Source organism: Streptococcus sp. ELY_125 (assembly GCF_058314535.1).
Map to the genome: position 1 here is coordinate 115,344 of NZ_JBZFUM010000001.1, position 57,671 is coordinate 173,014.

Genomic DNA, 57,671 nt, shown 5'->3' on the forward strand with positions numbered 1-57,671 from the left:
CGTTTATCCGTCATATTTGGGAAAAAACGGCGCATAACCTGAGGCAGCTCTTTAGCAATAGCATCAAAATATTTGAGACCATAAGCCGTGTTCGTGTACCAAGCCAGATCCGTTGAAGGCATAACCACTATAAGGTTAGTGTGACGAAGTAAGCGCTCAATACTGGTGCGTTTCTGCCACGAATTATGGTTGCCTCCCATGCCATGCAAAAGATAGAGAACCGGAATATCAGTATCATCAACAGCTTCTTGCGCTATTTTAAAAGCATCCGGATAAATCACATTGACCTGCCGTTCATATCCCAACACCTTCGAATGATATTCAATTTGAAAAGATGCCATAAATCTATCTCCTTTTTTCAACAGGAAAAAGGCAGACCTCCCTGCCTTAGTTATTTGCTTTACTGACTAAATCATTCCAACATCCTAACGCACTTCCATAATAACTGGTAGAATAGCCGGACGGCGCTTGGTTTGATCGAAAAGGAACTTATTGAGTTCATCACGAACCTGTCCCTTTAATTCACTCCACTCAAAACCGTCTGTTGCTAGATAATCTTCAACCGTCTTATTGACCAAATCTGCGCTTTCACGCAGGATATCCCTACTCTTACGGACATAGACAAAACCACGAGTATGAACCTTGGCCTTAGAGACAATCGTTTTTTGCTTTTTATTCACTGTAATAACAACGATAAAGATACCATCTTCAGACAGAATACGGCGATCACGCAGAACGATATTCCCGACATCACCAATAGCATTACCATCAATCATAACATCGCTAGCTGGCACACCGCCTTCATGCAGAAAGCCTTCCTCATTAAGCACCATGATATCACCACGCTTCATGATGTAGATATTCTCAGGAAGGATCCCCACCTCTTCAGCCAAATCGGCTTGCGCCTGCAGTTGGCGGTACTCCCCTTGAATCGGCAGAAGATAACTTGGGCGCAACATATTTATCAGCAGCTGTAAATCGCGGCCATTAGCATGACCTGACACGCGCAGATTTTGCGTAATCAGCTTGACAGAACCGCCAGCCATGTAAATCATATTTTCGACACGAGCCACAACTGCTTCTTTGGCGACACTCGGTGTTGTCACGATATAAACTAAATCGCCATCTTTAATTTCAACATAACGGTGGCGTCCAATAGCCATTTTACGCAAACCTTCTAAAGGTTCTCCCATACGGCCTGTTTCCAAAATAATTAGCTCGCGGTCTTCAAATTTATGCATTTCTTTGGGCTTAACAATGAGCTTTTCATCTGCAATACTCAGCTTTTTCAAACGAATCGCTGTCCGCACAATATTTTCCACATCAAAGCCTGTCAACACAACTCGACGGCCATAATCCGCAGCCGCGTCAAAGACCTGCTGGATACGCGAGAGGTTGCTAGCCACCGCCGCGACAATAATGCGACCTTCAGCATCAGAGATAACATCGTCCATTTCAATCCCTACTTCAGCTTCACTGGCCACCTGCACCCTACTGTCAGCATTAGCTGAATCTGCCAAAAGAGCTAAAACACCTTCGCGGCCAATTTCAGCCAAGCGGGCAAAATCTGTCTGATACCCCTGACTGGCTGCTTGGTCAAACTTGAAGTCCCCAGTGTAGACAATATTACCTTGATCCGTTCCTAAAACAACCCCCAGACTCTCAGGGATTGAGTGAGTCGTACTAAAGAAAGAAACGACTGCATTCTGAAACTCGATCTCTGTTCCAGCATCAACAACATGGAAATTATTAAATTTCTTTGTCTGAGCGTTATTTTTCACAACGAGTTTAGCTAACTCAATGGTTAATTCTGAACCAAAGACCGGAACTCGTACATCCTGCAAAAGGTAGGGCAGAGCACCAATAGCATCGGCATGACCGTGAGTCAGAAAGACCCCCTGCACTCGCTTCTTATTTTCAATAAGGTAATCCATATTAGGAATAACAACATCGACCCCTAATTGTTCATTTTCAGGGTACTTGAGACCAGTGTCTAAAATAAAAATAGATTCATTGATCTCAACAATATAGAGGTTTTTTCCGTTTTCACGAACACCCCCTAGGGCAATAATTTTAATATCACTCATGGTGACTCCCTTTCTAAGATACAAAGCCATTAAAGCGACTCAAAGGAAAAAATGCAAAAGGAAAAACCGTTATCCCTAAGATACGCACCTTTTTCTCACTATTCTTGCTGCTTGATCTTTCGGCGACAAGCTTCAGCGATTCAAACTAGGACACCGAACTCCACAGAGTTGTGGGCAGGCTCAATTAATAATGTTAGAGCATGGCTTCTGATTGTTTACGTTATTATCATGGTTAAACACCATATTTTCACCAACGGTCCTTAGTTTTTCAGCTTCCACCAACTAGTAATCGGGCAATAATGCTGAAAAATAAGTCGAATTACAGTCTCTATCATTATAGCATAAATGATAGGAATATGAACAGTGACGAAAGCAAAAAGAAAAAGCCTTCAGGCTTTCTTCCACCTTCTAAAAGAGAGTTCAACCAAAACCAAGGCTAGGCTAAAAACAGCAGAAACAACAACATAATTTACCCAAACATTGCTGTTATCAATAATCGGTGTAAAACGCATAAGACCGTAATTACCGCCAGTCAGATGATTAACCCAAAGAAGAAACAGGTCCAAGACAAAGGTATACCCCACTATCCTTGCCAAACTGAACCGAGTCTCTTGAAAATAATTGAGCAAGTAAGCTAGACCATTAACTAAAAGAGCAAAATGACCAATGAAAAAGGAAAGCCCTGTAATATGTGGAAACGTATAGGGGTCTGGAACAGGATAGCCCAGAGCAAAAAATGCTCCGCCAAACCCCATCAAGGCAAGATAGTGTTTGAGAGGAAACTTATTTGGCAAAAGCACCAAACCAACCATAGCCAAACGACAATGGTAGAGAGGTAAGCTGTTAGCTAAAGGGATATGGCACACCAAATACCAGCTATAAAGTACCAGTAACTGCACAATCTGCAACCATTTAAAAAAATTAACATAGGCTGAACTTTTATAATAGCGGACGGTTAGGCCTATCAAAACGACTATTCCCATCAAAATCATCAGATACCAAAAACCTGTGATAGCTGGGGGTTGAGTTTCTACCGTTGTGAAAAAATTTAGAAAGAATTCTCCCATTCTAAAAGTTCCTTTCCTCTAATCTTACAGTACCTACAACAAGGCTTCTATAGCCTGATCAAGGTGCATGGAATTCGAGCCCTTGAGCAAAATTTGATCTTCAGGCTTCAACAGTTTCTTAATCTGGTCAACCATCTCAGCGAACTGATCTTCTTGATCCGTCTTTTTAAAGTAATAAACACGACCAATCGGAAACATCTGACTGGCTAACTGGGCCAAGCCAGCAATGTCTTCTCCATAGCAGATAAGGATATCTAAATCGTCAGGATTAAGGTTCCTAACCATATCGGTGTGCATCTGTACCGACTGGGGACCTAATTCTTTCATATCAGCCAAGACAGCTAACTTTTTGCCACCCTCATTAGCAGGAATCGCAAGAAAGGTCTCCAAAATTAGCTTCATCGCTGTCGGATTAGCATTGTAGACATCTGCTAAGATGTCCGCACCATTACCAGCCTTTTTCCACTCCGTACGATTCTTAGTCAGACTCAAATGTTTGAGAGCTGACTGAATGCAAGAATCCGGTACCCCTTCCAATAGACCGACATAAGCTGCTAGCATCGCATTCGTAGCATTATAGCGCCCAGGCAGAGGCAATTCAATACCGCCCTCCAGAAAATTAACCTTAAAATGCAAGCCTTCCTTTTCTTCGACCAAATCAGTAATAAAAATGTCCTCATTCGCTCCAAAACGCACGGTTTGGCACTCTTTAGGCAAATACGCGTTAACAATTTTATCCGCAGGGACTACTAAGGTACCATCCGAAGGCATACCACAGGCAATCTGCATCTTCCCTTGAGCAATCTTATCCCTGCTGCCAAAAAATTCAAGATGAGCTTCACCAATCAAGGTCACAATCCCAATTTTTGGCCTAGCAATCTTGGACAAAAGCTCAATATCTCCTAGATGATCCTGCCCCATTTCCAGTACTAACTTCTGCGTATCATCAGGCATATGGAGAACTGTATAAGGTAAACCAATTTCATTATTGTAATTTCCCTGTGTCTTATATGTTTTATAAGTCGTCGCTAATACATCATGAATCATGTCCTTAGTCGTTGTCTTACCATTAGAACCAGTTACAGCAATGACCTCAGCTGCCATTTTATCTAGGTAATACTTAGCCAGAATTTGAAAGGCTGACAGGCAGTCTTTTACCTGTATATAGGGGACACCAGCTAGTTCAATTTCAGAAAATGATGCCACAGCACCATTTTCAAAGGCCGTCGGAATAAATTCATGACCGTCCCGTGCCCCTTTGAGCGGTAAAAAAAGATCGCCTGCTGCAACCTTACGACTGTCAAATTCAATATTATGGATAGAAAAATCTTCAAAAACTGAAACGTCATTGAGACTGTTCACCACTTTTGCAATTTCATGTAACGTTAATTTCATAAGAATTCCTTCACTATTTATCTTCAGCTAAACATTTATAAGAAATTATACCATAAATTTGCCATCAAACTGACCCCTTTTAAGATTTAGAGTAGAAATCATAAAAACACGAACGTTTTCTATGAAATTATCTATAGAACTAGGAAAATACGCTAAAGAATGCTAGACTAACAAAGTATTTTTAATACAGAGTAAATGATTTGCGTCAAGTGTATGTGAATGGGATGTTGTCACATAACGAAGCTCAAGCGCGGTAAATCATTGCATCCGCTGTTTTTAATCAAGGATTCCCTAAGCCTAGCCATCGTTCTGTACACATCTAACTTAGGGCTGTCTCCATTTTAAACAGCTCCACTAAAATTAGTAAGGAGCCTTTTTATGTTCTCAAAAAATTATTTCCCTCAGCTCACAACTAAACAGTTAGTAACGTTAGCTATGCTAGTAGCCCTATCAGTCGCTGTTAGTAAATTTTCTATTCCAATCATCCCTCAGCAGCTGGTCTTCAGCCTAACCTTCCTTGTCTCAACCATGATTGGGGCAATCGGAGGACCTTTGTATAGCTTTATTTGTCTCGGTCTTATTGACATTGTAGACAGTCTGTCTGGTGGCACCTCCCAGTTTATCATCTGGTGGACCCTGCTTGAAGCCACTCAAGGCGCACTGTATGGCATTTTCTTCTATGGTAAAGCACTCAGTTGGCATGCTAAAAAAGATTGGCACTATGTTAGCCTAGCTACACTCACGATCATGCTGGTGGGAACCTTTATTTTTACCCCCTTGCTCATCCAAATTTATTACCATACCCCTATATCTGTTCAGTATCTAGCCGGTCGCTGGCTTAAAATTTTTGAAATTCCATTTCGGATTATTTTAACAATGCTGGTCATGCCCCAACTGCAACGTCTCAGAGACTGGCGGCAATTGACCAATACTAGTCAAAAATAAACACTATAAAATCCCTGCTCATCGATGTATTGACCTCCATTCGTTATCTGTCTAACTTTTGGGGTGCATTACGCAGTGAACAGGGATTTTATACTATACAAGACTAGTCAACTGCACTTCAGTCGGTCAAGCTTAATTCCCAATCTTTCTTAATCTTCTTGGACAACCAGCTCCTTGGAGTGATTCTTCCACCAAGACGACAATATCGAACCCGAGATATTATGCCAAATAGAGAAAATGGTTGAAGGAATGGCTGCTTGGGGAGTGAAGTATTTAATAGCCAGTGTTGCCCCTAAACTTGAATCCTGCATGCCGACTTCAAAGGTAATAGCTTTTTGCTGAGGTTCCTTCAAGCGCAGTAACTTAGAAAAGCCATAGCCTAAGCCATAACCACAAAGATTATGCAGCATCACAACAGGAATAACTAAGGCCGTAGCTGAAGTAAAGATATTAGCATGATTAGCTGATACGACTGCACCGATAATCAAAAGGATAGCTGCTTGGGATATCAGGGGCATGAGTTTAATAACTGAATCAATTTTATGAGCTAATAGTCGATGGACGATAACCCCCAAAACGATAGGAACAACAACAATTTGTAAGGTTGATAAAAAGAGCTTAGCCGCCGGAACTGCAATAAATTGTCCTGCCAAAAGGGACAGGAGAGTCGGCAGCATCAAAGGAGCCAGCAAGGTCGATAAGACTTCAATTGAGACATCTAAAGCAACATCTCCGCCCGCAAGGAAGGCCATAACACTGGATGATGTCCCACTAGGGCAAGAGCCAACTAAAATTACCCCAGCTGCTGTTGCTCCCTTTAGGTGGAAAAGCAGACAGAGCAGCCAGGCCAAGCCTGGCATAATGACATAGTGAGCTACTGTTCCAAGAACAACAGGAATGGGACGCTTAGAAATCCGAATAAAATCTTCAGTCGTTAGAGTCAAACCCATCCCAAACAGAATAATTCCCAGTAAGTAGGACGTATTTGGAATAACCCAAGTGCTCGTTTGCGGCAGGACATAGTTAAATGCTGCCCAAATGATAACAATGACCGTGAACCATTTACTAAGCCATTTGCTAAACTGTTCAACTTTTTGCATAAGCTTTCTCCTCATTTCTACATAATTCGGCCCTATTATATACCTATATATCTGAATTTTCAAACTATTTTTGGGTTTTTCTGGAAACTTTTTCTGGAAATTGAAAAAAGAGAACCAATTTTGTTCTCTCCAGAGTATACTTTTCATCACCCACTACAGCTGACAAATGGTAGAAAAGAGTCTGGTTCAAAGTCCAGACTTTTTAGCATATTCTACATTTACTAGATTGATACAGCCAACCTGATCAACTGATTTTTTCCCACTCTCTTTTTCAATGGTAGCTGAAAATACTCTTACAAAGCTGACAGTCACAATAGTTTTGCTCGTTTTACACTTATAATAAGTGTCCCTCGCGTTTACCAAACATTTCCTGAGCCAGACGGGTCAGCTCGGTAATCAACTCTTTATATGGAAGTCCCATATTTTCCCATAGAAGCGGATACATGGACCATTGAGTGAAGCCTGGCATAGTGTTAAGCTCGTTGAGGTAGATCTCACCGCTCTCAGTTAGGAAGAAATCACAGCGAGACAGACCGCAGCCGCCGATAGCACGAAAGGCTGTCTCAGCGTAGGTCTGCATCTTAGTCATAATTTCCTCAGATACTTTGGCTGGAATATCCATAGTAATCTTGTTATCAATATACTTGGCCTCGTAATCGTAGAAGGCCACATTCTTGACGACTTCACCCGGCTGCGTCGTCTTAACCTCAGTATTGCCAAGAATACCGACTTCAATTTCACGCGCCTTGACACCTTGCTCAATCAAGATACGGCTGTCGTATTTGAGAGCAAGAGTAATAGCTGCTTCCAACTCGATCCGATTGCCAGCCCTAGAGATCCCTACAGAAGATCCCATATTAGCTGGTTTAACAAAGACTGGATAAACAAGTTGGTTATCTACCTGAGCAATAGTAGCTGCTATATCCTGTCCCTCCATATAAGTGACATAAGCCACCTGAGGAACACCGGCTGATTCTAAAACATGCTTAGTGGTAATCTTGTCCATAGCAACACTGGATGAGAGGAGGTTGGTCCCTACATAAGGCATCTTCAACACCTCCAGAAAACCCTGAATAGAACCATCCTCGCCCATAGGACCATGGAGCACTGGAAAAACCACAGCCTTCTCCTCATAAATATCACTTGGCTTGATCTTTGCAGTCATATTAACCGTTTCATTGGTCATCAGTTTCTCATCATCCTGAGGTTGGCTGGTAAACTCTTGCGTCTTGATAAAATCACCAGCCTGGGTGATAAAGTAAGTCTTGACAGTAAACTTATTATAGTCAACGGCACGCATGACGCTTTCAGCCGACAAGACGGATACCTCACGCTCTGCCGAGCGTCCACCGTATAATAAAACTAATGTTTGTTTAGACATAAGTTCCCTTTTCTATCTTAATTTTTTAACTGCCCACTATTATAGCATAATTGGATAGGATTAGGGATAGTCAGAAAGAGTCTACAGATAATTTTTGAAAAAATCTAAAGTTGCCTGCCAAGATTTCTGACTGTCTGCTAAGAGCTCTGGCCAAGCAATTTTTTTATACCGATGGTTGGGCTGAAAAGCTATGCTCAGCATGTGACCGCTATTTTTAAGCAAGAGGCTTTCCAGATGATAAAGGGGCCGCTGGTGTTGATTCCAAGCGGCTTCTACCCTTCTAATAGAGTCAGCGGCTGGCCAGACTTCATCCCGCTCACTTCCTATCAAGAGTACATCAGCCTTGATAGACTCAACTGGAATCAAGTTATCCTTACAATAAGAAATAAAAGGACGCCTCAATAAGCGGCTCTTGATAAAATCTTTGAGTGAGAAATGTGTACAGGGTAATGCTTTCCCTTGATAGACCCAGGATGAATGACCGGAGTTGCGAAAGCTTTTCAATCCCTCCATCACCGCACAGGAGGGAGAGTTGAGTACCAAGCATTGAAAATAATCAGGCAGATAAGCTGCTGCACACAAGGCCATTTCGGCTCCTTTGGAGCGACCATACAGTCCCAAACGGCTGCTGTCTACGTCAGATCTAGTTGCTAGATAGATTGCTGCTTCTTCAACCACTGCTAAATCAATCCTATCCAAATAAGGAGCTGTTCCCTCCAAGCCAAAGTAAGATAAAGCCATAGTCACGAATCCATGACTGGCCAGTAATTGAGCTATATTTTGGGCTTTTTCAATCCGACCATCGCTGCCGCTCAGTACAACGATGGCTGGTAAATTGTGAGCCTTTTCTGGATAAAAAAGTCTGGCTTTGGCTTGGGAAAAGGAGACATCCTGCCACTTGATATGAGGCAGTTGGTAATAACGCGGAAACCGCAATTCTCCCAATTTTCGCTTCCCTTCAAATACTTCCAAAAGGACATCAAAGCGCTCGTCTAACGAGATGTCTTCTAAACACGAAGGCAGGCTTGTTTTCTTTATTTTGTCTGGTCTACTGTTAAAAAACAACCCCATGGGATACTGTCCTCGATAAGAGCCAGACTGGCAAGCTGCTTGGCTGAGTCGAATACAGCCCTGCTGATCTGAATCGTAAAGACCACTGGCTCGCCAGGGAATTCTCCGACTTAAGTTCATAGGAGCGTTGATATTATAGTAATTCAAGAGGGTCATCTCCAACCGATAAGGGCTAGAAGGCTTTAAGCCACTGATAATGATGTCAAAAGCACTGTCTGCTAATGCAGTATCACTAATCAGTCTAATCTCCATCGTTCCAGCCTTCTCGATTCTTTTTTACCAAGGCGTCCCAGACACCTTCTACTTCCGACATCAGCTGTCTTACCTCTTCTAAAAAATGCTTGGGATAGACCGCCAAAACCTCCTCTAGCTTTTTCCTCAGAAACTCGTGCTGATAGAGATGCAGCTGGTAAATTTCTTGCCCTAACCCTGTTAAAATCAAACCATAAGAACTCTTCTTATGCGGTGAAAGTTTCTTTTGCAGATAGCCCTTTAGAACTAACTTATTGACCAGCTGAGTAACGGCACTGCGGGAAATTTGTCGTTTTTTGGCAATCTGAGACAGACCAATTCCCCTCTCCTGCCCAACTAAGACTAACAGATGAACCTCAACCATCGTCAGATCCCTATTGGGAATATGGTGTTGTTCCTGTTCCAGTCTTTTATATTTTTCTACAAATATTTGCAACTCTTGGCTCAAATTGAGCAGATTATCTGCCATCCACTTTCTCCTTATATTATGTTAAGCTGCTTAACATAATATCTTTTTTATTATTTTTTGTCAATATTAAAAAGTTCTTGACAAACAAAAGTAGACGGTGTATACTTCATTCAAAAAGTAGTCAGTGTATACTTTTTTTGAGAAAGGAGATTATGTGAAACGAAATACAGCGCAGCTCAAGGAAAATTTAATCCAAACAGGAATAGAAGAAATTTGCCAGCATGGCATAGATAATCTATCGCTAAGAACAGTCTCACAAAAATGTGGTGTCACACACGGTGCTCCCTATAAACACTTTGGCAGTAAAGATGGTTATCTCAGACTCCTTCTATCACGCCTCTCTGATTTCTGGGCCAATGAAATGACCTTAAATATCAATTCATCCTCATCGGCGAGAGATGAATTGGCTCAAATGGGATTTAACTTTGTTTTAGCCGCACAAAAGAATCCTTATGTCTTTGAAGCACTTTTTATTAAATATCCCTTTAAATACATGGAGCTTTCTGAAGATACTATTTTAGCAGACAAAGACTTACCCGGTTTTGATGCTTTTAAGTGTGTTGTTCTTAAACTGAGACAGGAGGAAGGGTTCCACAATAGTGAAGCCGAAACTCTTTTTCACTTCTGGAGCTTCATCTCAGGTCTGGCTATTTTGTCAAAAAGTCCTATCGGAACGGACTTTTCACAAGCATCTCTGCGAACCATGATCGAACATATGCTTGATATTTACATCAAAGGAGAAAACGCATGAATATTTTAATGATTACGGCCCATCCTAACCCACAAAGTTTCAACGCACACATCTTCGAACAAGTGCGAGAAAACCTTGATAAGTCCCACAATCTTGAGGTACTAGACCTCTATGCTGAAGGATTTAATCCCGTTTTACGTTTTGATAATAGCCATCGCAGGCGTGATTTAGCCTCTGATCCTGAAACCGCTAAATACCGTGATTTAGTAACTTGGGCAGATCAATTCATTTTCATCTTCCCTATTTGGTGGTCAGGGATGCCAGCAGTGCTTAAAGGCTTTATGGATCGTGTCTTTGTCGCTGGCTTTGCTTACCACAACACTAAGACTGGCTTGAAAGGCCATCTCAATGGTAAAGCCTGGATTATTACTACCCACAATACACCTGCCTTTATTACGCTATTTGCACAAGACTATGGTAAAGTTCTGAAAAATCAGATTTTAAAAGCATGTGGCATTTCTTCAGTCACCATCAGTCAAATTACCGGTGTTGAAAAAATTTCTGATCAGAAGCGACAAAAAGCTTTGGACAAGATTGTCCAAAGAGCCCAAAATCTATAATAGAAAACGAGGCAGGAACAAAAGCTTCTATCCCTATGTATTTTAAATGTTTTACATGCAAGACGCAGTTATTGACTGAATGACCTTCTTCATTTTTACACAAGTGATAAGAATTATCCTAACCAGGCATGAAGAGAGAGTAAAACTCTCTAGCGGACGTTTTTTAAGTTAGCAACTAGAAATCTGGGACTTTCTAAAAAATCAACTTCTTCAATTTATTAATTTCTTCCATGCAATCTTGCAGATTAGCCCATTTTTAGGCAAATACTCAGCAATCACGGTGTCTATCACATTCTCTTCTCATTTTTCCTTAGTTTAACGGTCTTATAACCAATAACCTCAGGCATTCAATGAGTTGAAATAGGATTTGATTAGCTTGATCAATTTTCAATCAAAATAATAGATGAAAAACTTCTATTCCAAGCCTTTTATCAAGAATAATAGTATAATTAAAGTTAGTGAAAACTTTCAGAAAAGTGTTTTCATTTTTATTTCTGCCTAAAAATATCCTTGGTTCTCTTTTAACTAGGCCATGAATTTAAAGACAGACTATCTTATTACATTAAAAACATTGAAAGGACATCTAATGTTCAAAGAAAAAGGTCACGGTTTCATTCGAAAATCAAAAGCATATGGAACAATCGGAGTTATCGCTCTTTCAGGAGCTGTTTTTTGGGGGTCACAAAACCTTGTTCAAGCTGATGAAATAACGGAGAAAACAACAGAAGTAACTACTAGCAGTCCAGACGAAACACCATCAGAGCCTCTGCCTTCTGAAAATCAACCAGAAGCTCCTGTAACAACTGAGACTGAAACTATCACTGAGGGAGAAGAGGTTGCACCAATGACAACCGAAGAGACATTAGAAAACACTCTGGCTCTTAGCGATACTCCTGAAAGTTCCAGCGATCAAACCACTGCGACCTATGAGTTGGCTGCTGATGAAGTCATGGAGCCGGATTCTGCTCTCCCCGCCGAACTACTACCAGTTTCTTTAGTGGCTGATACCAATAGTCCTGAAACACTCACAGAAGATACACCTCAATCGCTTGCTGCGCAACAGACTGATGAGTTGCGACCTAATGCTCACTTAGGTGTATCAGATACTTTTTCAAACGATGTCCAAACCATTGTACGAAATGATAGCAAAAACGGATGGGATATCTACTACTTACATGGTTTAGAGTGGGAACACCGATTTACCACAGATTTTGTTAACTACACGGTTCCTAATAGTGCCTTACTGCCAAACGGTGGAGACCCAACTAATGGTTGGGAATCAACAATGACGGGGTCAATCATTATTTCTGATGGATCTATTCCTGGTACTAAGGCTGGCGAACGTGTTGCTTACTTCTCAGGTGCTAAGCAAGATACTCGAAAACAAACTATCTTTGGAGCTGTTTCTGAGGATAACGGTGAAACATTTACCAAACCGCTTAACGATGGTAATCCACTGCTGACAGTGGATAATGCTAAAAATGGTTTTGATTTCCGCGATCCCTATGTCTTTACCAAAGATGGTAAATACTATATGTATACGGCGGAAGGAAACGAGTTTGGCGTTTACACTTCATCTGACGGTGTAGATTGGACACCTAGCACAAAAATTGAGGCAAATGAGTTCTTCCATGGACGTGACTTTGATGGTAATGCACCGGTAGAATGTCCGATTGTCAAAACAATGGTTATGCCAAACGGATGGATTAAGCAAGTATTTATCTTCGGATCAAAAGATTACTCGAAAAATGAAACGACTGGTACTTACTATGTTGTCGGACACCTTGATGAAAACGGCGGATTCGTTGCTGAAACAGATGTCGAACGTTTAGATTTAGGTTCTGATTTTTATGCAATCAACACAGATGGCTCTTCAAACTTAGATGATATCAACTCTAGTTTAACCGCTCTTGGCTGGATTGGTAACTGGAACTATCTAAGAGACACAACATGGAATGACGATCTGCCTTACCATACGATTGGTGCTTACAGCACTCCTCGTACCCTCACATTAGATAATGATATTAAATTGCGTAATGATGTGCTAGGTTCAGCACTTCAGGGCATGAGGACTAATGAAGTCGGTACATACAGCTTAACAGCTAGCAATCCTCAAGGTCCTGCATATATTCTGGGCCAAGATACAAACGGTGATATTCATAGTTTCTACGATGTCCCTGAGCAGCCTGCAGCACAAGAGTACGATATTTCGGTTAGTTCCCCAGAAGGTCGTGTCTATTTAGATATTTGGCAAGGCAGCGATAGAATTTCCTTAAATTACGATCCCACTACTGGATGGTACCAAATTACTAGCCATACCGACAAGTTACCAACTGATTTAGCCAATAATTATAATAAAACCTATTCTGGTTATGTTGGAACAGTTTCTAATTTTAAGGTCGTTACTGATAAGACCTCTGTCGAGTTTTTATTTGAAAATGGACAGTCTTATACGGTAGCTCGATTTGCAAATTCTGACACACAAGATTTTAAACTCTATTCAGAAGATCCTAACAATAACAAAGTTATTGATATGACAGTTTACAATCTGGCTAACAATAACAACTTACCAGTGGAAGAAAAACAAAATGAAGCCACTCCGACACCTGAGAGAGCTACTCCCGAAGGAGAAAACCAACCCGCTGCTCCGACGACAACGCCTGAAAAGAACGCGGAACAACCTCAGGATGAGCAACCTCAAGTGCCTGAAGAAACTACTCAACCTGAGGTAAGCGAGCCTGAGGAAAACAGCCCTGCTGTTCCTGCAACACCTGCGGAGGACGCGCAGCAGACCCAAGACGAACAACCTCAAGTATCTGATGAACCTGCTTCTGAAGGAGAAAGTGATCCCGCTGCTCCGACAACGCCTGAAAAGGAAATCAAACAACTCCATTCAGGAAATAACATTCTAACTACTGAGTTAGAATTGGCTAATAATGTCACTTTAGCAGTGGAAAATTCGTCTGTTTCTAAACAAAACACTTCAGGTAATTCTTCCTTTCGTCAAAATTTACCACAAACTGGTGAATCTAATCAGACAACAGTTACTGTTTTAGGATTGCTCTTGAGCTTATTTGGTATTGGCTTTACAAGAAAAAGCAAGAAATACTAATTTCACTATTTTGCAATTTTGAAACGTAAGATAGAATGAAGTATCTATTTTATAATTATTTAAGAGACTCAGAAGCTAAAAAATGAGCATTTCCTCAATTGGAGGTGCTCATTTTGTCTGTCATAGTTTAATTATAGTAACGACAAAACAACTACAAAGCTATGATAAATGTATAAACAGTATAATACAACTCAATTGACTTTGGCATTAAATCTTGTCGTTGATATTCCTATGATACACGAGGCTAGACTGATTAGTCTGTTTGTCGACAGTATTCCTAGTGACCTACTGCTTAAGGAAAAGTCTCTTACTGGTCGTCTGGCCTTCCATCCAGCTACGCTTTTGAAAATGACGCTTTTTACCTATGCGTCAAGTCTTTTCTGGTCGTAAAATCGTGCAGCTGAACGAAGAAGTTATCGAGGAAGAACTGCCCAGTGAAAAAGACTCTCAAATCTATGCCAAACGTAAGATGAATGATGAACCCGTTTTTGACAGATTGAAGCGTATCGAGTCCACGTCAGGGGTAATCAAGCCATCCAAACGAAGGTCGGTTTCCTTTTTATGAGCATGAGCCTAACAAAATTAGCCAAACAACTGGCGACTGAATCGCGAAAAAATCAAAAACCACACGGTGTATATCTCATCCTTATTATGTTCAAGATAGAAATCACCATGTGGTTTTATGTTAAAGCTAGTTTTGCCCAGACTCTAGTTAACTTAATGATATTGGAACAAAAGTTCAGCCTCGTTTTAACTGTCCTAGATATAACAAGTTGATTAGAGCTATTTAACGGTTACAATTCTGTCCGATTCTCAATCGCACGAAGAAGAGTTACCTCATCAGCATACTCAATATCACTGCCAACGGATAGACCACGCGCTAGACGCGTTACCTTGATACCAGCAGGCTTGAGAACACGCGAGATATACATGGAGGTCGCTTCCCCGTCTGCTGTCGCATTGGTAGCAACAATCACCTCACTAATCTCGCTATCCATGAGACGATTGATTAAGGCTTTGAGATTGATATCATCTGGACCAACGCCATTCATGGGAGAAATCAAGCCATGAAGGACATGATAGAGACCATGGTACTCTTGGATCTTCTCCATAGCAGTGACATCCTTGCTCTCCTCAACAACCAGCAAAACGGACTTATCCCGCGTCTCATCAGTACAGATAGCACAGGGATCATCATCTGTGAGATTACCACAAACTGAGCAATAGGTTAGTTCGCGCTTGGCAGCTAATAAATTTTTGGCAAAGTCATTAACATCCTCATCAGACATACCGATTGTATAGAAAGCTAAACGGGTCGCAGTCTTGCTGCCAATGCCCGGCAATTTTGAAAAACTGTCAATCAATTTCGCAATAGGAGTTGGGTAAAGCAAATCTATATCCTCATTTCACTAAAAAGGTCTGGAAATTTCCCAGCCTTTTGGAATTATTCTTAAATTAATGGCCACCACCGTACATAGATTGATAAAGATTTAAAATCTCACGTGCAATGTTTTGATGAGCCTTGGTTTCCGAGTTGGCAGCATGGGGATACATAACCGCTACCGCCACCTTAGTTCCATCATTAGCGCTTCCATAGGCAACAACATTGAGGTTAACCGTTGTTACACTATTACCGTTGCTGTCGGTCGCAAAGGTTTCAGCCGTCCCGGTTTTACCAGAGATACTAATAGAGGAACTTGCCATGTCCTTACCAGTTGCATAACCATCTGAGCTATTCACCACTTCGTAGAATCCTTCTTGAATCAAGCCCATCTGCTCACTGGAGATATTGACCTTGTTTAGCTCCTTGGTATCTATTGAGCTAACCATATCACCGAGGCCACCATCAGCATTATTATTATAGACACCCTGAACTAAACGCGGGGCAATCCGAGTTCCCCCATTAGCTACCGTTGCAGAATATTGGGCTAACTGCATCGGGGTATAACTATCAAACTGACCAAAAGCCTCAGTCAGAACGTTACCAGGTTTGTAATCATCAGTCCTATAGCCTTCCGACTCATTGGGCAAATCAATACCTGTCTTAACACCCATGCCATATTCTGCATAGGCATTACGCAAAGATGCCATAGTAGAGTCTACACCATCATTGCTCAAACTCATTCCTGGATAATAATCCTGTCCCATCATCTTGAGTGCCACTTGCACCATATAAGTATTAGAAGAATACTCTAAGGCTTGGGTTGCTGTAATAGACCGGCTGCCCTGTCCTGTAAACCAAGAATTGATTGGGTTGGAACCATTGACACTGATAGTTTGATCAACCAAACTATCATTTCCCGACAGAACGCCAGATTCCCAACCTGCTGTCAGTGTTGCCCCTTTGACTACAGATCCAGGCACAAAAACATTAGTTACTGTTCCTAATGCATTAGAACTAGTCTCTCCTGTATCCGTATCGTGTGCCAGTCCTGCCATGGCTAGGACAGCACCCGTATCTGCATTCAGGGCCACAGCATAAACGCCTTCCGAATTAGCAGCATTACCGGAAGCAACCTCTGGTCCATAGTACTGGTTAAGAATTCCTTCAACACCATTTTGGAAACCGAGGTCAATAGTCAACTTAATATTATTCCCCTTACTGCCCTGTGAGGTTTGCTTATTTTTAATAACATTGCCTTCGTTATCAACACTAATCTTGGTAGTCGTCCGCGTTCCCTGAAGAACATCTTCATACTGCTCTTGTAAATAAGAGGTTCCGACACGGTCATTCAGAGAATACCCCTTAGCCAAGTATTCATCAGCACTCTCCTGAGGTAAACCAGTCTCTTCACTAGAGAGTGTTCCTATAATATCTGACAAGGATGAAGATGAGGTCGTTACTGTTTGATTCCAGTCAGACCCTACACTAATACCGTGCAGATCAGACTTATTTGCTGTGATATAGGCAATCTGATCTTCAGTCAAATCCCCCGTCGTGAGATAGACTGTGCTGAAATTTGAAGCAGCATTCATCTGATTAAAGATAAAGGCTTGCTTCAACTCATTTTCTGAATAGTTAATCTTACTTTTAGGGACAGCTGCAATAGCGTTTTTATAAATAGCCGATTCGGTTAAATTATTACCGTAGCTATCGTATTTTTTATTGTCCGGTAACTTATCCACAATAGCCTTGTAATGCTTAGAATCTGCTAGGTAAAAATCTTTTTTCTGGCGTTCAGTAACCTTGGTCTCTGTCAGATTGACCATGGTTGATAAGCGCTTGGCAATATCACGAATATCCTGAGCTGTAGCCTTATTGCTACGCGTGTAGGTCACAACGGTCTTCTTCTCATTATCGACCAGTGCTTGACCAGTTGCATCATAAATTTGTCCCCGTTCTGAAGATTGGGTAACAGTATAAGTCGTTTGCTTATTGAGTTTATCTAAGTAAAATTGCCGGTTACTGACCTGCATATAAGCTAGACGTCCAATTAAGACTGCTAAAAGAACTAAAACCAAGGCAAAAATAATATAAAGACGGCTGGTTATACTAGAAAGAAAACCTACTTTCTTTATTTTTTTCTTGGTTTTTCGAGCTAAAACTTTGTCTGCTTTTTGTTCTTTTTTCTCCTCAGTATCGTTTACTATTTCCTTTTTCTTAAATGGATTTCTGATCTCCATGGTCTCCTCACTTCAATAAAATCTATCAGGACTATTCTATCACAATTCAAGAAAAAAAACCCCAGTCAACAAAAAGTATTTTTCAGGTTCAATATTGGTAAGAAACATGAAAGTTCTAAACGAAGTTAGCCAGTTGAGAATATGTAAAAACACCTCTTAGGTAATCCTTCCTAAGAGGTGTGAACTAACTATCTCAAAATCAAAATCATCGAGGCTGTCTACTACTCCAGCTTTTTAAAAACTGGGAAAACTTAGGTCCACTGGACCTGCCTCACTTCTTTATTTTTGAGTTCGGGATAAAAAGATCCACCGGACCTTTTTATTTACCTAGATAGTATTCCTTTGTAAGATTAAGTTTTTCGTCAAATTCAAATACCAATGGTGGGAAGTTGGGAATTTCAACATCCATGATTTCATCATCTGACAATTGTTTGATATGTTTAACAAGGGCACGGATTGAGTTACCATGTGCACCTACAAACACATCCTTGCCATCTTTAAGGGCTGGTGCAATTTTATCTTCCCAGAACGGAAGCGCACGTTCCAAGGTCACCTTCAGATTTTCAGCATCTGGAATAACTGAATCATCAAGAGAAGCATAACGACGATCTGTATGTGCTGAGTGCTCATCATCCTTAGCCATAGCCGGTGGCAAAACATCATAAGAACGGCGCCAAATATGAACTTGCTCGTCACCCCATTTTTCAGCAGCTTCTGCCTTATTTTGGCCGGTTAATCCGCCGTAGTGGCGTTCATTCAAACGCCATGATTTTTCAACAGGAACCCAGAGTTGATCAGCTGCTTCAAGTGCAAGGTTAGTAGTCTTGATAGCACGTTTTAAAACTGATGTGAAGGCAAGGTCAAATTCAATACCTGCTTCCTTGATCAGTTTACCAGCGTCAATCGCTTGCTGTGTCCCCTTATCTGAAAGATCAACATCAGCCCAACCAGTGAAAAGATTTGCCTTGTTCCATTCTGACTCACCGTGGCGAGCAAAAACCAATTTTACCATTAGTAGTGTCTCCTTCTTAAAATGAACCCTTACAGGGTCAAATTCGTTACGGCATTATACCATTACCTTTACATTTTACAAAAAAATGGCCAAAAAATCCAGTGTTACCTTGGACTTGTTCAGCTAAATCCTTAATTTTATAGGAACATCTCAAACTAAAGCAGTATTATACGAACATATATCCCTTATTCTCCATCAAATATTCGTTTAATCTTGATTTCACTGCTTATAAATAGTAGAATGTAAGCTAATAAGATTGATGTATTGGAGGATTCGCATGGTTTCTACAGCAACACAAATCGGAAATTTTACCTTTGACAACTGTCTGATGAATGCAGCAGGGGTCTACTGCATGACCAAAGAAGAATTAGCAAAAATTGACCAGTCAGCTGCAGGCTCTTTTGTAACCAAAACTGGCACTTTAGAACCGCGCTTAGGCAATCCAGAACCTCGCTATGCTGATATTCCTTTAGGCTCCATCAACTCGATGGGACTTCCTAACAAGGGATTCACCTACTATCTGGATTATGTTATCGAGCTTCAGAATCAACCAGAGTCCAAGAATCACTTTCTATCTGTTGTCGGTATGAGTCAAGAAGAGACACATACCATCCTCAAATCCATTCAGGCTAGTAATTATCAGGGCGTGGTTGAACTCAATCTTTCCTGCCCTAATGTTCCTGGTAAACCTCAGATTGCCTATGATTTTGAAGCGACTGAACAAATTCTAGCAAAAGCCTTCTCCTACTATACTAAACCGCTTGGAATCAAACTGCCTCCTTACTTTGATATTGCCCATTTTGATCAAGCAGCTGCCATTTTCAATCAATTTCCGCTAGCTTTCGTCAACTGTGTCAACTCTATCGGAAACGGCCTCTTCATCCAAGATGAAACCGTTGTCATCAAACCTAAAAATGGTTTTGGGGGCCTTGGCGGTGACTATATCAAACCGACAGCACTAGCTAATGTCCATGCCTTTTACCAACGCTTAAACCCTTCTATCAAAATCATCGGTACCGGAGGAGTAAAATCTGGCCGCGATGCCTTTGAGCACATCCTTTGCGGTGCCAGCATGATACAGATTGGAACAGCTCTTCACCAAGAAGGACCAGCTATTTTTGAGCGTATTACAAAAGAATTGAAGACTATCATGACCCAGAAGGGCTATGACAAGTTGGAAGATTTCCATGGTCAGCTAAATTATATTGTCTGAGTAGCTAAAAATCCTCAAATTTCTATGTAACCGCAGGTTAGGGAATTTGAGGATTTTTTTCTTATATCGTAAATTAGCTTTTTGTTATAATGTAAACAGAATTTTATTGGAGGTATTGCAATGTCAAAGTTATTATCACCTGTTAAAATTGCGGGGCTGGATTTGAAGAATCGTATTGTCATGCCCCCCATGTGCATGTATGTAGTTGACAAGGAAGATGGAAAGGTCACTCCCTTCCATCATGCTCACTACGGAGCTAGAGCTATAGGGCAGGCTGGTTTGATTATCTTAGAAGCCACGGCTGTTCATCCCGATGGCCGACTAACTAATAATGATCTTGGTATTTGGAGTGATGATCATATCCCAGGTCTCAAAGCCTTAGTTAACGAATTACATACTCTCGGCATCAAGGTTGGTATTCAGCTAGGTCACGGTGGACGCAAGGCAAAAGATGCTGTTGACAGCATTGCCCCTAGCGCTATTGCTTACAATGCAGACTACCCCACGCCGCGTGAAATGACAGTAGATGATATTAAACAGACCCAAGAAGCCTTTAGTACAGCAGCTGGCAGAGCCCAAAAGGCCGGTTTTGATATGATAGAACTTCATGGTGCCCACGGCTACTTAATCAACCAATTCCTAGAACCTTTAACGAATCACCGTCAAGATGCTTACGGCGGTAGTCTAGAGAATCGCTATCGCTTCCTTAAAGAAATAATACCAGCTATTCGACAAAACTTCGATGGCTCTATCTGGACCCGTCTCTCTATGACTGCCTACGATGAGACTGGCCAGCAAAATAGCATTGAAGACTGGCAGACTATTGGGCATTGGTTAGAGGAAGATGGCATTCAATGCATTGATATCTCTACTGGCGGCCTGATGGATATCAAACCAAACATTCCAGTCTATGGCGGCTACCAAGCTCCTTATACTAGTAAAATGAAAACCGCTGTAAATATCCCTGTTACAGCAGTCGGCCTCCTAAACGCTCCTGAGCTGGACGAGTATCTCCTACAAACCCAACAGGCAGACCTCATTGAAGTTGGTCGCGGCCTCATTCGTAATCCTAACTGGCCTGCCTACGCTGCCCAAGTTCTGCATGATCATAATTTCAAGGTCTACAACAACTCCTATCAGAGGGGACAAGTTCAATAGATAACTCAATTCAAAAGACTCGAGGTGGTGATGTTACCTCGAGCCTTTTTTACTCTATTTTAGTAAAGAATCAACCTCATCATTCTCTTCTTCGCCGTCCATCTTACGGTCAAAAGCTGCCTTTTCTTCTTCCGTCATTTCCTGTGGCTTGAAGATTCTAAACATGACACCAAATACAAGAAATTTAAGTGCGGTAAATATCAGCAAAATCAGTAAGGCAATTAAAAATGTTTTTCCCATCTTATTCACTTCTAAATTAAGAAAGGCTAGGAGATTATGACTCCCAGCCTTTGCATTATCAAAACGATTCTTATTTAACAGCGTCCTTAAGAGCTTTACCAGCTTTGAAAGCTGGAACTTTTGAAGCTGCAATTTTGATTTCAGCACCAGTTTGTGGGTTACGACCCTTACGAGCTGCACGTTCACGAACTTCAAAGTTACCAAAACCAATCAATTGAACTTTTTCACCTTTTGAAAGGAATCCTTCAATTGATGAGAATACAGCATCAACTGCTGCTGCTGAGTCTTTCTTAGTCAATTCTGTTGCTTCAGCAACCTTTGCAATCAAATCTTGTTTATTAGCCATTTCACTAATCCTCCAAATATTATTAAGTCAATAAATCTATGCACTTATGACTTTAACAGAGACTATGATATCTAAATTTCCTTACAAGGTCAAGTATAAAACGTTAATTTGGGCCTTTTTTACAATATTTCATCTTCCAGACGAGTTCAAAATGACAAAATGTCATCATTCGCCCGCAGAACTGGCCTTTATCTCCCTAAAATCAGCACGAAAATTACTTTCGCTTATAAACATCAAAGCTAATCTTGTCATTAACTAAATTAAACTCGGTCGCTTTGACATAGACACCTGTTTTATTTTTCATCTTAGGAAGATTGAGGATGATAGCGGATTTCTTGCTATCTACCTCAACAAAATCTGGTAGATCGTAGCTGGAAGCTATAAATTTCAGCACTTCAGAAACTGGCAACGACAAGGTTCCTGCTGAGACAGAACTGACATCAAGCTGGATGCCGCCATTTTCTAGGACAACAGGAGTGAAGTAAACTTGCAGCGGAACTTGATATCCCAGAAGAGTATAAGTTCCCTCAAAGACGACATGACTGGAAGTCGCTGAAAAACTATAGCTATTTTTTTTAGTCTGATACTGCTTCAAATAGGAGGCTACCGTGGCATTTAGCTCATCACGCGATGAGCTAAATGTTCCAATCTTGATATCAGACTGGCTGACAGTCGCTTGATTTCCATGATTAGACGACTCTTCAAGAGTACCTAGTCTCAATATTAGAACAGCAACCAAGGCCAGATTAAAAGCAAGCAGAGCAAGAAAGCCCCACTGCCACCAATTTCTTTTACCATTTACTTTTTGTTTCATTTATCTTCTCCAAAACAGCATCAGCCATTATTTGATAACCCGTGTTATTGGGATGGAAATGATCCTTTTCAAACAAAGCATCATTTTGAATACTGCTGCTATCTCCAGATTCACCATCTGAGGATTGAGTAATCCCTTCCTCACCATTGATTCCCTTATAAAGCAGGTCATTAACAGGAACAAAATAGACATTTTTATACTCTTTTGTTACCGCTTGAGTACTGTTATTCCAATTATCAACGACAGTCTGCATCTCAGTCATATCTGGAAAATTGAGATAGAAAGGGTTATAAATTCCTACGATATAGATAGGAAGCTCCTGATTACTCTGACGGGCTAGTTTAACAATTTTACGGAGGCGCCCCTGATACTCTTGAGCTGGTTTCTTGAAACTGTCTACCTTTAGATCAGCGCTGAGATTTTTTCTAAGAACAGCCATAACATCATTTCCACCGACTGTCAGCGTCATCATATCAGCCTTTTGCAAACCCTTTTGCAAATCCTTTTTGTTTTGCATCCGCTTGAGAATCTGCTGGCTGGTATTGCCGGCAACACCATAATTATTGGAAGCCACTTGATAACCGTAATCATTTTCAAGAGACCGCGATAGAATGGGAACAAAGCCACCCTGACCAGTTGTATCTCCAACTCCTTCTGTTAAAGAATCTCCTAGGGCTAAATAATTAAAGGTCTTGCCTTCAGCACCGACTCTAAAGGTAGAAGCAACATGTTCTCCACCCGCTCTAGGTAAAAGAACATTAATAGCCAAAGCAAAACCGACTAGACAAAATAGGAAGAAAGCCGGGGCTAATAATCGTTTTTTATTCATAACGCACCATAACTGCAAAGGCGTCTTCACCCGTATGAGTTTGAATAATCGAGCCAGTTTCCATCACAGAAATACGATCGCTCTCCACCAATTCTTGCAATCTTTCCTTCATCTTGTGAGCCCATTCGGGACCGCCAGAGTATGAAATACCGATCTCAGCTACTTTTTTTGTCTCAGCATGCTCAATAAAATTATCCAACCACTTAACGAAGGTCTTATTTCCTCGACCTTTGACAATTGGGTTGAGGACAGAATCCTTGAGTTCCATCACAACACGGATATTTAAAAGGGAAGATAGCATGCCGGACACACGGCCAATACGCCCCCCTTTGACTAGATTCTCCAGCGTAGAGACACCGATAAAGAGTTCCGACTTCTGACGAACCTCTTCAACCTTGGCTAAAACATCAGCAAGATTGGCTCCCTTCTCGGCCAGAATAGCAGCCTGAACAACTTGATGCTTCATGGACTGATCCGTAAAGGTTGAATCAATCACTGTCACATCAGCTCCTGCAATAGCAGCCCCCTGGCGAGCTGCTTCAACCGTTCCCGATAAGCTGTGAGTGATATGGATGGAAACAACGTGCTCCGCACCATCTCTCACCAATTTTTCATAGACATCAGCAAAGACACCGACTGGGGGCTGACTGGTCTTGGGCAACTCCTTACTCTGACGCATAAGTGAGAGAAATTTCCCCTCTTCTTTTAAGTCATTATCGCTATAAATAACACCATCAATCATGACTGACAGAGGTACTACCGTAATTCCTAAACTCTCCACCAACTCAGGTTCAATCGTAATCGATGAATCTGTAACAATCTTTATCTTGGACATCTTACTTCTCACTTTATTTTTTCTATAAAATCATTATCCATTATACCAAAAAAGCACAGGTTTGGGACATCCTACCAGATATATTCAATTATCGCTACCAACCTGGTCCTCACTGCAGCACAAGATAAAGAATTTAAACAGGGCAATACTGAATAAAGCCTGCACAATGATTGCTCTACATTTACCTGCAAATAGGATCTGGAATATAAGTGCTTTAAGTCCTAATTTGCCAACTATAATGTTTGAAGGAACAAAGAAAGGGAGCAGGAACAGCCCAAAAATTAAAAATTTTGGTTCGCATTTCCACTCTCTAAATGAACGGCGCAGGGGTAAGACTTCTTGACGTTGCCAACAAGTCTTGTCTCAACCACTGCGCCAAAAGTTTATACCAAAACAAGGAGGCTGGGCCAATTTTGGCCCAACCTCTTTTTTGCCTTATCAATTGAGGATTATAGGAAATGGCAAAAATATTGCCAACAAATCCCCAACCTCACTTGGTTACTCCTATTTAAATCACTTTCAATCTTTCCTTAAATATGGCTAAATTATAACATAGGCCTTCCATGTTTACAAGATTTATTTCAGATAATTTATGACAGGCGTAACTGATATGAATTATCTGATAACCCTATTAATCTGAAAAAACACGGCAAAGACAAGATTATTGCTACACCTATTAGGAAGTGGCAAGAACATTGTTAAGGCAGGGGTTTTAGAATGGTAATATTAGTTTAGATGAATTGTAATAAACTTGAAACTTTTTTTAATCTAGTACCTTTTCGAAATTCCTCAACTGTTTTAAACAGAAATCTATCAAGGTTTTTTACTAGTAAATGATCTGTCTTATTTCTCTAAAAAAGTATTTTAGCCCTAGAATAGCATATTGCATATTCCTAAATCTGTGATAAAATATCTCACTGTTAAAACAAATAATTTTATTAGATAGGAAGTACTATGCAGAAAGATACATTCAGCAAACGTAAAACTAAATTCGCAGGTCTCTGCGGAGCCATCCTTGCCACTGCTACTATCGCTGTAGGTGTTGGTACGACCGTTCAAGCCGACGAGGCGACAGCGGCTACTGATACAGCAGCTCAACAAACTACTGCGACCGATGCCAGCAAGGAAGAAAAGATTACGGTTGAAACCGAGCCGGTATCAACTACTGCGGCCAATACTGCTGCGGCTCCAGCAGCCGACACGGTAGCTGCTGTCCTCCCTGAATCATCAGCTCCAGCTGAAACAGTTACGATCACGGCACCTGCTGCAAACACTGTTGCTGATGCTTCTGCAACAGCAGCCAATACTGCCCAAGCAACCCCACAAGCTGAGCAGCAGGCAGCTGCTCCTGCTAACTCAACGTCGCAGCCCCAGTCCGTTAACTCGGTTGCTACTAAGCCAGAAAATACAGAAGAATACGGTACTGTAGACTTTGACCAAACTTTGACTGCGACAGCAAAAACCGCCCCTGTGACGGATGTTAACTACGATGGTACAGCTGATGAGTATATCGAAGTGGCTGATCCAAATCAGCCCTATACACCAAATGCGGGCAACATCGCCAAGTATCTGAATGAATACTTGACCCAACTTCGTCAACTTAACGGAATCAATGTGCCAGTACCAGAAGCTAACGATTTGATGAAGGCATACGCACAAGCGCGTGCTGATGAAGAAGCATCTGAAACTGACGGTATTGACCATGATACCAATCTAGGTTTCCCTGATGGTGTCACTGCTTATTCTGAAAACGGGCACCAAGATGGACTAGCCTCTATTGCTCAAAAGAACGATGCAGGCCAAAACTTAGGTTCAGACAAGGCGACTGCCTACTACTTGGCATTAAGCTGGTTCTCGGACTACTTTAATATTGCCAGTGGTGATGGTATGGAATCTTTCGGACACGCCATTTCTATCCTTTCTAATAGCGGGGAGGGCATGGCTCTTGGTCTCTCAAATGCTGGTGAGGATGCTTTCTACGCTATGTTAGAAATCGGCAGCAATGGTGAAATCCGAAACGAGGATGGTTTCACTACGACAACAGACGCTAATGGTAACTATGTTCTCAATTACAACGGGCAGCAGGTAAAATTCTTGCCTAAAACAACTTTCCACTATGTGACTAAGGATCCTTCAGCAGTTGCCCAAACATCTGATCCAAGTGATGATGCCAATACTGGTAATGATAGTGCTAATACTGAACAGAATAACCCAGCAAACGGAAATGATCCAGTCGGTGCTGGTAATGGGGCGGCAGCAGGCAATAATGGAAACCGCAATAATAATACTCAAGCAGCTGCTCCTACGGCTGCTGGTACACGACCTGTAACGATCGATGCTGCTCAGACAGATGGCAAAGGTAGTGCTTCTGTTCAAGATAAGCAAAGCAATAACCTTCCTAACACAGGTGAGTCTACTCAAGCAGCCCTTACTGCTGTCGGTGCCGTTTTAGCCTTGGCCGGCCTCGGTTTGACAACGAAGCGCAAATTAGGATCAGAAGACTAAGGTGATATATACTCCTATAGAAAAGAGGTTGGTAATGTTCCAACCTCTTTATATTTGTGCTTGGGACAGATTAATTTAAAAGACTAATTATAACAGCATCAGAAAATTGATGAATAAATAGCTCTCTGAATAACATCATCAGTACTGCGCCAAAGGCCTACTCTCAGGCTATCCGTATCTATCTAGTCTATGTCCTTCCGAAGAATAAAATTGAAATTAAAAGTAGAAGCTCGCCATCTGAACTTCTACTTTTTTTAGTATAGAGTCTGGTGTAGTTTCTTACTCACCAAGGAAACTGCACTATCCTTTTATAAATCTATGAGTCTGAAAAACAAAGGACAGAAAGACTCACATTGCTATACCTAATCACGATCTCTTACAGATGCTTTTTATAGAGTGATGGCAAAGCAATAGGCTCGGCTAGCTGCTTCATTTTCTATCAAATCAAGGATGGGCAGTTTAATTTTGTAGTTTAAAGCATACCGGCTTGGAGCTGGTACATACGGTAGTAGATTCCTTGCTTAGCCAAGAGCTCCTCGTGTGTCCCACTTTCAATGATCCGCCCTTTATCTAAGACATAGATACAGTTAGCATCCTGAATCGTTGATAAACGGTGGGCGATGGCAATAGTTGTTCGGCCTTGGCGCATTTTTTTCAGAGAAGTCTGGATAACCTCCTCAGTTTCTGAGTCAATATTAGCTGTAGCCTCATCAAGGATGAGAATCTTGGGCTGGCTGGCTACCGTTCGTGCAAAAGCCAAAAGCTGACGTTGACCAGTCGAGAAAGTTGATCCTCGCTCTGTCACTGGCTCATCGTAGCCCTGTGGTAGCTGCTTAATAAAATCAGCTGCATCGACAAATTCTGCTGCTTCTGCTACCGCTTTATCACTGATGTCCTGATACATACGAATATTGGATTTGATTGTTCCATGATAGAGAAAGGGATCCTGTAAAACTAAACCAATAGCAGAGCGCAGTTCTTCCTGCGAATAATTACGAATATCCTGACCATCCAAGAGGACCTGACCTGATTGAAATTCATAAAAACGCATAAAAACATTGATAATCGAGGACTTTCCTGAGCCAGTTGGACCGACAAAAGCGATTGTTTCACCCTTATTGACCTTAAAACTAATATTATCTAGAATTTTTCGTTCGCCATCGTAAGAAAAGCTAACATTTTTAAATTCAATATCGCCGTTTTCAACTCTCAAATCCCGTGTCTGTTGCTTTGGTTCATAGTCATCACGATCAATCAGCATAAAAACACGACCAGCCGAAACCATGGAAGTTTGTAAAGTTGAAAAATTCTGAGTTACTGAAATTAGCGGGTCGAAAAGGCGATTGATATATTGGATAAAGGCGTACATAAGTCCGGCTGTGATTCCAAACGTTTGCCAAGTCAAACCAAAATAAGCCATCAAAACAGCATAGCCTAGGAGCTTTAAAAGCGACATAGCCGGCCGTAGAAAAATACTATCCAAGAGTACCGAGCGATTAGCATAACGCAGGTGATCCTGATTGATCTCTTCAAACTCTTCTTTGAGTCGCTCCTCCTGACGAAAGGCTTGGATCACCCGAATTCCTTCAATAGATTCAGAAAGCTTAGTGTTAATATCACTCAGCTTGCTGCGGGTTGCCTCAATAACACTGACCGATTTTTTACGGTAGAGATCAACTAAAATAAAGATAAAAGGCAAAAAGAACACAATAATGGCAGTCAGACGGATATCCAAGACTATCATGGTATAAAGGGTTGTCGCAAAAATGAAGACAGCCGAAATAAAGCTAGATAAAATCCCTGAAAACATCTGACTAATAGCCTCAGTATCATTGGTCAAACGAGAGACAATGGATCCTGCTGGGGTCTGATCGAAATAAGACATGCCCAAATGCTGGACATTGTCAAAGGCGTCCTGACGAATATCCCGAACAATACTGTAGGCCACCTTGGAGAAGAGATAATTCCCTACATAGGAGAAAATCATCTGCAAGACATAAAGCAGAAAATAGCCCAAAAGGATCATCAGAGCTACTTGATTGACATTTTCAATATAACGATCGATAAAATAACGTGCTACTAGAGGAATTACTGTTTGCACGATAGTTGTTAAAAGCAGGAAAGCCAAGGCAAAAGCAGTTAACCACTTATAGGATTTCAGGTAGGCCATGAGTCGCTTAAATACCAGTTTCTGGCTCATTACTTTAGTTTCCATCAAGCTCTCCTTCCATTTCAAGTTGCTGTGATTCATAAGTCTGGGCATACCAACCACCTTGCTCCAAGAGTTCTTCGTGCCGTCCGCGTTCAATGATTCGTCCCTTATTCATGACTAGGATTAAATCACTGTGGACAACGGCACTTAGGCGGTGAGCCGTAATGATAGTTGTTTTTTGCTGGCGCGTTTCTTTAAGATTATCAATAATGGTGTATTCTGTCTTAGCATCAACAGCTGACAGGGAATCATCCAAAATAAGGATTTCTGGTTCCATAATCATAGCGCGAGCCATAGCAATCCGCTGCTTCTGTCCACCTGATAGCGAAACACCTTTTTCGCCGATTAAAGTATCAAAACCATCAGGCATGGCTTGAATATCCTCATAAACCTGAGCTAGTTTAGCAGCAATCTCAACTTGCTCCATACTTAAATCAGGGTTGGAAAAACGGATATTCTCTAAAATTGTCATGGCAAAAAGAAACTGATCCTGAGGTACATAACCGATAAGACTGCGTAAGTCAGACAGACGGTAGTCCTTAATATTATGACCGTTAAGGCTGATAATACCAGAAGTTACATCATGTTGACGCAGCAAAAGCTTAAGTAAGGTTGTTTTTCCAGAACCAGTCTGACCGACGATTCCCAGAGTCTGTCCTTTTTCAAGCGTGAAATGAATATCGGCCAAACTCTCCTCGTCTTCATAATCAAAACGATCAATATCGTAGCTAATAGCACCATTTTCAATAGTTTCCAAGGGCTGCCTAGCCTCAATAACATCGCTCTCTTGAGCTAAAAGCTCAGAAATGCGATCGTAGGAGACATTACCACGCTGACTGATATTAAAGAGAAAGCCGATCGCTTGCAATGGCCAAACCAACATATCTAAGTAAGTAATGAAAGTGACTAAACTACCGACCGTCACGAGACCTGCTGTAATCAAATAAGCACCAACTAGGAGAGTTAGGACATAGCTAGAACCGACAAAAATTAGCGTAATCGGAGTGAACATGCTATTGTAGCGCATGCTGACGAGATTTTTCTCAAAAGTTGCCTGATTGATTTTGGCAAAACTATCAGATTCTTGCGCTTGATAACCAAAGGACTTGGTTACCTTTATCCCCGACACGCTCTCTTGTACCTTATTATTAAGATCAGAAAAAGCAGCCTGTGCTCCCTTGAACGATTCATGATTTTTACGCCCCAGGCGGCTTGTCGCAAAAGCCATTAAAGGTAGAGGAATGATAGCAATCAGAGTCATCTGCCAAGAAATAGTAAAAAACATGGTAATAAGTGTTACCAGAGCTGTGATAGAGGCGTCAACAGCCGACATAACACCAGCTCCTGCCAGCATCGTCAGGGAATTAATATCATTAGTCGCATGGGCCATTAGATCTCCAGTACGGTACTTCTGGAAAAACGAGGGTGACATTCTAGTGAAATGCTCAAACAGGCGACTGCGTAAAATTTTACCCAAACGATAGGAAGTCCCCAAGAGATAAACCCTCCAGACTAATCGTAAGAGATACATACCAAGGGCAGCTAAGAGTAAAATAATTAATTTTGTCAGTAAGCTCGTTAGGGTTAAGTCTTTAGCATCAATCGAATCAATAACCTGTCCCATCACCTTAGGTGGGATCAAATTAAGCACACTGACTAAACTCAATGACAAAATTCCAATTAGATAGCGGCGTTTCTCAAGTTTAAAGAACCACCAAAGTTTTTTTATAATCACTTCTAATTCCTCTCTCAAAATGGAAAAGGGAGTTTAAAAGCCCCCTATCTCTTAAAAATCAAATAAACAACCCAGAATTAGCAATCTTCGGGTTAAAGTCCTGGTCAAATTCGCGTCTGCTTAGTACTTACTAACTTGCACTGCACTGGTGATTTACATGGTTGTAAAGTCCATCCGTATAAGTCAAGAAATTCAGATGGGGGGTGCAGTCCCAAATCCAGTGAATTTACTAAGGCTAAAAACTTAAAAAGTGGCCTTTCTCCCCAAGAGCAAGGCACATTTACTAACAGAATTCTAGTGACTTTCAAAGAGTGTCCATTTTTTTAGTTTTAGCCATAACAAGAGTCTGGGACAAAAGTCCAGACTCATTAGTATATTCTAAGTTTACTAAATTGATACAGTAGGGGGAGTAAGACGTGTTGGCTATGCTAAGAAGTCTTACCCCTAACAGTTCATTAGGTGCTTTGGTACCAATGAACCACTGCTGATTGGCGACCCTTATCTTGTGGAGCTCAATCCCATTTTCAAGCGCTACCTTAGTGGACTGTTTAACGCGACCACGTAAGTGATAGCTCCAACAGCTAGGGAAACTTGTTGGAGGTTAGCTAATACCATGAACTCTGTTCATCATATTTCCAGACTGCCAAAGCCTGCCACCTAAAAACAAGAAAGTGGTAGAGATCTGGGCCTTAAAATGGGAGAGCAAAGAAAATCAAAATCGTGATTCCATCACAATTTACTGATTGAGTCTCTCTCTGTTTATTTCTTCTTATGTGACAATGTCTTAACTATTATAGATTGTAACACAGGCAGTAGCCACAGAGCAACTAATCCGCCTAAGGTATTAAAGATAAGATCATCAATTTCAAAAACCCGATTAAAATTAAAGAGCAGATCCAAGAGAATCTGAGTAGACTCGATGAACAAACTCATAAGAAAGCTCATCACTAAGACTAAACGCCAGCGGCGCCACCTTTTAAACAGTGCCAAAAGCCCCAGCAGGACAGGAGTCAGTAAAAAGAGATTGCTGAAATTCTGCCCCATGACCCAAAAAAGCTCCTTTAGAGTATCTAGCTGTCCAATACTGATAAAAGAATTAAAGGGTACCAGTAAGACAGGAACCCGACCCAAGTAATGGATATTAGGCGTTTCAACTCCAGTCATTTCAAATGGCTGGGGAGCAAAACACAGATAGATCAGACAGAGACCGTATCCTGTCAACAGGAAGCAAGTAAGCTTATATCCTAAATCTGTAACTTCCGCCTCCCCATCAAACAACCGTTCTAAAATTTTAGTCATTAGTTAGCAGCCCCTGCCACTGCTTTTTGGCGATCGCGCTTCATCGTATTAGAGCGAAGTTGACCACAGGCCGCATCAATATCAGTACCATGCTCTTGACGAACCACACAGTTGACGCCATTTTTCTTAAGAACATCATAGAAAGCATCCACACGGTCCTTGGTTGAGCGACTGTATTGATCATGTTCAGATACAGGGTTATAAGGAATCAGGTTGATATAGGAAAGTTTGCGGATAGATTGGGTTAAGTCAGCCAGTTCTTGCGCATTTTCAGGAGAATCATTGACCTCATTGAGCATGATGTATTCAAAGGTCACTCGACGGTTGGTCTTCTTGATATAGTATTCGATGGCATCAAAGAGCTTTTCTAAAGGGAAAGACCGATTGATACGCATGATACTGGAACGTAAGTCATTGTTAGGAGCATGCAAAGACACAGCCAAATTGACTTGAATACCTTCATTAGCAAACTCACGAATCTTGTGAGCCAAACCTGATGTCGATACTGTAATATGACGAGCACCGATGGCTAAGCCGTTATCATCATTGATGGTATGCAAGAACCTAATAACATTATCATAATTGTCAAACGGCTCACCAATCCCCATAACGACAACATGACTGACGCGATCGCCTTCACCACGGTCATCCAAGTATTTTTGCACCAGCATAATCTGAGCAGTAATTTCCCCATTGTTAAGATCGCGCTGCTTTTTAATCAAACCGCTGGCACAAAAGGTACAGCCGATATTACAGCCGACTTGGGTAGTCACACAGACAGATAAACCATAGTGCTGCCGCATAAGTACCGTCTCAATCAGCATGCCATCCGGCAACTCGAAAAGATATTTGATAGTCCCATCGGCGGATTCTTGAACGATGCGCTGTTTAAGAGGATTAAAGCAAAAATTCTCTTCTAAAACAGCGATGAACTCCTTAGAAATATTAGTCATTTCTTCAAATGATTGGACGCGTTTTTTATAGAGCCAGTCCCAGATTTGAGTGGCCCGAAATTTTTTCTCACCGTGTGCCATAGCCCAATCAATCAACTCATCTCGAGTTAGTCCGTAAATTGACGGCTTCACGGCAATCCCTTCCTTAGTCATATTCAATTTTCCTTCTTTCTAATCGTGAAATGCTGATGGTAGTTTTCCTCTTTTGAATCGTTTATTTCCTGCTTCTTTTTGCTTCCCCTTTTATTAAAATGACGATGCGACTGACTATTATCCTCTCTCACCTTAAAAGAAGACTCATTAGGATTAATTGGGGAGCGGGAAGAGCGACGCTTGCGGTTATCGCGGCGGCGACGACGATCTCCCTCATCAGACTTCACTTCTCTTGGTTCAGGATTAGCCAGCAGGAAATAGGCGCAGCCAAAATTACAATACTCTTTCAGGTAGTCATCAAGACGGCTAATTTTACTATCCGTTTTGACAACTCTATCATCCTTATAAAATCCCCTTAGGCGCAATTCATCACTGGACCAATCACCGAGAATATAGTCGTATTTAAGCAAAATTTCCGAAAAACGCTGCTGGAAATTCTCCAGCTTAAAACCCTCCCGATAATTATCGACCAATTCCAGACTGATCCCATCAGACTGAATATGATTATCAAAAACCACAAAACTTGGCCCCGGAAATTTATTATAATTTAACATTTCAGGGGAAATTTCTCGTCTCATCGGCTTCCCTTCTTTCAGCAGTAATCTAACACTAGTAGTTCCATTAACCTTATTATTATACACTATTTTGAATCAGATATAAAATGGCAGGTAATATAGTGACTAAAGTCAGCTTGGGTAGGTCAATAATTTCAGGTGGAGAATATAAAATCAGAGAACCAAAAAATCACGACCTTCACCGTGATTTTGATTTTTTTATTTCTTCAAGTAATCAATAGCATCTTGTGCAGTTTTAACTGGAACAATTTTCATGTCAGAGTCGATATCTTTAGCAGCCTTCTTGGCTTCTTCATAGTTATTTCCTTTAGGGTAGTACTGTTCTTCATTCTTTTTAATAGGATTATCAGGAACAAAGAAGATCTCCGCTCCTGATTTATCAGCTGACACCACCTTTTGTGAAACACCGCCGATATCACCAACGCTTCCATCTGGTTCAATAGTCCCTGTACCTGCGATCTTGCGCCCTTGCAAGAGGTCTTCCTGATTGAGCTGGTCATAGATAGACAGGGTGAACATCAGACCCGCACTGGGACCACCAACGCCTTCCGTAGAAAATTTAACCTTTTGTTTGGAACTAACCTCGGTATGATCTGTCAGCGAGATACCAATACCATTCTTGCCGTTTTTTAGCTTAACAACCTTACCGTCAGCTGATTTTTTCTGATTTTTGCGCGTGTATTGAACGCTGACTTTGGAACCACGCTTGAGCCCACTAACATACTTTACCAAGTCCTTTGAATTTTTAAAGGTCTTGCCATTGACTCCTGTCACTGTATCAGCAATCTCTAAAACTCCTTTGAACGTTGAATTATCTGCAATATCCAAAACATAGACACCCTTGTAATCCATATGAACCTTCTTATCAGAAAGCTTCATAGCTTGGTAAACAGCCGTATTCTGGGAATTCTCCATATAATATTGATTCATTAATTCAAACTCCTTGGTACTGGCACCACCAGTCATCTCATCATCAGAGACAACATCCGTATAGGGTGTCAGCCAAGCATAAAAAAGCTGAACAGGAGTTCCCCGCCGTACCTCTACAGCTACAAAATTATAAGAGCCTTTACTCTTATTAGCTTTACCGTCTACAGTTACAACTTGGTTGATATCATAGGCTCCCCCCGGAACCTCTACATAGTAGGGTAAAGGGGCAAAGAGGCAAAAAATAAGCAGCAGAAGTAAGCTGCCCAGTAGACCACCTAGCAGCCACCACTTAAAGCGTTTAACAAAGCCGCTGAAACCCTGATACTGCTCATTTTGAGCGTAGCTAATCGTCATTTTGTACTTTCTCCAATTCTAAGGCAACTGCTTCAGGAACATAAGGGCGTACATCTGCCCCAAAATGAACTAGTTCTCGAATACGCGAAGAACTAATCTGTGAATACTCGGGAGAGGACAATAAATAAATCGTCTCCAGCTGGGGGGCTAAGTCATGATTGAAATAGTCCAGACTGGTTTCATAATTAAGATCCTGAGTATTTCGTAAGCCACGTATCAAAATACCAGCCCCAATATCTCTAGCAACTTCCACGGCCAGCTTATCATGCGAGGAAATGACGGAAATATTAGGCAAACCAGCAACCGCCTGTTCGATTAAGAATTGCCGCCTGTCTACACTAAAAAAACCTGGCTTTTCCTGATTAAAAAAAATTCCTACATAGAGATGATCAACAAGGTGACTGGCCCGCCTAAACAAATCCACGTGGCCATTAGTGACAGGATCAAAAGATCCTGTAAATAAACCGATTTTATCTGACATAAATTGTTACCTTACTAATTCCATATATTTTCTGTTTCCATGTATAAAACTGGCCAATATTCTGCGGCAAGACGACAGCCTTGTCAGTCTCGCAGACAATCATCACATCCTCGGACAAGAGATTAAGCTTCTCTAAACTGAGGATATTTTGAACTATTTCTTCCTCTGCGTAAGGAGGATCCAAGAACACTAAATCAAAGGGCCCCGTCAATAGCCGCAAGGCTTGTTGAGCCTTCTTTTTAATCAGATAGAACTGCCCTTGCGATTTGGTTATCTTAATATTATCTGCAATAATGGCCTGAGCCCTGGGATCCTTCTCTACTAAAACAGCTTCAGTCATCCCACGAGATATCGCCTCGATCGAAAGACCTCCGCTACCAGCATATAGGTCTAAGACGCGGCCACCATTAAAAAATGGGCCAATCATACTATAAATAGCTCCCTTGACCTTATCAGAGGTCGGCCTAGTTATCTTGCCTGGTAAAGTCTTTAAAGGACGACCACCAAATCTTCCAGCAATAATTCTCATGTTCACTATTATATCAAAATTTATCAAGCATGCCGCCAACAAAGTATCCTAGCCTTTTAGCTGATTGACAACATGGTCAATTAGCTCCTTAGTCATGCGTCTGGGACCGCGAACCGTTTTAACTCCTTGTTCTTTAAGCAGATCCATAGGCAGTTCCCAATCTTCAAAAGTCTTAACCCTCTCAATTTCCATCAAGGCCTTAATGTCCGACCGATCGCGGTAACTTTCATTAGGAATATAAGTCTCTAACACACGGCAGGCATAGCGCACTGCCTTTATAGGGGCAGTCATATAAATAAAGACCCAGTCTCCCTTTTGAATCTGCGCCTTCTGCGTCCATTTAATCCTATCACTAGCCGCAAACTCTGCATCAATATCATAATATTTAGGATTAGCAGGAATCAGCCAGTAGTCGGGACCGCTTATTGATTTATAGCCTTTAGGTCCAACCAAAGATCGGCTCTGTTCTACGAGTTCAAATATATGATTATCTGATAAGCTGTCATCCAAAACAATAGAAATCCACGATTGCTTATTCATGTGATAGCTAGAATAAATACCATTTATCTGCAGCAAATCAGGTAAACGCTCTTTGGCAATCTTAATATTAATCACCTCTACCTGACGCTCTAAATCTCTTTCAGCTAAACGATTATCGTCTTTAATCAATTTCCCAAATGCAAGGGGGAAAAGTAAGGCATACCATTTTTGATTAGCAGGGTGACGAAAGGCAGCATATTGAGGATATTTAGCAAAGGGATAGTCAAATTGGTCACCAAATTTTATCGCTAGATGATGGGCTAAGCGATTGGACTGCGGAAAATCAAAAGGATGCTCATCAAAACAGGCTTGTGCAATATCCTCTAAGAGCGCACCGTAAGCCTCTCGAACCTGACCAACGTAATGACCCACACCCGTAGTTACGTGAATAGCTGTATATTCCTCATCCAAGTCTTTATCAATCAGGCAGCCACTCACACGACCATTCCTTGCTATATTAATCTGAGCCTCAAAATCCCCTTCCATAATATCAGCAGCATAAGAATAACCTGTCTGCGTCTGATAAAAACCATATGCTATCAATTTGTGCTCATCAGGAGTTTTACGCCTAAAAAATTCATCTTCAAATGCCATTTTTTCTCCTTTACTAAGATACAAAGGGCGTCAAAAGCGACTAGGATTTTAGGAAGGTGACGCTGTGTGCTGGCACACAAGGAAGCTTATCTAAATCCCGAGCTTTTAGCCCGTGTTCAATTATCAAGATACAAAGGGCGTCCGCGGATTAAGCAAAAATAGGAGGTTCGACGAAGACGCTTGCGTCTAGGAAGAAACTATCTTTTTTGCACAAGCCGCAGCCCGTGTTCAATTATCAAGATACAAAGGGCGTCCGCGGATTAAGCAAAAATAGGAGGTTCGACGAAGACGCTTGCGTCTAGGAAGAAACTATCTTTTTTGCACAAGCCGCAGCCCGTGTTCGATTATTAAGATACCAAGCCGTTAAGCGACTCAAAGAAATTTAGGGAGCCGGACGAAGAAGCCCCGAAGATTCTAGGAAGGCGAGTCTAATTTCACAGAGTCGTAGGCGGGTTCAATTACCAAGATACGGCAGAGGCTTGTTATCTAAGTGCTTTACACTTGATAACAAACGCCAATCACTATGGTGAATTGGCTACCTCTCCCACTAACTCCGTTTGGTTAGTAAAATCGACTAGCCAAACTTCATGTCGCTAAGCCGTTAAGCGTCTCAAAGAAATTTAGAGAGGCTGACAAAGCCCCAAGCTTCAGTCTTTTTCTGTTTTACTAATATTGCTTTTTAATCCCTAAGTTGAGCTTTACCGAGAAACCATATATTCAAAAGTACAAAAACCCATTATTTTGAGTTTTAAAGGGTATGAGCATGGAAAATGGATCTGTTTCTTATTATAACATTTATAAAAAAAAACAAACAGGCCTGCCCAGCCCGCTTGCTTTTATGGTCTACAAAATATTATCAAATTCTTCACGTACCTGATCTGGCCAAACACTGGATTGGACTTCACCGATATGCTTTTTGCGCAAAAGATACATAGCCATACGCGATTGTCCAATACCGCCGCCAATAGTTAATGGAAAGAGACCATTAAGCAGAGATTTATGCCACTCCAACTGCAGTCGCTCTTGATCGCCGGTAATCTCAACCTGGCGTTTAAGCGCTTCCTCATCCACCCGGATTCCCATAGACGAAAGTTCAAAGGCGTGCCCAAGCGCCTCATTCCAAACTAAAATATCACCATTTAAGCCGTGGTAACCCTCTTCTGACTCAGATGTCCAGTCATCATAGTCTGGTGCGCGGCCGTCATGCGGCTTACCATCTGCTAGCTCCCCGCCGATACCAATTAAGAAGACGGCACCGTACTCCTTGGTAATGGCATCCTCACGTTCTTTGGGCGTCAAATCAGGGTATTTTTCAACCAATTCCTCAGTGTGAACAAAGGTAATCTTCTTAGGCAATACAGCGTCAATATCAAAACGTGCTTCAACGGCCAACTCAGTCAGGCGAATAGCCTTGTAGACTTGCTCAACGGTTTCTTTGAGATAAACAATATTGCGACGACCATCAGGAATAACCTTCTCCCAATCCCATTGATCAACATAGACGGAATGGATTTGATCCAAAGAATCTTCATCGGGACGCAGAGCCTTCATATGAACAAAGAGCCCCTCACCTTCATTGAAACCAAAGCGCGCCAAAGTATGACGTTTCCATTTGGCTAGAGAATGAACAACTTCATAAGTCTCGTCAGGAATTTTGAGGACATTCACACGCACAGGATTTTCCACCCCACTCAAATTATCTTGCATACCATCTCCGACTCGGCTCAAAATAGGCCCTTGTACTTCGACGATATCAAGCTTATCAATCAAATATTGAGTGAAGGTATTCTTCACAAAAGAAATCTCCTGCTGTTGATGAATGAAGCTCTTCTTCATAGGCTTTCCCTCCTTAAACTACGAGACTTAATCTAACTCTATCAAACCTGCAAAAAATATAAGTATTTTCAATAGATTTGGAGTCAGCACATTATGCCCGCTAAAAGTAATATGACCATATTATACTCCTATTTACCACATAAGAAAAGAGTTTTTTGAAAATTCCTGAAATAGATTTTCAAAAAGAGTAGGTCATAAAATACAAGTAACAGTAACTTCTAGAGCCCGAAAACTTTGAAAATCTAATCCTTCTTTCTAAAATGGGAATCAAACCGTCTCAAACGAATAGGGAGAAAAGTAGAGTTAACTGGGTTTTTAAACCGAAATATGACAATTGAAAGCCAACAAAGCAAGGTACTACCCTGAATTACAAATTTCCTGTCAAACTTAGTCACGATAGGCCTCATCACATGAATCTCAGTATTTCTAAATAAGAAAACAAAAGCGGCATAAACAGACATAAGATACCAATATACAATCATGCAATCTATAAGGTTAGAGATTAAAGAATCACGATTTGGCAGAAATCAATTTTCCTTAACCGCGATACTGCTTGTAGCTACTGAGACAGACTTTTACATAGCCTAATGAAATTAAAAGATAAATAATAGCAAGCGTTGGGGTCCTAAAAAGGATAACAAATGGTGTTTCAAATAAGAAAGAAAACCAGAAGGAGGTTCCCCTTAGCTGCCACAGACCAGGGGTTAAATACTGTTCTTTCACGTTCATAAAGGAAAACAAAAAATCATTGTTGGCCTTGCTGATAAATTCCATAAGTGCTAATGAGAAGAAAAATAGCGCTAAGCCACCTAGGTTAGATATTATCCTCTTTTGTAGAGCTCTTTTAGACTCTTTATCTGAAAAAATATTATCACTACTATACTGGGCATTTGTTTGTATCTTTAAAAAATATTTTTTTCCTGCCCACTTATCACCGTAAATGAATTTCCATCCACTGTCATTAAACAGGGTCAAGTATTCCTGAAAATCCTCCCTCGTCATTTTACTCCTAAAGTCTAACCTGACTGGTTTAACGAAGTCTTCTTCATGTAACTTTTCAAAGGTGTATCTAAAAAGTAATGGATTTACCGCAGTGAGACGATAGCCACCTTTTTGAATAGCATTTATCCATTCTTCCTCTTGTTTTAAATTATAAAAGAATACACGATATTTCTTCATAATTTGCCCCTTTCTAAATCCTTCCTGTATATTATTTTTTATCCAAGTTATTTGCTATGGTCACCATTTTTTTCAATCGCTGGATCTCTAATTCCAGTATTTCTCTACCAGCTGAAGTTATTTGATAGACTTTCCGACGTTTATCATTACTTGGAACTGATTGAATCCATTGTAGTTTGAGAAGATTTTCAATAGCACCATACATTGTCCCAGCAGCTATCCAAACATCGCCATCACTCATCTCATCAACCTTCTGCATGATGGCATAGCCATGAGCCGGTTCAAATAGAGCCAATAAAATATAATAAGTCGTTTCCGTCAAGGGAAGATCCTTATTGCGCCTCATGTTTTGTCCTTTCTAATATTATATCGTTCAACTATACAGTTAAACTTTATAGTGATATTATATACAGTTAAACTATATATGTCAACTGTATAATCAGCCACCAACTAAGCTGGTGGTTCTCTTGTTTTTCTCTCTGAGAAAGACTGACTGGAAACCGTAAGAAAAAGAGTCTGGGACAAAAGTCCAAACCCTTAGTAGATACTCTAGATTTATCAGATTGGCGCAGTGATTGGAGGTAAGACTTGTTGGCTATGCCAAGAAGTCTTACCCCTGCACAGTTCATTAGGTGCCTTAGCTCCAATGAACCACTGCTGATTGGTGGTCCTTATCTTGGGACGCTTCCCTATCTTAGGCACCCCCTTAAACAGTCCAGTGGACTGTTTAACTACCACCCAAGTGATAGCTCCAACAGTTTGGGGATAGACTGCCAAATCCTGCCATCTAAAAACAGGAAAGTGGCAGAGGCCTGAGCCTTAAAATAAGAGAGCGAGGACAATCAAAATCGTGATTTTGCCACGATTACTGATTGAGCCCCACTCTCTGTTCAACTACTAACTGTGATAATGAAACACTGAAATCATAGCGTCTTTATGATTATACTCTCTAAATCGAACCGGTACCAACCTAATGGCTACTCAAATATTAACTTTGCTGCCTTAGGCTCTAAGGTAACGACTGATAGAAATCATGGATCCGATAGAACCAATAACAATACCGATTAAAAACAGGCTCCCCACCAGATAGTAAAGGAAGGGGTCAGCTGGGTAAAGGCCAAGGTTTTCAGCTGCCAAAGATGGGCCAATACCATTTAAGCTTGCCTTATAAAGGAAATAAACAACCACGGCCGGTACAATCGCACCTAAAATACCGATCCAAGCTCCCTCAAAGAAGAAGGGTGTTCGAATATAAGAATTCTTAGCACCGACCAAGCGCATAATGACAATATCATCTTTACGAGACATAATAGTAATGCGAATAGTATTAGAAATTAGGAAGATCGCTACTAACACCAAAAGTACTGTACCAGCCGTTCCCCAAGTTCGAATACGACCGACTACCGCAGTTAATTGTTCGGTATCAACACCGCCGTAATTAGCATCATTAACGCCTTCAATTTTTTTAATCTCCTCGGAGATCTTTTTCATGTCATCCGCTGAATCAACTTTAACTAAATACGCATCGTAGAGAGGGTTGTTGGTTTCATCGTAAGACCAAGCTTCCCCATATTCATCCTGCAGATTTTTCAGCTGCTCATTCCGATCGGAGAACTTAATAGATTTGACACCATCAATAGCCTGAATCTGATTATAAATAGTATGATAACTATCATTATTGCTGCCATCAGAGTTTGTCTGATGCCCATCAAAAACATTGGTTTCCATGTAAACATTGATTGTCAGATTATTTTCGACATCGTTCCCCAATTTGTTAATATTGAGCAAGACAGCGGCAAAAAGTCCAACCAAAGCCAGAGTGATGGTTACAGATGACACAGCCGCAAAGGTCATCCATCCCTGCCGCCTCAGGCTAACAAAGGATTCTTTTAAGTGGCGGAAAAAACTACTAATCATTGTAACCGTACTCCCCTTTCTCTTCGTCACGGACAATCTTACCTTCTTCCAAGGCTAAAACACGATGCTTATGAGTATTGACAACCGTACTATTATGAGTTGCCATCAAGATCGTTGTTCCTTGTTCATTGATACGTTCTAAAAGGGTCATAATCTCCTCAGAAATTTCTGGATCTAAGTTACCAGTTGGCTCGTCCGCAATTAAAACTCGCGGATTGTTGACCAGTGCACGCGCAATTGCGACGCGCTGCTGCTCACCACCAGATAGCTGCTTAGGGAAAGAACGTTCTTTGTGTTTCAGCCCTACTAGTCTGAGAACCTCCTTAACCCGTTTTTGAATAATGCGGGGCTTTTCACCAATAACTTCCATCGCAAACGCCACATTTTCATAAACCGTCTTGTGGTTAAGTAATTTGTAATCCTGAAAGACCACACCGATGGAACGACGCAGGATAGGAATCTGTCTCTTTTTGATTTTATTGAGGTGGAACTGTCCAACCTTGATCGAACCTCGGCTAACAGGCTCTTCACGGTAGAGCAGGCGAATCAAGCTAGATTTTCCTGCTCCTGAGGGACCAACTAGGTAAACAAACTCTCCCTGTCGGATATTCAGCGAAATATCCCGCAGGGCCGCAGCACCGCGATCATATTTCTTAGAGACTCTTTTTAATTCAATAAGTGCCATAGTTTTCCTTTCTGAATCTATCTTATTCTTCTATCCGCCATTTGAGATAGGCATCAACGAAGCCATCAAGATCGCCATCCATAACCCGATCAACCTGAGCAACTTCATAACCGGTACGGTGATCCTTGACCATCGTGTAAGGGGTAAAGACATAGGAGCGAATTTGACTGCCCCAAGTAATTTCTTTCTTGTCACCCTTGAGAGCAGAAACTTCTTGCGCTTTTTTCTCCTGTTCCAATTGATAGAGCTTAGATTGGAGCATCTTCATTGCTCGATCACGATTACCATACTGGGTACGGTCTACCGTCGATGCCACAACAATGCCCGTTGGGAGATGGGTCAAACGAACACCCGTCGAAACCTTGTTAACGTTTTGTCCACCAGCACCACCTGAACGGAAGGTATCCATTTTAATGTCATCTTCACGCACCTCTATCTCTATACTGTCATCCAATTCCGGCATGACTTCAACCGATGTAAAGGAGGTGTGGCGACGTTTAGCTGAATCAAAAGGCGATATCCGAACTAGGCGGTGAACCCCCATTTCCGACTTAAGCAGGCCGTAAGCATTAGGACCTTCAAAAGAGAGGGTTACTGATTTAATACCGGCTTCATCACCAGCCTGATAATCTAAGGTTTCAACCTTAAATCCCTTGGCATTGCCATAACGCTGATACATGCGCAGCAGCATATCTCCCCAGTCCTGAGCCTCGGTCCCCCCTGAACCCGGATGAATTTCTAAGATAGCATTATTATTATCGTAAGGTTCGGACAAGAGCAAGGCCATCTCGTAACTGGTCATCATCCGATCTAATTTTTCAAGCGTTTCTTCCAATTCTTCCTGAACACTGCTGTCTTCCTCCAGCATTTCTAAATAAAGATCGGACTCCTCTGCTAGCTCTTCCATTTGCTTAAAAGTATCGTATTTTTGCTTAAGTTCATTGAGCTCCTGTGAAGTTTTTTGAGCAGCGATATTATCATCCCAGAAATCTGGCTCTGTCATCTTGTTTTCCAACAAAGCGATGTCTTCTTCTAGACGATCGAGGTCAAAGAGACCTCCTGAAGCTAGTCAACTTCTCTTGATTTTCTACTATTTTTTGACGGATTTCAGCCACTTCCATTAGGTTTCTCCTATCTACTTAGTATCCCTAGTATTTTACCACAAAGCCCTTAAATTTGCCATGTGTTGTATTGTTACTTCTGCTATTTGCTACTACAAAAATGAGACTCGACGATCTGGCTCCCAGACTAAATAGCTAACACCGGAAAGCATTTTTCTGTTACAATAGACCCATGACAAAACTAGCAATTATGAGCGACCTCCACATCGATCTTAACCGATTCAGCGAGTTTGAAATAAGAACTCTTCGCGCAACCTTGATAGATAAAAAAATCGACCACCTTCATATCGCCGGTGATATTTCCAACCACCACACAGAGGTCTCTCTTCCCTTCCTAAACAGTCTAGCTCAGGATTTTGAAGTAACCTATAACTTAGGAAATCACGATATGCTAGACCTATCCGATACTGAAATCGAGACTTTGGATTTCCAAGTTTACAACTTGGGACAGCGGCAGCTTTTAGCCCTTCATGGTTGGTATGACTACTCCTTCTCACCTGAGCCCATTGACCAAATTATACGACGCAAGAAAACATTTTGGTTTGACCGCAGACTGAATCGCTCCTTAGGTGACGCTCAGATTACGGAGCGCATTTTAACAAAATTAGAAGAGCAGCTAAATAAATTAGATACCAGCCGGCTGATTATTGCCATGCATTTTGTCCCCCATAGCCGGTTCACTATGACCCATGAGCGCTTTATGCCATTTAATGCTTTTCTAGGTAGTCAGAAATTTCACCAGCTCTTCTCAGCTTACGGGGTTGCAGATGTCGTTTTTGGTCATGCTCATCGCTCCTACGGTGATACTACTATTGATGGCGTCACCTATCATTCAAGACCTCTGGGCTATATCCGCGAATGGGATTTGACGATCGACTTTGTATCCAACCATCCTGAACTCAACCCTACGGGGACTTGGAATCTCTCCAAACGCTACAATCTCGTCAAAAATAATCCTGATTACCAAGCGCATAAACGAAGCCATCTGTCACAAGAATTAGAGAAATCTATGACTGTATTTGATGGGTAATTATTACAAATGGTTTGGCTCAAAGCTAGGTCATTTTGAATAGTCCGCCTAGCCTTAATAAATTGTCCAGACTTACGTCATAAAATAAATCAAACCTGAACCAAGATTATGTTACAATAATCTTAAAACTATCTATAAATCAATAGCTTTTTAAAAATTGAACTGATTTGATCGCTTTTGAATAAGGTCACAATACGACTGGATAGATTTCGTCTGCTGGTTGCCTTGGCCAACTGAGCGAGCGTATGAGTCCTTGCCGCTATTTCAGGCAATCTTGAACTTATAAAGCCCAGGATCTCACAGCCACGGTTGAACCGTATAAATTTATCTGTGTTTGTACCCAAGGATAGTCAGCAGTTGTTTTTTTTCTTGATTTATTGCTGCTTTGACCCTATTTTTCGACCTCTAACTGTCAACCAGATTATTTATCAAATCAGTTTTGTATTCTAAGAGAAGGAGGATTTATCTTGTCGCTGCGATCTTTATTAAAAGAGGTAGGGAAAAATTTGCATACCTATATTTGGGCTTACATCTTGACCAGCATTGTGCTCCAGATTGGCTTAGCATATGTCGCTAAGGGGATTCTGGCCTTTGTCTTTAACCGTATTCTGCTTTTTGCCGGGATAACCGGTCTCAGCCCTGATGATCTGCCGGAACTTTTTGCACACCCACTAGCCCTCAGTTTTCTATTTATCTACTTGCTACTTTTGGCCAGCATGATCTATTTAGAATTTGCCATTTTAACAGCGACAGTCGCCAATACCTATCAGGGACCTTCCCTAAAGCAGCGCCTGAAAGAACTTCCCTATAAGCTCCGTCAGCTCCTTGGGCCTCAGTTGTTGATTTTCCTCTGCTATCTTTTACTCATGGTCCCTATTGCTAATCTTGGACTAAATTCAACCCTCCTTGAACACTTTAAAATTCCTAACTTTATTTCAGAAGAACTGGTTAAAACACAAACAGGTAAGGCTTTCTACTGGGCGATGCTTGGACTGGTAACCTACTTAAACCTGCGATTTATCTACTTTCTGCCTCTTTATACCTTAAGTAGTCACAAGCCCAGTCAAGCGCTAAGAAATAGTTGGTTGCTTACTAAAAATCAGCAAATAAAGCTTTTAAGCCTAGTTGGTATCTATACATTTGGAACTAGTGCATTCTTAGCCCTGCTCTACGGTATCAGCATCCCCTTCTTTACACTTCTGGATCCGGATGGACAAAATCTTGTCATTGAAACTTTTTTCTACAGCTTGATGAGGAGCCTGACATTTGTCCTTCATACCGCCTTAAAATATGCCATTATCATCACTCTAGTACAGCAGCTCTTCCTGAGTAATGCGCTGTTATCAACAGCTTCACCTACTAAAAGAGAAAGCAGGACAGCAATTCCTAAATGGTCTCGGCCCATCTTTATACTAAGTCTAATCATTTGGATTGCCTCCAACGGCCTCTCTTTATATCTCCTACAGAATACGAATCATCCCCAAATGGTTGCCCATCGTGGGGATGTCAGTCGTGCCGTTGAGAACTCCATCCCTGCTATGCAGGCTGCTCACAAGGCTGGAGCTGATTATTCGGAGATGGATGTCGTTATGACCAAAGATCATCAATTTGTCGTCAGTCATGACGAAAACATCAAACGGCTGACAGGGATTAATAAAAATATTTCTGACATGACCTTAGCCGAAGTCACTAGTCTTAAAACTCACCAAAACGGCTATACCAGTCATATCGCTTCCTTTAAAGATTTTATGACAGCAGCCCAGCAAGATCACCAAAAAATTGCTATTGAACTCAAGCCTTACAACCATAACCCTCAAGTCTTCCTTGATGCTTTTATCAAGGAGGCCAAACAGCTGCATATCACAAAAAACAACAAGATTATGTCACTGGACCGTCAGCTGATTGAAAACCTTGAAACTAAACTGCCTCAGGCTGATACCGGTTATCTTATTTCCCTGCAATTTGGACCAATTCCCGATTATCAAGTTGACTTTTATGCCTTAGAGGAATTTTCTTACAACGATATCACTCTCCTGTCAGCTGCCCAACAAAGAAAACAGCTCTATATTTGGACTATCAACCAAGACAGCCTGATGATGCAATTCCTTCAGAGTCCTATCCAAGGTATTATTACCGACGACTTAAAACTGTATAGAGAGGATAGAGATGACATCGCTAATGACGACAGTTACTTCGATCGTGCCTTAAGACTCTTAAACATTGAGTTCAATGGCTCCTAATAGTGCTTTCTTAAAATCTACTTTTTTCAAAACCTGACTTATAATAGATAATCCTCTCTGCTGTTATTTAGCCAAAAAACGCTTGTGAAAAGGAAAAATAAAATCAATCATTGTAAGGCTATCAATTTTCCTTGTTTTCCCTTGCTATTTATTGGGCTCTGTAATTCCTGCGGTGGGTAAATCCCCATCAGAAATTACAGAGCCTTTTTAGGTGATGAATGTTCAATGCTCAGATGCTGGTTTATCCATTCTACTTCAGCTTAACTTTTGTCATCGCAACTTAATTTGCATTAGCTGCTTCTCTCTGATAGACTGAATCAAGCAAAGATAAGTATCTAAGGAGAAAGACATGGAATCGAATAACTTAGCCAGTATTAATGCTAAATTAGGCTTATATGGAGGGGGATTAGCTCTAGTTTTAAGACTGTTAAAATGGAGCATTTTTTCCTATATGGCTATTCAGTCAACGACTTCCGATGATGAAGCTCTAGCAGGACTCACCTATCTAGTGTTTGCTTTTATCAGTCTCATAATAAAAATTATCACCTTCATCTATGGTCTTCTGGCTAAGAGAAAATATTCTGGACAAAATAACATTCCATCGGCAGCTCATACCCTCTTTATCATTGCTCTCCCCGTCAATATCTCCTTTGGTTTTATCGCAGATATTAGCTGTATCATAGGCGGTTATTTTTACAAACAAGGCCTGAAAGATTTCAAAGAATAGTTGTATGCACTTAAAGCCTGCTTAAAAAGGAATTCTCAAGACATCATGAACTCACCTATAAGCTTAGTGTTGAGGTTTATTTCCCTAACTCATGCGCCTTGCAATGTGGAACAAATGAGAATACAAACAGACTATTACAGGAATACTTCCCAAAAGGAAGTGATTTAACAGAAGCACACCAATCATTCAGAAATGGGAGGATAAGTTAAACAACAGACCACGAAAATATCTAGGCTGGAAAACTCCTTATGAAGTGTTCGACGGAAAAAATGTGCACTTAATGTGACAATTCATCATACAAAAAGATCCCAGATAGGACATCTGAGATCTTTCTTTTTATAGAGGATTACCGACGGCGTCTCACCTGAGCATTGAGCCAATCAAAGACATTGCCGTAAGATCGATCATTTACGACAGCTTGACCATCACCACCGTGAGTAGCATTAGTCGCTACCATTCCAGATAAACCATCCCAGTTTTTAGCATTATCCGTATTTTGAACACCAGTAACCTGATCATTCAGGAAGTAAATCCAGGACCAGTGACCATTGTAGGTAATGTTAGGATTAAATTGACCGACATTACTCTCAAAGTAAGAGAGCCATTTATTTTGTGCACCTGCTTTAAGCAAGTCTTTATAGAAAGGCAAAACATTAGTATCAGGGTCAACAGTATCATCTGCCCGCGTATGAATCAGCCACATGGGTTGATTTCTCAAAGCGCTAATAGCCGTAGCACTAATCGTTTCATTGTTATTGCTAAGATAGTCATCATAAGGAGCAGCGATTGGTACTAGGGCAGCAAAGTAATTTGGATAGGCTACCCCCATATCTAAGGTCATCCCCCCACCATTGGAGACTCCGGATAGGTAAATACGCCGGCTGTCAACATCAGGATGCGCAGCTACATAAGAACGAATCGCTGCCATCAAACTGGATGTGTCGTCCTTATTCCAAGGCGTTGGCGTTTGCAGCACAAGAACGTAAGCTCCTTTCTGCTTCCCCCTACCTGTTGATGTAAAGTGATCTTGGATAGAATCTTCAGTTAGCTTAACAGCATTGCTCGCTAAAAGAGGAATATTTACATCTGTACCAACCTCCCCAACACCATGCAACCAGACGATAAGTGGATTCTTTTCACCAGCTTTGGCCTGCTCAGGCTGGTAGGCAGCATACTGATATTGACCGAGTTTACCGCGTTCTGAAAAGCGATCAGTATCGGGTAAGAGACGATTATTAATGGCATCTTGTTCAGAATTTACAGTCTGATGCTTATCCGAACCATCAGCCTCTACTTGTAAATTATCAACCTTAACTATGTAACTGCCAACCCAGTTATTACGGAAGGCAGCAAGATCAAAAGTGAATGGCGAGGCATTCTTACTGCTATCTGCTGTATCGTAAGGAACATCCAGCTCCAAGGTCACATAGTTGCTACTATCAAAATAGACGACATGGCCTTCTGCATCGGATACATAAGAATTGAGAATTTTACGTTCAAGCCCTGCAGTAGCAACAGTCGCCTCATTGTGGATAACCGCAGGAGTCACTGGTTGATTAAACTGCAGGATCACCTTTGACACACTGGGACCGAATTCATAGCTGCTGACAACAATACTGGATTTAACTGTCTCAATCTGATTGAGAGCCACTGCTTCCCCTTGATGATTAAAGTCATAAGTAACACCATCAATCACTCGGGTGGTGTTTTTGACTAAATCTCCTGAACCTGCCTCATAGTAGTGCTTAGCACCATCAAACTCTGCAAAATCTCCCTTGACTTGACTGCCGTCGGCGTTAAAGTAAAGTTCTTGGTCATTGATCGTCTGCGCTCCGGTCAGAGGAACACCATCCGATCCCAGATAATACCAGTTATCAGCGACTTGGAGAAAACGATTTTCTACACGATTACCGCTGTTTCTATCATAGTAGTGGTTTTTACCATCCTTATCAACCGCAAAAATACCCTTGGCTTGCTTACCAGTATCAGGATCAAAATAAAGATTCTGGCCATTGATAGATTGAGCTCCTGGCACGCGGGCACCATCATTTCCATAGTAGAACCAAGTCTGGACATCACTACCCATACGGAAGCGATTGAACCACTTCTCACCGCTATCGGCATCGTAGTAATAAACCTTATTGTCAATAGTAACTTCTTGTCCCTTGATTTGCTTACCATCTTGGGCAAAATACATTTCCTTGCCCTGAATCGTTTGGCTGCCTGTGACATTATTGCCCTCGTTATCTAGATAGTACCAATTCCCCTGACCATCATCAACAAAAGTGTTACGATAGCGCGTCTTAGCAACATCAGCCTGCCTAAAAGCTAATTTTGCGACTTCTGGGCTAAGGGCTGGCATGCGAGACACCGCCGCTTCTGTCTGTAACTCTACCGACTCAGAATCCAGCGATTGACTGACAGCTGTGCTGGTATTTTCTGACGTTTCAGTTGCTTGAACTTCGCTACCAATAGCTCCATCTTCCTGACTGGAAGCAAGTTCTTGATCTTGTCCTTCTGAAGGCGCTACTGCAGTGGGAGCAGCTGTTACCTGCTCTTTTACTTGAGTGTGCTCCTCTGACTCAGACAGCTGATTGACAGCTGTCTGCCCTTGACTACCTGGTTGAGCTTCCTGATAATCCGCTTCATCAGCTTGAGCAGCGCTGGCTGCTCCTGTTAAAGAGGCTGCAACGGCGACAGAAGCCAGCCCAAATTTCAATTTGCGAAAACTGAAGTATTCTTTTTTTTCCAATGACATAGACATTTCTCCTTTTAATGATAATTTACGCTATTGTAACATAATTTTCATATAAAAAAGCTGTCATCTCTACAACAAATTGCTTACAAAACCTATATCTATCAATAATTTTTCTGATTTATCACTAATTAATGAGATGTTTTGATAATCTTAAATATCTGCCTAACCTAAGAACCCCATATAAAAAGCTACCCTTGACGGTAGCTTCTACACATAATTACATTTTCTCTTCTAACTCCACATCTGGATACTTATCTGCAAACCAGCGTAGGGCAAAATCATTCTCAAAGAGGAAAACGGGTTGATTGAAACGATCCCTGGCAAGAATATTACGGCTGGACGACATACGCTCGTCTAGATCCTCGGGCTTAATCCAACGCACCGTTTTGCTGCCCATCGGTGTCATAACCACTTCAGCATTGTATTCCCCCTCCATACGATGCTTAAAAACTTCAAATTGTAACTGACCGACAGCTCCCAGCATATATTCGCCGGTTTGGTAGTTGGTATAGAGCTGGATAGCCCCTTCTTGCACCAGCTGCTCAATTCCTTTATGGAAAGACTTCTGCTTCATGACATTCTTGGCTGAAACCTTCATAAAGAGTTCGGGTGTAAAGGTTGGCAGCGGCTCAAATTCGAACTTATTCTTACCGACAGTAAGAGTATCCCCAACTTGGTAAGTCCCAGTATCATAGACGCCAATAATGTCACCAGCAACAGCATTTTCCACGTTTTCCCGTGATTCTGCCATAAATTGGGTAACATTGGACAATTTAGCCCCCTTACCCGTCCGCGTTAGGTTTACTGACATACCTCTCTCAAACTCACCAGAAACGATACGCACAAAAGCAATACGGTCGCGATGGCGGGGATCCATATTAGCCTGAATTTTGAAAACAAAACCGGAAAAATCCTTATCCAAAGGATCAATCACACGATCATCCGTCGTTTGGTGGCCGTGTGGTTCTGGGGCAAATTCTAAAAAGGTATCAAGAAAGGTCTGTACCCCAAAGTTTGTCAAAGCCGAACCAAAGAAAACGGGAGTCAGCTCACCTGCTGAGACAGCTTCTTCTGAAAATTCATTTCCGGCCTCAGTCAGAAGCTCGATATCTTCCTTAACCTGCTCATAGAAGGGATTCGAAGCAAAGAGACTATCACCTTTTTCAATACTCGCAAAACGCTCGTCCCCCTTGTAGAGCTCTAATCGCTGATTATGAAGATCGTAGAGTCCTTCGAAAGCTCGCCCCATACCGATTGGCCAGTTCATAGGATAGCTGGCAATACCTAGGACATCCTCTAGTTCTTCCAAGAGATCTAAGGGTTCGCGCCCATCACGATCCAACTTATTGATAAAAGTAAAAACGGGGATACCGCGATGCTTGACCACCTCAAAAAGCTTCTTGGTCTGCGCCTCAATCCCCTTAGCAGAATCAACTACCATGACAGCTGCATCCACCGCCATCAAGGTCCGATAAGTATCCTCTGAAAAGTCCTCGTGCCCTGGGGTATCGAGGATATTAACCCGTTTACCAGCATAATCAAACTGCATCACAGACGAAGTTACTGAAATTCCGCGCTGTTTCTCAATGTCCATCCAGTCAGACTTGGCAAAGGTTCCAGTTTTTTTTCCCTTGACGGTACCCGCTTTGCGGATTTCACCCCCAAAATAGAGCAGCTGCTCAGTAATGGTTGTCTTACCTGCGTCTGGGTGAGAGATAATCGCAAAGGTTCGCCGTCTTTTAATTGCATCTTGAAGTGTCATCTTGCTTCCTTTATTATTTGAAATAGTAGGGCAAGCCCCAGCCCTTGCTACTTCAAACTCTATTCTTATATTTATTACAAGCCGGCCAGAGGCCGAGCTAACAACGTCCTATTATAGCGAAAGATGGAGAGATTTTCAAATTAGATTTAAAATTCTCGTTCCCCTGCAAACTAACCTCAAAGCTTAATGCCACTGAATTTTAATAGCTTCTTTGCCTTTTCCTTATTTATACTCAAAGAAACAGGCTGGCTATCTCCTAGTTGAAAATGTAAAAGATAACGTTTACAATAGAGGCACAAGATTGAGGAGGAAGCCATGAAAAAAATTATTATCTTCGATATGGACGGTGTTATTGTTGACTCAGAGTATACTTTTTTGCAGACAAAAACGCAGATCCTGAGGGATCATGGGATTGATACAGATGAAAGTTACCAATATCAGTATATGGGGACCACCTTTGAATTCATGTGGCAAAAAATGAAAGACGAATTTCAACTGCCTAAATCTGTATCAGATTACATTGCAGAAATGAATAAACGGCGTTCTGAAATGATAGCGCGCGATGGCATCCGTCCCATCAAGGGTGCCCAGCGGTTAGTACACTGGCTTTACGATCATGATTACCGTTTGGCTGTTGCATCATCCTCCCCCTTAGGTGATATTCAGTATGCGCTGACAGAGTTAGAGCTGGCAGACTGTTTTGATTACATGGTGACTGGTGAAGCAGTACCGCATTCAAAACCGGCTCCCGACATCTTTTTAAAAGCAGCTCAACTTTTAAATGTCAATCCCGCCGACTGCACCGTTATCGAAGATACTAAAAATGGCAGTCTGGCCGCCAAAGCAGCTGGAATGTACTGCTTTGGTTTTGCCAATCCCGATTATCCACTCCAAGATTTAAGTGCAGCTGATAAAATTATCACAGACTACCAAGCTATCTATCCTTATTTAGCCGAATAGGCTCTTTAAGGCAGATACTAGGGATAGTCATACAGCAAGCAGCTATGGGAGGCTCTCGCTATGTTAATGATTCTGCTTTTCCAAAGGCTGGGAATTATTATGATTCTGGCCTTCTTACTTGTCAATAACAGTTACTTTCGGCAGCTAATTGGTGAACGATCCAAGCGTGAAACAATTGCCTTGATGATCATCTTTGGTATTTTTGTCATCATCTCCAATATGACGGGAATCGAAATCAGAGGAGATCGAAGCTTGGTTGAAAGACCGATCCTCACCTCAATTTCACACTCTGATTCATTGGCTAATACTAGGACACTAGTCATCACTACCGCCAGTCTAGTAGGGGGACCTCTAGTCGGTACGGTGGTAGGCTTTATCGGCGGTATTCATCGCTTCCTCCAAGGAAATTTTTCCGGTGCCTTTTATATTGTCAGTTCTTCTCTAGTCGGCTATCTCAGCGGTCGCATTGGCGATTATCTAAGAGGTAAAAGGCTCTATCCATCTACGGCCCAAGTGATCTTTATCAGCTTGTTGGCAGAGTCTATCCAGATGCTCTTTGTTGGATTTTTTACAGGTTGGGATCTGGTCAAATTAATCGTCATCCCGATGATGCTGCTCAACTGCCTGGGATCGACCCTATTTCTGGCTATCCTCAAGACTTATCTTTCTAATGAACAGCAGCTGCGGGCTGTCCAGACACGGGATGTCCTAGATTTAACGCGGCAAACCCTGCCCTATCTCCGACAGGGGCTGAGTCAGCAATCAGCAGCTAAGGTCTGCACCATTATCAAAGCCCATACCAATTTTGATGCCGTAGGTCTGACGGATCGCACCAATGTTCTAGCCCACATAGGAATAGGGCAGGATCACCATATTGCTGGACAGCCCGTTAAAACCGACCTTTCTAAAAGTGTTATCTTAAGCGGAGAATCTCAGACTGCCCTTGATAAATCAGCCATTTCCTGCCCTGACAAAAGCTGCCTTCTCAATTCAGCTATTGTCGTTCCACTCAAAATCAACACTAGGACTGTTGGAGCCCTGAAAATGTACTTTGCTGGTGATAAACAGATGACAGAGGTAGAAGAGAATTTAGCTCTAGGCTTAGCACAGATCTTCTCAGGACAGCTGGCCATAGGCATTGCTGAGGAGCAGAATAAGCTCGCCAGCATCGCTGAAATTAAAGCCCTTCAAGCTCAAATTAATCCCCACTTTTTCTTCAATGCTATCAATACCATCAGCGCCTTAATCCGTATCGATGCCAGTAAGGCACGCTACGCCCTCATGCAGCTGAGTACCTTCTTTAGAACCAGCCTACAAGGCGGTCAAGATCGTGAAGTAACCCTAGAGCAGGAAAAATCCCATGTCGATGCTTATATGAATATTGAAAAGCTCCGTTTTCCTGACAAGTACCAGTTAGACTATAACATTACAGTCCCAGAATCCATGACTCTTCCCCCCTTTGGACTTCAGGTTTTAGTCGAAAACGCTGTTCGCCATGCTTTTAAAGACCGCAAAACCAATAACCGTATTCTTATTACGATAACAGATGAGCAAGGCAGTTATAAAATAGTTGTCAGGGATAATGGGACAGGGATTTCTTCTGCCATCATTGATAAGCTAGGTCAAGAAATTGTCTCAGAAAGTACAGGTTCGGGGACTGCCTTAGTCAATCTTAACAATCGCCTTAACCTTCTTTACGGCAGTGTCAGCCGCCTGCATTTTGACAGTGACTCTGAGGGAACCACTGTCTGGTACACTATTCCTAATAATATCAATGCCGGAGATGATAAGCATGAAAATTCTGATTCTTGATGACGAACAACTAGCCAGGCAGGAATTAAACTTTTTAATCCAGAACAGCCAGCAGATTGCTCAGCCAGAAATTTTTGAGGCAGAAGATATTAGCTCAGCAGAAAAAATTCTCTTTCGTCAGGCAATTGATTTGATTTTTCTGGATATCTCCCTCAGTGAGGAGAATGGCTTTACTCTAGCCAATCAATTAGAACAACTGGCCCAGCCGCCTCTTGTTGTTTTTGCCACCGCCTACGACGACTATGCTGTTCAGGCCTTTGACAGCAATGCTGTAGATTATATCCTAAAACCCTTTGAGCAGGAACGTGTTGACAAGGCTCTAGCTAAGGTACAAAAAATTCAGAAACTAAACACCCCTGAGACAGATACTGCCAAATCACAAAAAAGTGTTGAATTACTGACCTTGACACTAGCCGACCGCAGTGTCGTTTTAAAACTAGCCGATGTCGTTGCCGCCAGCGTTGAAGATGGTGAGCTAACTGTCAGCACCAAAGATAAAAGTTACACCGTCAAAAAGCCTCTAAACTGGTTTAAAAAGCGGACGGTTTCTCCCAATCTTTTGCAAATTCATCGCAATACCATTGTCAATCTTGAAATGATTAAAGAAATCCAGCCTTGGTTTAATCACACCCTTCTGCTAGTCATGACTAATGGTGACAAATTCCCTGTTGGACGCTCCTATTTAAAAGCATTAAACAACCACCTTACCCTATAAAAGTTACCTATCAATACAAAGATGTGTTGTCGTTGAGAAGTTGAAAATTGTATTTCAGCTTCTTTTTTTTGCAACCGGGCTTAGGGTTGAAAACGTTTACTAAAAAATTTTATATAATAAAGCCGTTCAATAAAGAAAGGAGCTATCTGCATCATGAAAAAAACAACTGAGTCCCACCAAACTAAATCAGCACCTATATTTATCCAAATGTCTATCTATACAGCTATCCTTTTGGTTTCTCAAATCATCTCTGAGCTGCTGCCCAAAGCCTTGCCCATTCCAGCTACAGTTATCGGGCTTATCTTGATGTATGCTCTACTCAGCAGCCACCTCATCAAGGTAGAATGGGTAGACTCCTTAGGGTCTCTCCTTATCAGTATGATTGGTTTTATGTTCGTTCCATCAGGCATCTCTATCGCTGCCAACCTCAATATCCTTCAGGCAGAAGGCTTACAGTTAATACTGGTCATTGGATTGTCAACAGTTGCCATGTTGGTCATCGTCACTTATGTTACTCGTGTTATTCTATCTCTAAGACAAGTCAGTCTAGCTAAATTAGCAGAAAAACTTCATTTTCATACATCGAAAAAATTTGCAAAGGAAGTAGAGGGTAAATAAAATGGAACTATTGAAAACACCTATTTTCGGTATTTGCTTCTCGCTGATTCTCTATACCATCGGTCAGTATCTCTTCAAGAAAAGCAAGGGATTCTTTCTCTTGCAGCCCCTTTTCTTTGCTATGGTTGCCGGTATTATTCTCTTGATTTTACTGGCTAAAGGACTGGGTACCGATGCTAAAACCCTCTACATCCAAGCCTATAAGCCCGGAGGTGATTTGATTTTCTGGTTTCTCAACCCAGCCACCATTGCTTTTGCTGTACCGCTTTATAAGAAAAATGCCACTATTAAAAAATACTGGTTGGAAATTCTCACCAGCTTAACATTAGGCATGGTTATTTCTTTAATGCTCATTGTTAGCATTTCTAAAATGATTGGGCTCAGTCATGTCAGCACTGCTTCTATGCTGCCACAGGCTGCAACAACAGCTATCGCCCTCCCTATCGCTAGTGCCATTGGAGGTAATTCAGCTGTTACCGCCATGGCTTGTATTCTCAACGCCGTTATTATTTACGCTTTAGGTAAAAAACTCGTTAAATTCTTCCGTCTTGATAAAAGTGAAATTGGCGTCGGCCTAGGGCTGGGCACCTCAGGCCATACCGTTGGAGCGGCATTTGCTCTAGAGCTAGGAGAACTGGAAGGAGCCATGGCTGCTATCGCTGTGGTTATTATCGGCCTAGTTGTTGATTTTGTTATTCCTATTTTCAGCTACCTAACTGGCCTATAGACCTAGAAAAAAGGGAGTCATCCGCTCTTCTCTAAAAACTTGTGCCTAAGTAGACAAAACCTCCTTATAAAGCCAACTTTTATTCAAGCTCAAATCATTTAACCTAACAGAAAAAAAGAGAGTTTTATCACTTCCTTCCACTTGAAACACAACATAGCTTATAGTTTTTAAAAGCAGCCTACTGCTCTGAGTTGGCTGCTTCATTTGTATTACTATCAGAACTTTCAGCTTCAGGCTGAGAAACATCAGGCTGATTGTCTTGGTTAGGGTCAGTTTCAGGGACCGCATCATCTGCCGCCGAACTTTCAGATGTCTCACCTTCCTGATTAGAGTCATCACCCTCATCACTAGTAGCAAAGATACCGACCTCCATATCGACAACATGGTTGTCCTTCAGATTATCCTTAATTTTATCATAGTATGGCAGCTTCTTATCAATCTGCGACAAGGGAACATAAACAAT

48 protein-coding genes, 4 pseudogenes and 1 riboswitch (2 of these 53 cut by a window edge) are annotated in these 57,671 nt (G+C 41.5%); of the genes and pseudogenes, 17 read left to right on the forward strand and 35 right to left on the reverse strand.

Going from position 1 to position 57,671, the window contains the following annotated elements:
- The 4 genes from AC4HAL_RS00455 to AC4HAL_RS00470 all read right to left on the reverse strand — a co-directional run.
- A protein-coding gene (locus AC4HAL_RS00455) for an alpha/beta hydrolase (RefSeq protein ID WP_491092444.1) crosses the window boundary here: on the reverse strand, positions 1 to 341 show its beginning. 445 nt of this gene lie to the left of the window's left edge; only the first 341 of its 786 coding nucleotides appear in the window; its start codon is at positions 339 to 341; its stop codon lies off the left edge, out of view.
- Positions 342 to 425: 84 nt separating this feature from the next.
- The gene (locus AC4HAL_RS00460; protein WP_491092445.1) at positions 426 to 2,087 is read right to left on the reverse strand and encodes a ribonuclease J; all 1,662 of its coding nucleotides are present in this window, start codon (positions 2,085 to 2,087) and stop codon (positions 426 to 428) included.
- 389 nt (positions 2,088 to 2,476) lie between these two features.
- Entirely contained in the window at positions 2,477 to 3,154 is a 678-nt protein-coding gene (locus tag AC4HAL_RS00465; RefSeq protein ID WP_491092446.1) for a YwaF family protein, read from the reverse strand.
- A 33-nt stretch (positions 3,155 to 3,187) separates the two neighbouring features.
- Positions 3,188 to 4,549 carry a UDP-N-acetylmuramoyl-tripeptide--D-alanyl-D-alanine ligase gene (locus tag AC4HAL_RS00470; RefSeq protein WP_491092447.1) on the reverse strand — a complete coding sequence of 454 codons (1,362 nt, stop codon included), beginning with the start codon at positions 4,547 to 4,549 and terminating at the stop codon, positions 3,188 to 3,190.
- A gap of 185 nt (positions 4,550 to 4,734) precedes the next feature.
- Positions 4,735 to 4,824, forward strand: a riboswitch (THF riboswitch).
- A gap of 103 nt (positions 4,825 to 4,927) precedes the next feature.
- On the opposite strand from AC4HAL_RS00470, the gene AC4HAL_RS00475 reads away from it, so the two are divergent.
- On the forward strand, positions 4,928 to 5,494 hold the full coding sequence (locus AC4HAL_RS00475) for a folate family ECF transporter S component (RefSeq protein ID WP_491092448.1): 567 nt from the start codon (positions 4,928 to 4,930) through the stop codon (positions 5,492 to 5,494).
- Between the two features lie 149 nt (positions 5,495 to 5,643).
- Here the strand turns inward: AC4HAL_RS00475 and AC4HAL_RS00480 are convergent, their stop codons facing one another.
- The 4 genes from AC4HAL_RS00480 to AC4HAL_RS00495 all read right to left on the reverse strand — a co-directional run bounded on the left by AC4HAL_RS00480 (position 5,644) and on the right by AC4HAL_RS00495 (position 9,767).
- Positions 5,644 to 6,594 (reverse strand): bile acid:sodium symporter family protein, encoded by a 951-nt coding sequence (locus AC4HAL_RS00480; RefSeq protein WP_491092449.1) that lies wholly within the window; start codon positions 6,592 to 6,594, stop codon positions 5,644 to 5,646.
- Positions 6,595 to 6,928: 334 nt separating this feature from the next.
- Positions 6,929 to 7,975, reverse strand: coding sequence for a D-alanine--D-alanine ligase (locus AC4HAL_RS00485; protein WP_491092450.1), 1,047 nt, complete (start codon positions 7,973 to 7,975; stop codon positions 6,929 to 6,931).
- 81 nt (positions 7,976 to 8,056) lie between these two features.
- Positions 8,057 to 9,298, reverse strand: coding sequence for an acyl-CoA thioesterase/BAAT N-terminal domain-containing protein (locus AC4HAL_RS00490; protein WP_491092451.1), 1,242 nt, complete (start codon positions 9,296 to 9,298; stop codon positions 8,057 to 8,059).
- Positions 9,288 to 9,767 (reverse strand): MarR family transcriptional regulator, encoded by a 480-nt coding sequence (locus AC4HAL_RS00495; protein ID WP_491092452.1) that lies wholly within the window; start codon positions 9,765 to 9,767, stop codon positions 9,288 to 9,290. The genes AC4HAL_RS00490 and AC4HAL_RS00495 overlap by 11 nt, the downstream gene beginning before the upstream one ends.
- Before the next feature lie 154 nt (positions 9,768 to 9,921).
- On the opposite strand from AC4HAL_RS00495, the gene AC4HAL_RS00500 reads away from it, so the two are divergent.
- The 4 genes and pseudogenes from AC4HAL_RS00500 to AC4HAL_RS00515 form a co-directional block, all read left to right on the forward strand.
- Positions 9,922 to 10,518, forward strand: a complete 597-nt coding sequence (locus AC4HAL_RS00500; protein WP_491092453.1) for a TetR/AcrR family transcriptional regulator — start codon at positions 9,922 to 9,924, stop codon at positions 10,516 to 10,518.
- On the forward strand, positions 10,515 to 11,078 hold the full coding sequence (locus AC4HAL_RS00505; RefSeq protein ID WP_491092454.1) for an NAD(P)H-dependent oxidoreductase: 564 nt from the start codon (positions 10,515 to 10,517) through the stop codon (positions 11,076 to 11,078). Before AC4HAL_RS00500 ends, AC4HAL_RS00505 begins: the two co-directional genes overlap by 4 nt.
- A gap of 586 nt (positions 11,079 to 11,664) precedes the next feature.
- A complete protein-coding gene (locus AC4HAL_RS00510) occupies positions 11,665 to 14,190 on the forward strand; it encodes an LPXTG cell wall anchor domain-containing protein (RefSeq protein WP_491092455.1) in 2,526 nt (841 codons plus the stop codon).
- A 168-nt stretch (positions 14,191 to 14,358) separates the two neighbouring features.
- Positions 14,359 to 14,608 (forward strand): annotated as a pseudogene (locus AC4HAL_RS00515) (transposase); the annotation flags it as partial.
- 376 nt (positions 14,609 to 14,984) lie between these two features.
- On the opposite strand, the gene recR reads toward AC4HAL_RS00515, so the two are convergent.
- The 3 genes from recR to AC4HAL_RS00530 all read right to left on the reverse strand — a co-directional run bounded on the left by recR (position 14,985) and on the right by AC4HAL_RS00530 (position 18,826).
- Complete coding sequence (gene recR / locus AC4HAL_RS00520; protein WP_491092456.1) at positions 14,985 to 15,581, reverse strand: recombination mediator RecR; 597 nt, start codon at positions 15,579 to 15,581, stop codon at positions 14,985 to 14,987.
- Between the two features lie 64 nt (positions 15,582 to 15,645).
- A complete protein-coding gene (gene pbp2b / locus AC4HAL_RS00525) occupies positions 15,646 to 17,814 on the reverse strand; it encodes a penicillin-binding protein PBP2B (protein WP_491092457.1) in 2,169 nt (722 codons plus the stop codon).
- Between the two features lie 319 nt (positions 17,815 to 18,133).
- Positions 18,134 to 18,826, reverse strand: a complete 693-nt coding sequence (locus AC4HAL_RS00530; protein WP_447452404.1) for a phosphoglycerate mutase — start codon at positions 18,824 to 18,826, stop codon at positions 18,134 to 18,136.
- Positions 18,827 to 19,103: 277 nt separating this feature from the next.
- Between AC4HAL_RS00530 and AC4HAL_RS00535 the strand changes: the two genes are divergently transcribed.
- Together AC4HAL_RS00535 and AC4HAL_RS00540 are read left to right on the forward strand one after the other, a co-directional pair.
- On the forward strand, positions 19,104 to 20,039 hold the full coding sequence (locus AC4HAL_RS00535; protein ID WP_491092458.1) for a dihydroorotate oxidase: 936 nt from the start codon (positions 19,104 to 19,106) through the stop codon (positions 20,037 to 20,039).
- 120 nt (positions 20,040 to 20,159) lie between these two features.
- Complete coding sequence (locus AC4HAL_RS00540) at positions 20,160 to 21,197, forward strand: oxidoreductase (RefSeq protein ID WP_491092459.1); 1,038 nt, start codon at positions 20,160 to 20,162, stop codon at positions 21,195 to 21,197.
- A 54-nt stretch (positions 21,198 to 21,251) separates the two neighbouring features.
- On the opposite strand, the gene AC4HAL_RS00545 is transcribed toward AC4HAL_RS00540, so the two are convergent.
- From AC4HAL_RS00545 to AC4HAL_RS00565, 5 genes are all read right to left on the reverse strand, one after another.
- Positions 21,252 to 21,437 carry a hypothetical protein gene (locus AC4HAL_RS00545; RefSeq protein WP_491092460.1) on the reverse strand — a complete coding sequence of 62 codons (186 nt, stop codon included), beginning with the start codon at positions 21,435 to 21,437 and terminating at the stop codon, positions 21,252 to 21,254.
- A 70-nt stretch (positions 21,438 to 21,507) separates the two neighbouring features.
- A complete protein-coding gene (locus tag AC4HAL_RS00550) occupies positions 21,508 to 21,783 on the reverse strand; it encodes an HU family DNA-binding protein (RefSeq protein WP_002962273.1) in 276 nt (91 codons plus the stop codon).
- Between the two features lie 214 nt (positions 21,784 to 21,997).
- A complete protein-coding gene (locus tag AC4HAL_RS00555) occupies positions 21,998 to 22,597 on the reverse strand; it encodes a YpmS family protein (RefSeq protein ID WP_491092461.1) in 600 nt (199 codons plus the stop codon).
- Positions 22,575 to 23,426: an SGNH/GDSL hydrolase family protein gene (locus AC4HAL_RS00560; protein ID WP_491092462.1), complete on the reverse strand. Its 852-nt coding sequence runs from the start codon at positions 23,424 to 23,426 to the stop codon at positions 22,575 to 22,577. The genes AC4HAL_RS00555 and AC4HAL_RS00560 overlap by 23 nt, the downstream gene beginning before the upstream one ends.
- Positions 23,419 to 24,261, reverse strand: a complete 843-nt coding sequence (locus AC4HAL_RS00565) for a DegV family protein (RefSeq protein ID WP_491092463.1) — start codon at positions 24,259 to 24,261, stop codon at positions 23,419 to 23,421. Before AC4HAL_RS00565 ends, AC4HAL_RS00560 begins: the two co-directional genes overlap by 8 nt.
- Before the next feature lie 954 nt (positions 24,262 to 25,215).
- Here AC4HAL_RS00565 and AC4HAL_RS00570 point away from each other — a divergent pair.
- Positions 25,216 to 26,766 (forward strand): putative cross-wall-targeting lipoprotein signal domain-containing protein, encoded by a 1,551-nt coding sequence (locus tag AC4HAL_RS00570; RefSeq protein ID WP_491092464.1) that lies wholly within the window; start codon positions 25,216 to 25,218, stop codon positions 26,764 to 26,766.
- Positions 26,767 to 27,238: 472 nt separating this feature from the next.
- On the opposite strand, the gene AC4HAL_RS00575 is transcribed toward AC4HAL_RS00570, so the two are convergent.
- The 15 genes from AC4HAL_RS00575 to prfB all read right to left on the reverse strand — a co-directional run bounded on the left by AC4HAL_RS00575 (position 27,239) and on the right by prfB (position 43,859).
- Positions 27,239 to 28,981: an ABC transporter ATP-binding protein gene (locus AC4HAL_RS00575; RefSeq protein ID WP_491092465.1), complete on the reverse strand. Its 1,743-nt coding sequence runs from the start codon at positions 28,979 to 28,981 to the stop codon at positions 27,239 to 27,241.
- Entirely contained in the window at positions 28,971 to 30,713 is a 1,743-nt protein-coding gene (locus AC4HAL_RS00580; RefSeq protein WP_491092466.1) for an ABC transporter ATP-binding protein, read from the reverse strand. Before AC4HAL_RS00580 ends, AC4HAL_RS00575 begins: the two co-directional genes overlap by 11 nt.
- A gap of 759 nt (positions 30,714 to 31,472) precedes the next feature.
- Complete coding sequence (locus tag AC4HAL_RS00585; protein WP_491092467.1) at positions 31,473 to 32,012, reverse strand: VanZ family protein; 540 nt, start codon at positions 32,010 to 32,012, stop codon at positions 31,473 to 31,475.
- Positions 32,012 to 33,118 carry a dual-specificity RNA methyltransferase RlmN gene (rlmN, locus tag AC4HAL_RS00590; protein ID WP_491092468.1) on the reverse strand — a complete coding sequence of 369 codons (1,107 nt, stop codon included), beginning with the start codon at positions 33,116 to 33,118 and terminating at the stop codon, positions 32,012 to 32,014. The genes AC4HAL_RS00585 and rlmN overlap by 1 nt, the downstream gene beginning before the upstream one ends.
- Positions 33,119 to 33,120: 2 nt before the next feature.
- Positions 33,121 to 33,696, reverse strand: coding sequence for a YutD family protein (locus AC4HAL_RS00595; RefSeq protein ID WP_491092469.1), 576 nt, complete (start codon positions 33,694 to 33,696; stop codon positions 33,121 to 33,123).
- Between the two features lie 195 nt (positions 33,697 to 33,891).
- The gene (locus AC4HAL_RS00600) at positions 33,892 to 34,977 is read right to left on the reverse strand and encodes a SepM family pheromone-processing serine protease (protein ID WP_491092470.1); all 1,086 of its coding nucleotides are present in this window, start codon (positions 34,975 to 34,977) and stop codon (positions 33,892 to 33,894) included.
- On the reverse strand, positions 34,967 to 35,458 hold the full coding sequence (gene coaD / locus AC4HAL_RS00605; RefSeq protein WP_491092471.1) for a pantetheine-phosphate adenylyltransferase: 492 nt from the start codon (positions 35,456 to 35,458) through the stop codon (positions 34,967 to 34,969). Before coaD ends, AC4HAL_RS00600 begins: the two co-directional genes overlap by 11 nt.
- The gene (gene rsmD / locus AC4HAL_RS00610) at positions 35,448 to 35,987 is read right to left on the reverse strand and encodes a 16S rRNA (guanine(966)-N(2))-methyltransferase RsmD (RefSeq protein WP_491092472.1); all 540 of its coding nucleotides are present in this window, start codon (positions 35,985 to 35,987) and stop codon (positions 35,448 to 35,450) included. Before rsmD ends, coaD begins: the two co-directional genes overlap by 11 nt.
- A 48-nt stretch (positions 35,988 to 36,035) precedes the next feature.
- Positions 36,036 to 37,121 (reverse strand): MmcQ/YjbR family DNA-binding protein, encoded by a 1,086-nt coding sequence (locus tag AC4HAL_RS00615; RefSeq protein WP_491092473.1) that lies wholly within the window; start codon positions 37,119 to 37,121, stop codon positions 36,036 to 36,038.
- Between the two features lie 843 nt (positions 37,122 to 37,964).
- Complete coding sequence (asnA, locus tag AC4HAL_RS00620) at positions 37,965 to 38,957, reverse strand: aspartate--ammonia ligase (protein WP_491092474.1); 993 nt, start codon at positions 38,955 to 38,957, stop codon at positions 37,965 to 37,967.
- A 537-nt stretch (positions 38,958 to 39,494) separates the two neighbouring features.
- Positions 39,495 to 40,136 (reverse strand): DUF2812 domain-containing protein, encoded by a 642-nt coding sequence (locus AC4HAL_RS00625; RefSeq protein WP_491092475.1) that lies wholly within the window; start codon positions 40,134 to 40,136, stop codon positions 39,495 to 39,497.
- A 31-nt stretch (positions 40,137 to 40,167) separates the two neighbouring features.
- Positions 40,168 to 40,482 (reverse strand): PadR family transcriptional regulator, encoded by a 315-nt coding sequence (locus AC4HAL_RS00630; protein WP_447452423.1) that lies wholly within the window; start codon positions 40,480 to 40,482, stop codon positions 40,168 to 40,170.
- 656 nt (positions 40,483 to 41,138) lie between these two features.
- Positions 41,139 to 42,053, reverse strand: a complete 915-nt coding sequence (gene ftsX / locus AC4HAL_RS00635; RefSeq protein WP_447452424.1) for a permease-like cell division protein FtsX — start codon at positions 42,051 to 42,053, stop codon at positions 41,139 to 41,141.
- Positions 42,046 to 42,738 (reverse strand): cell division ATP-binding protein FtsE, encoded by a 693-nt coding sequence (gene ftsE / locus AC4HAL_RS00640; protein ID WP_447452425.1) that lies wholly within the window; start codon positions 42,736 to 42,738, stop codon positions 42,046 to 42,048. The genes ftsX and ftsE overlap by 8 nt, the downstream gene beginning before the upstream one ends.
- A gap of 22 nt (positions 42,739 to 42,760) precedes the next feature.
- A protein-coding gene (prfB, locus tag AC4HAL_RS00645; protein ID WP_491092476.1) for a peptide chain release factor 2 occupies positions 42,761 to 43,859 on the reverse strand; the annotation gives its coding sequence in 2 pieces (ribosomal slippage) (positions 42,761 to 43,786 and positions 43,788 to 43,859; 1,098 coding nt in all).
- A 172-nt stretch (positions 43,860 to 44,031) separates the two neighbouring features.
- Here prfB and AC4HAL_RS00650 point away from each other — a divergent pair.
- From AC4HAL_RS00650 to AC4HAL_RS00665, 4 genes and pseudogenes are all read left to right on the forward strand, one after another.
- Positions 44,032 to 44,889, forward strand: coding sequence for a metallophosphoesterase (locus AC4HAL_RS00650; protein ID WP_491092477.1), 858 nt, complete (start codon positions 44,032 to 44,034; stop codon positions 44,887 to 44,889).
- 464 nt (positions 44,890 to 45,353) lie between these two features.
- Positions 45,354 to 47,129 (forward strand): glycerophosphoryl diester phosphodiesterase membrane domain-containing protein, encoded by a 1,776-nt coding sequence (locus AC4HAL_RS00655; protein ID WP_491092529.1) that lies wholly within the window; start codon positions 45,354 to 45,356, stop codon positions 47,127 to 47,129.
- Between the two features lie 349 nt (positions 47,130 to 47,478).
- Entirely contained in the window at positions 47,479 to 47,856 is a 378-nt protein-coding gene (locus AC4HAL_RS00660; protein WP_491092478.1) for a hypothetical protein, read from the forward strand.
- 26 nt (positions 47,857 to 47,882) lie between these two features.
- Positions 47,883 to 48,142, forward strand: a pseudogene (locus AC4HAL_RS00665) (transposase); the annotation flags it as partial.
- Positions 48,143 to 48,202: 60 nt separating this feature from the next.
- Here AC4HAL_RS00665 and AC4HAL_RS00670 read toward each other — a convergent pair.
- The 3 genes and pseudogenes from AC4HAL_RS00670 to AC4HAL_RS00680 all read right to left on the reverse strand — a co-directional run.
- Positions 48,203 to 50,149: pseudogene (locus tag AC4HAL_RS00670) on the reverse strand (PHB depolymerase family esterase); the annotation flags it as partial.
- Between the two features lie 344 nt (positions 50,150 to 50,493).
- Positions 50,494 to 50,614, reverse strand: a pseudogene (locus tag AC4HAL_RS00675) (YSIRK-type signal peptide-containing protein); the annotation flags it as partial.
- A gap of 217 nt (positions 50,615 to 50,831) precedes the next feature.
- Positions 50,832 to 52,376, reverse strand: a complete 1,545-nt coding sequence (locus tag AC4HAL_RS00680; RefSeq protein ID WP_491092479.1) for a peptide chain release factor 3 — start codon at positions 52,374 to 52,376, stop codon at positions 50,832 to 50,834.
- Positions 52,377 to 52,691: 315 nt separating this feature from the next.
- On the opposite strand from AC4HAL_RS00680, the gene AC4HAL_RS00685 reads away from it, so the two are divergent.
- The 5 genes from AC4HAL_RS00685 (at position 52,692) to lrgB (ending at position 57,208) form a co-directional block, all read left to right on the forward strand.
- On the forward strand, positions 52,692 to 53,336 hold the full coding sequence (locus AC4HAL_RS00685) for an HAD family hydrolase (protein WP_491092480.1): 645 nt from the start codon (positions 52,692 to 52,694) through the stop codon (positions 53,334 to 53,336).
- A gap of 60 nt (positions 53,337 to 53,396) precedes the next feature.
- Entirely contained in the window at positions 53,397 to 55,148 is a 1,752-nt protein-coding gene (locus AC4HAL_RS00690; RefSeq protein ID WP_491092481.1) for a LytS/YhcK type 5TM receptor domain-containing protein, read from the forward strand.
- Positions 55,129 to 55,863: a LytR/AlgR family response regulator transcription factor gene (locus AC4HAL_RS00695; protein ID WP_491092482.1), complete on the forward strand. Its 735-nt coding sequence runs from the start codon at positions 55,129 to 55,131 to the stop codon at positions 55,861 to 55,863. The genes AC4HAL_RS00690 and AC4HAL_RS00695 overlap by 20 nt, the downstream gene beginning before the upstream one ends.
- 153 nt (positions 55,864 to 56,016) lie before the next feature.
- Positions 56,017 to 56,481, forward strand: coding sequence for a CidA/LrgA family protein (locus AC4HAL_RS00700; RefSeq protein ID WP_491092483.1), 465 nt, complete (start codon positions 56,017 to 56,019; stop codon positions 56,479 to 56,481).
- Position 56,482: 1 nt separating this feature from the next.
- Positions 56,483 to 57,208 carry an antiholin-like protein LrgB gene (gene lrgB / locus AC4HAL_RS00705; RefSeq protein ID WP_447452434.1) on the forward strand — a complete coding sequence of 242 codons (726 nt, stop codon included), beginning with the start codon at positions 56,483 to 56,485 and terminating at the stop codon, positions 57,206 to 57,208.
- A 178-nt stretch (positions 57,209 to 57,386) separates the two neighbouring features.
- Here the strand turns inward: lrgB and AC4HAL_RS00710 are convergent, their stop codons facing one another.
- Positions 57,387 to 57,671, reverse strand: the 3' portion of a protein-coding gene (locus AC4HAL_RS00710) for a cell division protein FtsQ/DivIB (RefSeq protein WP_491092485.1). It continues 894 nt past the right edge of the window; 285 of the gene's 1,179 nt are visible here — the last part of the coding sequence; its start codon lies beyond the right edge, outside the window; it ends in the stop codon at positions 57,387 to 57,389.

What these genes read in the sequence shown, in the direction of transcription:
- coaD (WP_491092471.1), bottom strand. Translation starts at nt 35,458, where the DNA reads ATGTCAGATAAAATCGGTTTATTTACAGGATCTTTTGATCCTGTCACT.
- rlmN (WP_491092468.1), bottom strand. Translation starts at nt 33,118, where the DNA reads ATGACTAAGGAAGGGATTGCCGTGAAGCCGTCAATTTACGGACTAACT.
- AC4HAL_RS00660 (WP_491092478.1), top strand. Translation starts at nt 47,479, where the DNA reads ATGGAATCGAATAACTTAGCCAGTATTAATGCTAAATTAGGCTTATAT.
- ftsE (WP_447452425.1), bottom strand. Translation starts at nt 42,738, where the DNA reads ATGGCACTTATTGAATTAAAAAGAGTCTCTAAGAAATATGATCGCGGT.
- AC4HAL_RS00550 (WP_002962273.1), bottom strand. Translation starts at nt 21,783, where the DNA reads ATGGCTAATAAACAAGATTTGATTGCAAAGGTTGCTGAAGCAACAGAA.
- AC4HAL_RS00505 (WP_491092454.1), top strand. Translation starts at nt 10,515, where the DNA reads ATGAATATTTTAATGATTACGGCCCATCCTAACCCACAAAGTTTCAAC.
- AC4HAL_RS00680 (WP_491092479.1), bottom strand. Translation starts at nt 52,376, where the DNA reads ATGACACTTCAAGATGCAATTAAAAGACGGCGAACCTTTGCGATTATC.
- AC4HAL_RS00555 (WP_491092461.1), bottom strand. Translation starts at nt 22,597, where the DNA reads ATGAAACAAAAAGTAAATGGTAAAAGAAATTGGTGGCAGTGGGGCTTT.
- AC4HAL_RS00600 (WP_491092470.1), bottom strand. Translation starts at nt 34,977, where the DNA reads ATGACGATTAGCTACGCTCAAAATGAGCAGTATCAGGGTTTCAGCGGC.
- AC4HAL_RS00465 (WP_491092446.1), bottom strand. Translation starts at nt 3,154, where the DNA reads ATGGGAGAATTCTTTCTAAATTTTTTCACAACGGTAGAAACTCAACCC.
- rsmD (WP_491092472.1), bottom strand. Translation starts at nt 35,987, where the DNA reads ATGAGAATTATTGCTGGAAGATTTGGTGGTCGTCCTTTAAAGACTTTA.
- AC4HAL_RS00475 (WP_491092448.1), top strand. Translation starts at nt 4,928, where the DNA reads ATGTTCTCAAAAAATTATTTCCCTCAGCTCACAACTAAACAGTTAGTA.
- AC4HAL_RS00690 (WP_491092481.1), top strand. Translation starts at nt 53,397, where the DNA reads ATGTTAATGATTCTGCTTTTCCAAAGGCTGGGAATTATTATGATTCTG.
- AC4HAL_RS00695 (WP_491092482.1), top strand. Translation starts at nt 55,129, where the DNA reads ATGAAAATTCTGATTCTTGATGACGAACAACTAGCCAGGCAGGAATTA.
- AC4HAL_RS00540 (WP_491092459.1), top strand. Translation starts at nt 20,160, where the DNA reads ATGTCAAAGTTATTATCACCTGTTAAAATTGCGGGGCTGGATTTGAAG.
- AC4HAL_RS00480 (WP_491092449.1), bottom strand. Translation starts at nt 6,594, where the DNA reads ATGCAAAAAGTTGAACAGTTTAGCAAATGGCTTAGTAAATGGTTCACG.
- pbp2b (WP_491092457.1), bottom strand. Translation starts at nt 17,814, where the DNA reads ATGGAGATCAGAAATCCATTTAAGAAAAAGGAAATAGTAAACGATACT.
- lrgB (WP_447452434.1), top strand. Translation starts at nt 56,483, where the DNA reads ATGGAACTATTGAAAACACCTATTTTCGGTATTTGCTTCTCGCTGATT.
- AC4HAL_RS00615 (WP_491092473.1), bottom strand. Translation starts at nt 37,121, where the DNA reads ATGGCATTTGAAGATGAATTTTTTAGGCGTAAAACTCCTGATGAGCAC.
- AC4HAL_RS00535 (WP_491092458.1), top strand. Translation starts at nt 19,104, where the DNA reads ATGGTTTCTACAGCAACACAAATCGGAAATTTTACCTTTGACAACTGT.
- AC4HAL_RS00685 (WP_491092480.1), top strand. Translation starts at nt 52,692, where the DNA reads ATGAAAAAAATTATTATCTTCGATATGGACGGTGTTATTGTTGACTCA.
- AC4HAL_RS00630 (WP_447452423.1), bottom strand. Translation starts at nt 40,482, where the DNA reads ATGAGGCGCAATAAGGATCTTCCCTTGACGGAAACGACTTATTATATT.
- ftsX (WP_447452424.1), bottom strand. Translation starts at nt 42,053, where the DNA reads ATGATTAGTAGTTTTTTCCGCCACTTAAAAGAATCCTTTGTTAGCCTG.
- AC4HAL_RS00560 (WP_491092462.1), bottom strand. Translation starts at nt 23,426, where the DNA reads ATGAATAAAAAACGATTATTAGCCCCGGCTTTCTTCCTATTTTGTCTA.
- AC4HAL_RS00460 (WP_491092445.1), bottom strand. Translation starts at nt 2,087, where the DNA reads ATGAGTGATATTAAAATTATTGCCCTAGGGGGTGTTCGTGAAAACGGA.
- AC4HAL_RS00570 (WP_491092464.1), top strand. Translation starts at nt 25,216, where the DNA reads ATGCAGAAAGATACATTCAGCAAACGTAAAACTAAATTCGCAGGTCTC.
- AC4HAL_RS00575 (WP_491092465.1), bottom strand. Translation starts at nt 28,981, where the DNA reads ATGGAAACTAAAGTAATGAGCCAGAAACTGGTATTTAAGCGACTCATG.
- AC4HAL_RS00510 (WP_491092455.1), top strand. Translation starts at nt 11,665, where the DNA reads ATGTTCAAAGAAAAAGGTCACGGTTTCATTCGAAAATCAAAAGCATAT.
- AC4HAL_RS00650 (WP_491092477.1), top strand. Translation starts at nt 44,032, where the DNA reads ATGACAAAACTAGCAATTATGAGCGACCTCCACATCGATCTTAACCGA.
- AC4HAL_RS00485 (WP_491092450.1), bottom strand. Translation starts at nt 7,975, where the DNA reads ATGTCTAAACAAACATTAGTTTTATTATACGGTGGACGCTCGGCAGAG.
- AC4HAL_RS00565 (WP_491092463.1), bottom strand. Translation starts at nt 24,261, where the DNA reads ATGTCCAAGATAAAGATTGTTACAGATTCATCGATTACGATTGAACCT.
- AC4HAL_RS00495 (WP_491092452.1), bottom strand. Translation starts at nt 9,767, where the DNA reads ATGGCAGATAATCTGCTCAATTTGAGCCAAGAGTTGCAAATATTTGTA.
- AC4HAL_RS00530 (WP_447452404.1), bottom strand. Translation starts at nt 18,826, where the DNA reads ATGGTAAAATTGGTTTTTGCTCGCCACGGTGAGTCAGAATGGAACAAG.
- AC4HAL_RS00545 (WP_491092460.1), bottom strand. Translation starts at nt 21,437, where the DNA reads ATGGGAAAAACATTTTTAATTGCCTTACTGATTTTGCTGATATTTACC.
- AC4HAL_RS00490 (WP_491092451.1), bottom strand. Translation starts at nt 9,298, where the DNA reads ATGGAGATTAGACTGATTAGTGATACTGCATTAGCAGACAGTGCTTTT.
- AC4HAL_RS00595 (WP_491092469.1), bottom strand. Translation starts at nt 33,696, where the DNA reads ATGAGACGAGAAATTTCCCCTGAAATGTTAAATTATAATAAATTTCCG.
- AC4HAL_RS00470 (WP_491092447.1), bottom strand. Translation starts at nt 4,549, where the DNA reads ATGAAATTAACGTTACATGAAATTGCAAAAGTGGTGAACAGTCTCAAT.
- AC4HAL_RS00700 (WP_491092483.1), top strand. Translation starts at nt 56,017, where the DNA reads ATGAAAAAAACAACTGAGTCCCACCAAACTAAATCAGCACCTATATTT.
- asnA (WP_491092474.1), bottom strand. Translation starts at nt 38,957, where the DNA reads ATGAAGAAGAGCTTCATTCATCAACAGCAGGAGATTTCTTTTGTGAAG.
- AC4HAL_RS00625 (WP_491092475.1), bottom strand. Translation starts at nt 40,136, where the DNA reads ATGAAGAAATATCGTGTATTCTTTTATAATTTAAAACAAGAGGAAGAA.
- AC4HAL_RS00585 (WP_491092467.1), bottom strand. Translation starts at nt 32,012, where the DNA reads ATGACTAAAATTTTAGAACGGTTGTTTGATGGGGAGGCGGAAGTTACA.